This is a genomic window from Mycolicibacter longobardus, from assembly GCF_002102265.1.
GTDB lineage: Bacteria > Actinomycetota > Actinomycetes > Mycobacteriales > Mycobacteriaceae > Mycobacterium > Mycobacterium longobardum.
This window is the reverse complement of record NZ_LQPG01000055.1, coordinates 1-54,641: the sequence shown is the minus strand read 5'-3', so window position 1 is coordinate 54,641 and position 54,641 is coordinate 1. Positions and strand designations below refer to the sequence as shown.

The following is a 54,641-nucleotide window of genomic DNA, read 5'->3' as shown; positions in this document are numbered from 1 at the left end:
GGATCGTCGCGGTGATCGCGTCCTACATCCTCAACCGGGAGTGGAGCTTCAAGGACCGGGGCGGTCGGGAGCGTCACCACGAGGCACTGCTGTTCTTCGGGGTCAGCGGCGTCGGCGTACTGCTGTCCATGGCGCCGTTGTGGTTCTCCAGCTACGTGCTGCAGCTGCGGGCGCCGATGGTGTCGTTGACCATCGAGAACATCGCCGACTTCATCTCGGCCTACATCGTCGGCAACCTGCTGCAGATGGCGTTCCGGTTCTGGGCGTTCCGCCGCTGGGTCTTCCCCGACGAGTTCGCCCGCAGCACCGACGCGGCCCTGGACGCCACGATCGAGACCGGCGCCCTCGCCGAGGCCTGGCAGGATTCGCTGGAGGGCGGCCCGGACACCGGTGTGGTGACCCTGTTCCGGCGGCCTGCCCGCCATCAACCGCCGGCGGACGGGCTGTCGAAGACTTCGTGATACAGCAGCGTGTGGACCTGTTCCACGCGCGGAATGTCGTAGAACTCCAGCGGTTCCTGTGACGCCGATTCGATGATCAGCGTCCCGGTACGCAACATCCGGTCGATGAACCCGTGGACGAATTCCACACTGTTGATGCGCGCCAGGGCGATGTCGATGCCGCTGCGGGTGAGCAGCCCGTGCCGGAACATCACTCGCCGGTCGGTGACCACGAAATGTGTCGTCACCCAGCTCAGGAAGGGCCACAGCGTCAGCCAGCCGACCACCACCAGCCAGATCGCCCAGATCACCCCGAAGACCACGTTCTTCGCGGTCGGGTCCCAGGCCCGCGTGTTGACGAACCCGGCCGCGAAGGCCGCACCGGCGGTGGCCAGCAACAGGGCCAGGACCGGCACGATCAGGCGTTTGACGTGAGGATGGCGGTGCAACACCACCTGCTCGTCCTCGGCGAGCACGTTCTCCGGGTAACCCACGGCCCGCGGCCCTAACCGTTGGGCCGCAACCGGGTGACGTCGCCGGCCGCCACCGTGACGGCCCCGGCCCCGGTGTCGATGACCAACCGGCCGGTGTCGTCGATGGCCTCGGCGATCCCTTCGACCCGCTGACCGCCGGGCAGGTCTGCGCGCACCCGGACACCCAGCGTGCAACTGTGCCGCCGATAGTCCGCCTGCAACGCGTCGTCGGCCCCGCCGGCCGCGCGCCAGGCCGCGATCCGGCTTGCGAGGTGGCGAAGAACCTTGTCCGCCCAGATGTTTCGATCGATCACCGCGGCGCCGAGCATGCCCAGGGAGACCGCGGCCGGGTCCGGGGCCTCTTCGGCGGTCATGGTCACGTTCAACCCGAGCCCGACGACGATCAGCTGCTTCGGCGCGGCCACCTCGGCCAGTATTCCGGCCAGCTTGCCGTCGCCCACCATGACGTCGTTCGGCCATTTCAAGCCGACCTGCAGGCCCAGGACGTCGACGATCGCATCGGCGACCGCAACCCCGGTCGCCAGGGTCAACCAGCCCCACCCGGAGGTCGGCACCGCATCCGCGGCAACCCCGACCGACAGTGCGAGCTGGCTGCGCGGCGGAGTCACCCAGTGCCGGCCGTGGCGTCCGCGGCCGGCTGTCTGGTGCTCGGCCAGCAGCACGGCGCCGTCGATGTCCTCGCCCGCCGCGCAGCGGGCCAGCAGGTCGGCGTTGGTGGAGCCGGTTTCGGTGACGACGTCCAATGCCCGCCACGGTCCCTGCGGACCGGTCAGCCGGGCGCGGAGGTTGACTGCGTCGAGCGCGGGGCGGTCCATGATCGCCAAGCTTACGACCGAGTCGGCCTCCACACGGTCGCCGCGCGATCTAGATTGGGATGATCATGGGCCGCTTTCGCTCTACCGGTCGAGACGTCGACCGCGACTACGACGAGCATCGCGTGACGATCACGCCGCGCAAGGATGAGGCGGCGGGGGTACGTGCGGTGATGGTCTCGCTGCAGCGCAGCCTCAGCCAGATGGGTCTGCTGCGGACCGGGGCGGCGTGGGCTCGGCTGAATCAACGCAACGGTTTCGACTGTCCGGGCTGCGCCTGGCCGGAGGAACAAGGTGGACGCAAAATCGCGGAGTTCTGCGAGAACGGCGCGAAGGCGGTCGCCGAGGAGGCCACCACCCGCGTCGTCCCCCCCGAGTTCTTCGCGCACCACTCGGTCGAAGAGCTGTCGAGCAAGCCGGAGTACTGGCTGTCCCAGCAGGGTCGTCTCACGCACCCGATGGTGCTGCGGCCCGGTGACGACCACTACCGCCCGATCGGCTGGGACGACGCCTACCGGCTGATCACCGCCGAACTCAACGCGCTGGACAGCCCGGACGAGGCGGTGTTCTACACCTCCGGGCGCACCAGCAACGAGGCCGCCTTCGTCTATCAGTTGCTGGTCCGCAGCTTCGGCACGAACAATCTGCCCGACTGCAGCAACATGTGCCACGAATCCTCGGGTACGGCGCTGACCGAATCGATCGGGATCGGCAAGGGCTCGGTGACCGTCGATGACATCGAGCACGCGGACCTGATCCTGATCGCCGGCCAGAATCCGGGCACCAACCACCCGCGCATGCTGTCGGTGTTGGAGAAGGCCAAGGCCAATGGCGCGCGAGTGGTGGCGATCAACCCCCTTCCCGAAGCCGGACTGATCCGGTTCAAGGATCCCCAGAAGCTGAGCGGCGTGGTGGGCCACGGCGTCCCGATCGCCGACGAGTTCGTACAGATCCGCCTTGGCGGCGACATGGCGTTGTTCGCGGGGCTCGGCAGGCTGCTGCTGGACGCCGAAGAACGCGCCCCCGGCACCGTCGTCGACCGGGAGTTCATCGGGCAGTACTGTTCCGGGTTCGACGAGTACCGACGCCGCACCCGCGACATCGACCTCGAGGTGGTGTCCGCCGCGACCGGTATCGAACGTGCACAGCTGGAGCGCGTTGCGGAGATGCTGGCGACGTCGCAGCGCACGGTGCTGTGCTGGGCGATGGGCCTGACCCAGCACAGCCACGCAGTCGCCACAATCGGCGAGGCCACCAACGTGCTGCTGCTGCGCGGCATGATCGGCAAGCCGGGAGCCGGTGTCTGTCCGGTGCGGGGACACTCCAATGTCCAGGGCGACCGGACCATGGGCATCTGGGAGCAGATGCCCGAGTCGTTCCTGGCCGCGCTGGATCGCCGGTTCGGCATCGTCAGCCCACGCCGACACGGCTACGACACGGTTGCCGCGATCAGGGCGATGCGTGATGGCCGGGCCAAAGTTTTCATGGGCATGGGCGGAAACTTCGCGGCCGCGACGCCGGATACCGCCGTCACCGAGGCCGCGCTGCGCCGGTGTGCGCTGACGGTGCAGGTGTCGACCAAACTCAACCGCAGTCATCTGGTCCACGGGGCGACCGCTTTGATCCTGCCGGCCTTGGGTCGCACCGACCGAGACGTGCGCGACGGGCGCAAACAGGTGGTCTCGGTGGAGGATTCCATGTCGATGGTGCACCTGTCGCGAGGCCGCCTGCGACCTCCGAGCGACCTGGTGCGCAGCGAGGTGCAGATCGTCTGCGACCTGGCACGTGCCCTGCTGGGACCCGATCATCCGGTGCCGTGGTCGCAGTTCGCCGACGACTACGACACCATCCGGGATGCGATCGCGGCGGTGGTTCCCGGATGCGCGGACTACAACCACAAGGTCCGCCGGCCCGACGGCTTCCAGCTCCCGCACCCGCCGCGCGACGCCCGTGAATTTCCCACCCGCACAGGCAAAGCCAACTTCGCCGTCAACCCGCTGCAATGGGTGCCGGTGCCACCCGGACGGCTGGTGCTGCAGACGCTGCGCAGCCACGACCAGTACAACACCACGATCTACGGGCTCGACGACCGTTACCGCGGTGTCAAGGGCGGCCGTCGCGTGGTGTTCGTCAACCCCGCCGACATCGACGCCCTGGGCCTGACCGACGGCGTCCGCGTCGACCTGGTGTCGGAGTGGACCGACGCCGACGGTGAACTGCAGGAGCGGTGGGCGAAGGACTTTCTGGTGGTGGCTTACTCCACTCCGGTCGGCAACGCGGCGGCCTACTACCCGGAAACCAATCCGTTGGTGCCGCTCGACCACACGGCGGCCCGGTCCAACACGCCCGTGTCGAAGGCGGTGGTGATCCGCCTGGAGCCGACCCGAGACGGGTGAGGCGGACCCTAGCCGGTCCGGTCGGGCGATCCGATGGCCCACACTTTAAGATCGTTTCTTATGACCAGTGTTACCGAGCACTCCGGCGAGGCCCACGTAGAGGCGCAGGCCGAGCATGTCGTCGACATCCACACCACCGCGGGCAAGCTCGCCGACCTCAAGCGTCGCACCGAGGAGACCCTGCACCCGGTCGGTGAGGCCGCGGTCGAGAAGGTGCATGCCAAGGGCAAGCTGACCGCTCGTGAACGGGTCTACGCGTTGCTGGACGAGGGCTCCTTCGTCGAGCTCGACGCGCTGGCCAAGCACCGCAGCACCAACTTCGGCCTCAGCGACAAGCGTCCGCTCGGCGACGGCGTGGTGACCGGCTACGGCACCATCGACGGCCGCGAGGTCTGCATCTTCAGCCAGGACGCCACCGTGTTCGGCGGCAGCCTCGGCGAGGTCTACGGCGAGAAGATCGTCAAGGTCCAAGAGCTGGCCATGAAGACCGGCCGGCCGCTGATCGGGATCAACGACGGCGCCGGTGCCCGCATCCAGGAGGGTGTGGTCTCGCTGGGCCTGTACAGCAAGATCTTCCACAACAACATTCTGGCCTCCGGGGTCATCCCGCAGATCTCACTGATCATGGGCGCGGCCGCCGGCGGTCACGTGTACTCCCCCGCTCTGACCGACTTCATCGTGATGGTCGACCAGACCAGCCAGATGTTCATCACCGGCCCGGACGTGATCAAGACCGTCACCGGCGAGGACGTCACCCAGGAGGAGTTGGGCGGCGCCCACACCCACATGGGCAAGTCGGGCACCGCGCACTACGTCGCCTCCGGCGAGCAGGACGCCTTCGAATACGTGCGCGACCTGCTCAGCTACCTGCCGCCGAACAACTACGCCGACCCGCCGCGCTTCCCGGTGCCGGCGCCGGAAGGGGCGATCGAGGACAACCTCACCGACGAGGACATCGAGCTGGACACGCTGATCCCGGACTCGCCGAACCAGCCGTACGACATGCACGAGGTGATCACCCGGATCCTCGACGACGACGAGTTCCTCGAAGTACAGGCCGGTTACGCGCAGAACATCATCGTCGGCTTCGGCCGTGTCGAAGGACGCACGGTCGGCATCGTGGCCAACCAGCCGACCCAGTTCGCCGGCTGCCTGGACATCAACGCCTCGGAGAAGGCGGCCCGGTTCATCCGGACCTGCGACTGCTTCAACATCCCGATCGTGCTGCTGGTCGATGTGCCCGGCTTCCTGCCCGGCACCGAGCAGGAATACAACGGCATCATCCGGCGCGGCGCCAAGCTGCTCTACGCCTACGGCGAGGCCACGGTCGCCAAGATCACCGTCATCACCCGCAAGGCCTACGGCGGCGCGTACTGCGTGATGGGTTCCAAGGAGATGGGCGCCGACGTCAACGTGGCCTGGCCGACGGCCCAGATCGCGGTGATGGGCGCCTCCGGCGCGGTCGGGTTCGTCTACCGTCAGCAACTCTCCGAGGCGGCCAAGAAGGGTGAGGACGTCGATGCGCTCCGCTTACAACTGCAGCAGGAGTACGAGGACACCCTGGTGAACCCGTACGTCGCCGCCGAGCGCGGCTACGTCGACGCGGTGATTCCGCCGTCGCACACCCGCGGCTACATCGCGACGTCGCTGCGGCTGCTGGAACGCAAGATCGTCCAGCCGCTGCCCAAGAAGCACGGGAACATTCCCCTGTGAGCGGAGGGAGCGCAGCGATCGACGCGAGCAGTACAGACGCTGTGAGTAACGCGAACGAGGCGACCACGCCGACAGAAGCGGCTCCCGCGGCCGCCGAGCCGCACATCCGGGTGCTCAGCGGCAACCCCACCGACGAGGAACTGGCGGCGCTGATCGCGGTGCTGGGCAGCGCCGGCGGGGCGGTGGCCGATGCCGGAGCGCAGGACCGCAATCTGTGGGGTCACCCGGTCGACAAGCTGCGGTATCCCCTGTTCAGCTGGCAGCGGATCACTCTGCTGGAGCGCACGCACATGCGCCGGTGACCCGCCGGTGACGAGGCCGAGCGCCAGCGAGGCGGAGGATATCCGGCGCCGAAAGGCCCTTCGGTGACGAGGCTGGTCCTCGGTTCGGCATCGGCAGGCCGGCTGGCCGTCCTGCGCGGCGCCGGGATCGACCCCCTGGTGATGGTCTCCGGTGTCGACGAGGACGCCGTGATGGCCCGCCTGGCCGCTGACGCCGGCCCGGACCAGGTGACCGGCGCCCTGGCCGCCGCCAAGGCACAGCAGGTCGCCTCCACCGTGGCACCCCCGGTGAACGCGGATTGCGTTGTCATCGGCTGTGATTCGATGCTCTACATCGACGGCGAGTTGCACGGCAAACCGGCATCCGCCGACCAGGCCCGTGGCCGCTGGCGCGCGATGGCCGGCAATTCCGGGCAGCTCTACACCGGGCACAGCCTGATCCGGTTGCACGACAGCGAGATCACCCATCAGATCACTGAAACCTCAGTAACCACAGTGCGTTTCGGCAGTCCTGACGATGATGACCTGGAGGCCTACCTGGCCAGCGGTGAGCCGCTGCGGGTGGCCGGCGGGTTCACCCTGGACGGCTTGGGAGGCTGGTTCGTCGACGGCGTCGACGGCGACCCGTCCAGCGTCATCGGCATCAGCCTGCCGATGCTGCGCCGTCTGCTGGCCGGCGTCGGACTCTCGATCGCTGCGCTGTGGGCGGCCAACCCCATCGGCTGACCGCGAGTCGGGCTTACCGACCGGTACGCTCGATGCCGTGCCAGTGTCTGCCGACCCCAGCCCCGCCCTGCAGTCCTACGCCCACCCCGAACGGTTGGTGACCGCCGACTGGCTCGCCGGGAATCTGGGCACGCCCGGTCTCGTCGTGGTGGAGTCCGACGAGGACGTACTGCTCTACGACATCGGCCACATCCCCGGCGCGGTGAAGATCGACTGGGTCACCGATCTCAACGACGCACCGGTCCGCGACTACATCACCGGGGAGCAGTTCGCCGACCTGATGAACCGCAAGGGCATCTCTCGCGACGACACCGTGGTGATCTACGGCGACAAGTCGAACTGGTGGGCCGCCTACGCGCTGTGGGTGTTCACCCTGTTCGGCCACGAAGACGTGCGGCTGCTCGACGGCGGTCGCGACCTGTGGGTGTCCTCGGGCCGGGAGACCACCCTGGACGTACCGTCGAAGACCACGACCGGCTACCCCGTCGTCAAGCGCAATGACGCCCCGATCCGGGCCTACAAGGACGACGTGCTGGCAATCATCGGCCAAGCGCCACTGATCGACGTCCGCTCGCCCCAGGAGTACACCGGCGAGCGCACCCACATGCCGGAATACCCGGAGGAGGGCGTGCTGCGCGGCGGTCACATCCCCACCGCGGTGTCCGTCCCGTGGAGCAAGGCGGCCGACGACGCCGGCCGGTTCCGCAAACGCGAGGAGCTCGAACAGCTCTACGACTTCATCAAGCCCGGCGACAAGCCGGTCGCCTACTGCCGGATCGGGGAACGGTCCAGCCACACCTGGTTCGTACTGACCCATCTGCTCGGCATGGAGGGCGTCCGCAACTACGACGGCTCCTGGACCGAGTGGGGCAACACCGTGCGGGTGCCCATCGTCGACGGACCAGAACCGGGATCCGCGCCGAGGGCCGCAACCAGCTGATGAGCCTTCCGGAGGCACTGGCGCAGGTGGTGTCCGACTTCGCCGACGTCGAAGGGCAGGACAAACTCAAACTGCTGCTGGAATTCGCCGACGAGCTGCCCGACCTGCCCGACGACCTGGCCGAATCCGCCATGGAGCCGGTGCCGGAGTGCCAGTCGCCGTTGTTCCTGCATGTCGACGCCGCCGACCGGCAGCGGGTGCGGCTGTATTTCAGCGCGCCCCCGGAAGCTCCCACCACGCGCGGGTTCGCCTCGATCTGGGCCGCGGGTCTCGACGGCCAGCCGGCCGACGTGATCCTGGGCGTGCCGGAGGATTTCGCGTCCCGGTTGGGCCTGGCGGCGCTGATCAGCCCGCTGCGACTGCGCGGCATGTCGGCCATGCTGACCCGGATCAAGCGGCGGTTACGCGCCACCTAAGGGCCACCTGGAACAGGTTCATCGGTCGCCCTTACACTGCTGTGAAGCTAGATTCTTAAAGACCTTTCTTAAACATGCCATCAGGAGGGCCAGTGGCGAACCATGCCAGCTCGAAGATCTCCAAGGTGCTCGTCGCCAACCGCGGAGAGATCGCAGTCCGGGTGATCCGCGCCGCGCGCGACGCCGGATTGGCCAGCGTGGCCGTGTACGCCGAACCCGACGCCGACGCTCCGCACGTCCGGCTGGCCGATGAGGCGTTCGCCCTGGGCGGTCAGACCTCCGCCGAGTCCTACCTGGTGTTCGAGAAGATCCTCGACGCCGCGGCGCAGTCGGGTGCCAATGCGATCCACCCCGGTTACGGCTTCCTCTCGGAGAACGCCGACTTCGCCCAGGCCGTGCTCGACGCCGGCCTGATCTGGATCGGGCCGAGCCCGCAGTCCATCCGCGATCTCGGCGACAAGGTCACCGCCCGCCACATCGCCGCCCGCGCCAAGGCGCCGCTGGTGCCCGGCACCCCGGACCCGGTCAAGGACGCCGACGAGGTGGTGGCCTTCGCCAAGGAGTACGGCGTGCCGGTGGCGATCAAGGCCGCGTTCGGCGGCGGCGGTCGCGGCATGAAGGTGGCCCGGACCATCGAGGAGATCCCCGAGCTGTTCGAGTCGGCCACCCGGGAGGCGATCGCAGCCTTCGGCCGCGGCGAGTGCTTCGTGGAGCGCTACCTCGACAAGCCCCGCCACGTCGAGGCCCAGGTCATCGCCGACCAGCACGGCAATGTCGTCGTCGCGGGCACCCGCGACTGCTCGCTGCAGCGCCGCTTCCAGAAGCTGGTCGAGGAGGCCCCGGCGCCGTTCCTGACCGACGCGCAGCGCAAGGAGATCCACGAGTCCGCCAAGCGGATCTGCAAGGAGGCCGGTTACTACGGCGCCGGCACGGTGGAGTACCTGGTCGGCCAGGACGGGCTGATCAGCTTCCTGGAGGTCAACACCCGCCTGCAGGTGGAGCACCCGGTCACCGAGGAGACCTCCGGCATCGACCTGGTGCGTGAGCAGTTCCGCATCGCCAACGGCGAGACGCTGGACATCACCGAAGACCCAGCGCCGCGCGGTCACTCCATCGAGTTCCGCATCAACGGTGAGGACGCCGGTCGCGGTTTCCTGCCCGCCCCCGGCCCGGTCACCCGCTTCGACCCGCCGACCGGCCCCGGCATCCGGATGGACTCCGGTGTGGAGACCGGTTCGGTGATCGGCGGCCAGTTCGACTCGATGCTGGCCAAGCTGATCGTCACCGGCGCGACCCGCACCGAGGCGCTGGAACGCGCCCGGCGCGCCCTGGACGAGTTCCACGTCGAGGGCCTGGCCACGGTCATCCCGTTCGACCGCGTGGTGGTGCGCGACCCGGCGTTCGTCGGTGACGAGAACGGCTTCACGGTGCACACCCGCTGGATCGAGACCGAGTTCGAGAACAACATCGAGCCCTTCACCGGCGGCGAGCCGCTGGATGACGAGGATGCCCAGCCTCGTCAGAAGGTGGTCGTCGAGGTCGGCGGACGCCGCCTGGAGGTGTCGCTGCCGGGTGATCTGGCCCTGGGCGGCGGTGGTGGGGGCGGCGGCGCCGCCGGCGTCATCCGGAAGAAGCCCAAGGCCCGCAAGCGTGGCGCACACGGCGGTGCGGCGGCGTCCGGCGACGCGGTGACCGCACCCATGCAGGGCACCGTGGTGAAAGTGGCCGTCGAGGAAGGCCAGGAGGTGGCCGCCGGCGACCTGGTCGTCGTGCTGGAGGCCATGAAGATGGAGAACCCGGTCACCGCGCACAAGGACGGCGTCATCACCGGCCTGGCGGCCGAGGCCGGAGCAGCCATCACGCAGGGCACCGTGCTCTGCGAGATCAAGTAGCCGGATATCGAACCAGTCGAGATCAACGCCGGCCCGTGGTATCTGCGGATGCCACGGGCCGACAACCGTGTCGACGACCGCCCCACCCTGGCCGACCTCGGTGAGACCGACCCGGACTACGTCACCAAAGCGGCGTCCGGCTGGGCTGCCGACACGCGTTATCTCTGGGCGGTCTGCGAGCCGACCACGGGTGAACTATTGGCCGAAGTCACGCTGAATCCGGCCTCCGGTGAGATCGCGACCCGCAACCGCGCGAGTCAAGACGAGGCAGCACGGACCGGGGCGCAGGCGGTGTCCCGGTTCGCCGCCGGCGCATTAGGCCTGACGACGATGGTGGTCGGCATGGGTGGTCCGGCGTCGCCCGACGAAAATCCAGGTCAAGCCCCCGGCAGCGAGCGCTAGGACGGCAATTCCGAAGCCCAGCGTCCAGGTGGCGTCGTGCAGCGCGGCGGCGCTCATGAAGCCCACCAGGGCCAGCGCCGCCATCATGAGCATGGCCAGTCCCGGCAACTCACGGCGGTCCTTGAACACCAGTCCGTCCCGCGGACGGGTCGTCCGCTTGTAGTCGATCCCCTCATCGGTGTTGCTCATGGGACCACTTGTACCCTCGACGGCTCGACCCGAAACCCTGCTAGTCCGCGGCGTCGCGCAGCGCGGCCAGCAGCGGCTCCGCGGCTTCCTTGAGGAAGGCGTCCTGCGTCTCCCCGCCGATCTGGATGATCGCGATGTCGGTGAACCCTGCCTTCCGGTAAGCGCCCACGGCCTCGACGATCGCGTCCAGATCCGGTCCGCAGGGAATCGCCTCCGCGACGTCCTGCGGTCGCACGTATCGGGTGGCGGCCGCGAACGCGGCCGGTGTCGGCAGTTCGGCGTTGACCGGCCAGCCGCCGGCGAACCAGCGGAACTGCCGATGGGCACGCTGTATCGCCGTGTCGCGGTCGGCATCCCAGCACACCGGCAGCTGCCCGATAACCCGCCCACCGCCGGCCAATCCGGCTGCCTGCCGGGTGGTGTGCCAGGTCTGGACCAGTTGCGCGTCGGGCTGCACCGCGACCAGGTGCTCAGCGGCCGCGGCAAATCTGTCGATCCCCTTCGCGCCGGATACCGCCACGGCCAGCGCCACCGGGATCTTCGGGAGATCCCACAGCCGCGCCTGATCCACCTGGTAGTACTCACCGCCGTGGTCGACCGTCTCGCCCATGAGCAGCTCGCGAATGATCTTGATGGCTTCAGCCAGCATGTCCTGCCGGCGCCGTACATTCGGCCAGCCTGTGCCGGTGACGATGTGCTCGTTGAGGTTCTCTCCGCTGCCCAGGCCCAAGGTGAACCGGCCGTCGGCGAGGATCTGCACGGTCGCCGCCTGCTGGGCCACCACCGCCGGGTGATAGCGCATCGTCGGGCAGGTCACGAAGGAATACAGGTGCATCCGCTCGGTGGCGTGTGCGACCGCTCCCAGCAGCACCCACGCGTTCGGCGCGTGGCCCTGCGACGCCAGCCAGGGTGAAAAGTGGTCGCTGCAGACCGCGAAATCGAAACCGCGTTCTTCGGCGGAAACCGCATAACGAACCAGATCCGCCGGTCCGCTCTGCTCGGTCATCAGGGTGTAGCCGAACCGTGTCATCCTCCTCGGATACCCAACGCCCGACCGCCGAAACGGTGCCGCCCCGTTTGGGCGGGCCTGTGCAGGGGGTATCCGCGAGCGTGCCCGCCGCAACCATTCACACCGAACCCCGGCTGCCTGCCGCCTGCGGACCGATCTCGGCGGCGGTCTGCGGGCTGCTCGACCGGCCCGCCGGCACGGCCCGTGGAATCGATCCCCCGACCGTCGACGACCCCCAAGGCCGCGACCTGCAACTGGCCCTATACGTGTGCTACGAGCTGCACTACCGCGGATTCGCCGGGGTGGACCCGGCCTGGGAGTGGGATACCACCTTGTTGGAACTGCGCGCGCAGCTGGAACAGGTGTTCCTCGATAGTGTTCGGCAAGACGTCGGAAGGATACCGTCGGACACCACGGCGAACTCCGAAATGGCCGCTGCGGCAAACGAGCCCGTGCACGGCAGCGGACCGTCCTGGTACCTGCGTGACCACGGCACCTGGGAGCAGGCCCGCGAGTACTTCGTGCACAGGTCGCTGTATCACCTCAAGGAGGGCGATCCGCATGCCTGGATCATTCCGCGCCTGACCGGGCAGGCCAAGGCCTCGTTCGTTGCGATCGAATTCGACGAGTACGGCGCCGGACGAGGACCGCGGATACACCAGCAGCTGTTCGCCGACCTGCTCACCGCTGCCGGCTTGAATGCCGACTACCTGGCCTACCTCGACGTTGTTCCGGCCGAGTCACTGGCGGTGGTGAACCTGATGTCGCTGTTCGGGCTGCATCGCCGCTGGCGGGGTGCCGCCGCCGGGCATTTCGCCGCCACCGAGATCACCTCGCCGCCCGGGGCAAGCCGCCTGGTCGCAGCGCTGCGCCGGATGGGTGCGCCCGAGCCGTGCGTGGCGTTCTACGCCGAGCACGTCGAGGCCGACGCAGTACACGAACACGTCGTGCGCACTGACGTAGTAGGTGACCTCCTGCACCGTGCTCCGCAATTGGAGACCGATGTCGTGTTCGGTATGCGCGCTCGCGAGGCTGTGGAAAATCGACTGGCCGATCTCATGACGACAGCCTGGTCGGCGGGACGCTCTTCATTGGCCGCGATGTGAAACTTAAGGTTTCACTGGGATTTTCGAAAATTGTTGGCCATCCCTTTGCCAATCCGGATCACGTATCGGTAACGTCTGATTCCTCCGGTTGAGTTCACAGCCGCAGTTGAACGTCACCGTGTAAACGCAGATCTGGAAGTGATTACGCTGACGTGATCCAACAGCACGATTCGTCGACTGATGGAGCCACAACATGACGACCAGCAAGATTACGCAGAACGCTTTCGCAACTCCCGCAACGGAAGCCACTCAGGCTTGGCGGAACCACACCGCGAGGTTCACCGTCCACTGGGGCCGGTCCGGAGCGGTGGTGGCCGCAAATGGGGAGATCGACGCGGCGAACGCCGGCCGATTCTCTGACGACGCCCAACGCTGTGCCGACTGCTGCGAATGGCTGATCTTGGACCTGTCGGAGTTGACATTCATTGGCACTGCCGGATTCTCGGCACTCAAGTCGATCAGCGCGCGGTGCGCCAGTACGCAGACGCGACTGATGGTGATCCCCAGCCCGGCGCTGACCACCGTGGTGCGGATCTGCGACCCGCAGTCGCGCCTCCCGCTGGTGGAATCGCTGGCCGACGCCCTGGCCGACGTGCAGAGGTCCGGGCGGCCACTTCGCCTGGTCCCCTGAGCGCGGCGCACTCAATCTAGGCCGGCACCGCGTCGGCGGACCGCTGCCAGGCGCGATGCCCGGCGAGTTCGTTGGCGAACGCGTCGAAGAAGTCGTCGTTCAAGTCGTCGGCCGCGGCCGTCGTCGTCACCACGCCCGCCGACACCGTCACGCCGGTGTCGGCGGCCAGTTGGTCGGCGATCCCGGCCTTGGGCAGCAGCGGCACACCCGCCCCGAACGCCCCGACCGTCTTGAGGTGCTTATAGGCCTCGGTGATGAAATGCATCGCGTACCCGTCGCCGGACAGCGCCCGGACCGCATCCGGACCGCACGGCACCACCACCGCGTCATAGAGCACCGATGCCATGGTGGTGATGGCCCGGTCGACGCCCAGCCGTCCCCCCGACCCGCCCGTGAGGTCGCCACCGGCGACCGGCGCCAGCACCTCGGCGATGGCGCCCCGTTCCCGCATCGCCGCCACGAAACATTGCACACCCACCACGTCGACGCCATCGGCGGCCAGAACCGCGATCCTGCGGCTTTCGATACCGGGCGCATCTGCGTCGGAGGGCGTATGGGCAGCACCCACCTGCGACAACGCCGCTGACACCACCGCCCCAGCGACGGGCTGCTCGGCGGGCGCCGGCAGGCCGAGCTTGTCGGCAACCTGCCGCGCCAGCGCGTGGTCGATCAGGTTGAGTTGTTCGACGACCCGCTCCCGGATCTCGATGGTTTCACATTTCCCCAGCTCGAATGCGTACGCCGCGACGATGTGCTGCGCTTCCGGTTCGGACATGCTCCTCCAGAACATCCGCGCCTGGCTGTAGTGGTTCTCGAAGCTCGCGGCGCGCTTGCGGATCTTGGCGCCGTCCACCTTCTCGGTGTAGTGCCGGAACACCCCGTCGTCCGGCCCCGAGCCGGCCAGAGCCGGGCAGCCGCCACCCAGTGAGTTCTTGTAGTAGCTCGACTTTCCCTGCGGGATCGCGTGTTGGCCGTAGCCGTCGTGCTGGTTGGTGCGGACGTCCGCAACCGGCCGGTTGACCGGGAGCTGCGCAAAGTTCGGGCCGCCGAGCCGGATCAACTGGGTGTCCAAGTAGGAGAAGTTGCGGAACTGCAGCAGGGGGTCGTTGGTGAAGTCGATTCCCGGTACGACGTTGGCGGTGCAGAACGCGACCTGCTCGGTTTCGGCGAAGAAGTTCTCCGGGTTCCGGTTGAGCACCATGGTGCCCACCGGGCGGACCGGAACCTGTTCTTCGGGAATGATTTTGGTGGCGTCCAACAGGTCGAAATCGAAGTTGAACTCGTCGGCTTCTGGCACCAGCTGGACGCCGAGTTCCCATTCCGGGAACTGGCCGGCCTCGATGGCGTCCCACAGGTCGCGGCGGTTGAAGTCGGGATCCTTACCGGCGATCTTCTGGCACTCGTCCCAGATCAGCGAATGCACGCCGAGCTTGGGCTTCCAATGGAACTTCACGAAGGTCCCCTCACCGGCCGCGTTGACCAAGCGGAAGGTGTGCACGCCGAAGCCCTGCATCATCCGGTAGCTGCGTGGTAACGCGCGGTCCGACATCAGCCACATGATGGCGTGCAGTGTCTCCGGCTGCAGCGACACGAAATCCCAGAGTGTGTCGTGGGCGGACTGCGCCTGCGGAATCTCGTTGTCCGGTTCGGGTTTCACCGCGTGGACGAAGTCGGGGAACTTGATCCCGTCCTGGATGAAGAACACTGGAAAGTTGTTGCCCACCAGGTCGTAGTTACCCGCCTCGGTGTAGAACTTGGTGGCGAATCCCCGCACGTCGCGCACGGTGTCGGCCGAACCGCGGGAACCCGCCACCGTCGAGAAGCGCACGAACACCGGGGTCTTGGTGCCCGGCGTGGTCAGAAACCTTGCCGCGGTGTACTCGGCAAGCGAGTCGTCGTAGGGCTCGAAGTGGCCGTAGGCGCCCGATCCTCGGGCGTGCACCACCCGCTCGGGAATCCGTTCATGGTCGAAGTGGGTGATCTTCTCCCGGGCGTGGAAGTCCTCCAGCAGCGTCGGACCGCGTTCGCCGACGGTCAGCGCGTCATCGGTGTGGTCGACGCGCACCCCTTGCTGGGTAGTCAGATACCCGGACTGACGGTCGATCCGGTAGTCGTCGAGCTGTCGCTGCTTGGCATCACGGTCGTCGGTAGCCACCGCTGTTCCTCTCGTTCGTATTCAGAACTCGGTGGGTGGGTATCCCAGCCGGGACATCGGCAAACGAGAGAGGAAGAACCGTGACCGACAACTCGGCTGTGTTGTTCGACGTCGACGGCACCCTGGTCGATTCCAACTATCTGCATGTGCACGCCTGGCGGCGCGCGTTCGCCGATGTGCACATCGAGGTGGAATCCTGGCGAATCCATCGCGCCATCGGCATGGACGGATCCGAGCTGGTGCGACTGCTCTCCGACGACGCGCCCGAGGACATCCGTCAGCGGCTCAAGGACCTGCACTCGCGCTACTACCAGCAGTCGGCGGCGCTGCTGTCGCCGCTGCCGGGCGCCCGCCGCCTGCTGGAACACGTTGCGGCCCTGGGCGTCCCGGTGGTCTTGGCGACGTCGGCACCGGAGGACGAGTTGGCCGTGCTGCGCAAGGTGCTCGATTGCGATGATCTGGTCACGGCGTTCACTTCGTCGAACGATGTCGACGTGGCCAAACCCGATCCGGGCATCATCAGGGTCGCGCTGGACCGGATCGGCGCGTCGGCGGATCGCGCGGCTTTCGTGGGAGACGCCGTCTGGGACGCGCAGGCGTGCGGGCGCGCCGGCCTGCCCTGCATCTGTCTGCTCAGCGGCGGGGTATCCCGCGCTGAGCTGGAAACAGCCGGCGCCGCGGCGGTTTTCGACAACGCGGAAGATCTGCTCTTGCATTTGGGTCAGACACCCATCGCCGCCCTCGCCGGACGGCCTGGGAGCTGACTGGGCTACCGGACCCGGCGGTCAGCGAGGCTCGACGGAGGAGAGCCGAAGCTGGAGCGCCGCATCAAACCCGGCGGTCAGCGAGACTCGACGGAGGAGAGCCGAAGCTGGAGCGCCGCATCAAGCCCGGCGGTTGTGCTTCTTGATCGCCGTGACCAGTTCTGATTTCCGCATGGTGGAGCGTCCGCGGATGTCGAGCCGGCGCGCGACATCCAGCAGATGCTGCTTACTGGCATTGGCGTCCACACCTTCAGCGGACGGACCGCTGTTGTTCGGGCCGCCGCCCTCGGCGCGCTTGTCCGACGGCCCACGCTTCTTCTTGGGCTCCCAGTGGTCGCCGACCTTCTCGAAGCTGTGCTTGAGTGCGGCATAGGCGACGCGGTGCGCGCGCTGCTCACTGCCGTACTCCTTGGCGGCCGCGTCGTGTGCTTTGGCGAAGGTGCGTTGCGCCTTGCTGCCGGAGCGCTGCAGGGTGCTCGGCAACTCGCTGCGCTTAGCGTTACCGCTCTTCGTCGTCTTGGGCATGAGACCTCCATTCAGCGACTGCAAGTGCAATCCGGATACCCGCCGGGGCGAACCGACAACCATCTCCACACCCGTCCGCGTTTGCCCGACGCGACGGTGGTCGCCGGCACGGCGATCCAGCCTGGCGGACAGCTCACCATCCCGTCGGGTCGACTCGCGCCGGGGCGTGCGCGGGATGCGGCATCCCTGGGTTGTTTTCGCGGATGACGGCCAAGGGACAATGACAGCGCGGCGTCAGTGCCGAACCGACCGAGCCGAACAGCACACGCCGCAACGGCCGGCGGCCGCTGGACCCCACGACAACGAGGTCGGCTTGGCGGGACAGTTCAGCCAAGACGTCAACCGGGTCAGTGAACGCCACCTTGGTGTTCACCCGCTCAGGCGCCCCGTCTCCGGTGCTGTCGGCGGCGACTGCGACGGCATCATCAACGATCCGTTGCACGCGCCGGTGCGGCAGCTCGTGCTGGCCGTACACCATCCATCGGGCCCTCAGAGGTGTCACCTGTGTTGAGGCGGCATGCACAAGGGTCAGTGGTAACGCGCGACGTTCAGCTTCCCGAGCTCCCCAACACACGGCGAGCCGTGACGCCGACGACCCATCGACGCCGACGACGATCCCGGCACTTACTGCGTCCGAAGCCATGATCGTAGTTGGGTAGCCATGCTGCCGTGCTGCCAAACAGCTACGCCGTCGTAACAGTTTCGGAGCCGACGCTATGTGTCGTCGCTTCGGGCTTCGGCGCCGGTTTCGCCGACGTCCAATGCGTCATCCGGGCCGGTACGCCCCACGTATGAACCGTCGTCGCCCCGACTGGCACGCGATCGCGCCTGGTGAAAGTCGGGTTCGACGTTCGATTCCGCCTTGTGGCCCTTCCGTCCCGTCATCACCGGCATCCTTTCCGTGTCCTTTTCCGCGGGTTACCCGCCGGAAACCGTTCCTAGACACTGAACTCAGGTTTCGACAGCATTGGAACGGGGAACTGATCGGGTACCGATGGACGGAGGACAGATGCGTATCGGTGGTTTCGCGGGCACGGTCGTGCTGATCTGGCTGCTTATCGGCGCTGTCGCCGCATGGCAACGCGGCTACTTCAGCGGAACGGAAACCAGTTGCGCCGCTGCCGGAACCATTGCGGCCACCACGCTTTTCGGCCCCCTGAATTACCTCGGGTTCAATCCTGTCGTGTCGGATTGCCACCTACCGGAGCCCAGTTCGTTGCGGGAGATCGGCGCGATTGTCTAAACGAGTGACACGATTACCGGAAAGATCATCGGAAAGAAGGGATTGGCAATGATTGGCCTCGGAGTGATCCTGCTTATTCTGGCGGTTATCTTCAAGATCAACGTGTTGTGGACCATCGGTATCATTCTGCTGGTCGTCGGTGCGGCACTGTGGATCCTGGGCGCGATCGGCCGCCCGGTCGCCGGTCGGCGCTACTGGTATTGATCAGCCCCAACCACCGCACGCCGCGTGCGCTCGAAGCGGCCGGGGCAGAACTAGACGGAGTGCACTTCTGCCGCCCGCGCACGCCGGATGACAGGGGCACCTGCGATGACCGTCACCGTCAACAATGATCCCGGCTGTTTTCGGCATATCGCGCTCTTCTACCGGTCACCGCAGGAGTATCTGGACTACCTGGTGCCCTTCGTCGCGGACTCCGCGGCCGCCGGAAACCCGGTGTTGGTCGCGGTGCCCGAACCCAATCTCTCGCTGCTGCGCGATGCCCTGCCTGCGGACACGATCACGCCGGTGGCTCTGGCCGACATGAGCCGGGTGGGACGCAACCCCGGCCACATACTCGGCGGCGTGTTGGGCACCTTCGCCGCCCGGCATCCGTCAGCGCCGGTACGAATGGTCGGTGAGCCCGTCTGGACCGGCCGGTCGAGATTGGAGTATCCGGCCTGTGTGCAGCATGAGGCACTGATCAACCAGGCATTCACCGGCCGGGACATCACGATTGTGTGCCCTTATGACGCAACACATCTGGAACCGGACATCCTGCTCGACGCCGAGATCACCCATCCGTGTCTGGGGAGCGCCGGGCACCCGACGCGCACCAGCGCGGGCTTCGCCCCCGATGCCGCGTGGGCACGCTACAACGAGCCGTTGCCCAGCAGCCCGACCGCGGCCACCTGCACCCTGCACCGACTCGCCGATCTGGCCGGCGCCCGGGAGTTCTCCGCGAAGTACGCCCGCTGGTTCGGTTTTGGCGACGCCGACATCGCCGACCTGCAACTGATCGTCAACGAGTTGGCATCCAACAGCCTGCAGCACGGGCGGGGCCCGTGCACCGTCCTGCTGTGGGAGGTGAGCGGACAATTGGTCTGCCAGGTACGCGATGCCGGCCACCTGACGGACCCACTGGCCGGGCGGCGGCCGATCATCCGCGACAGCGCTCAGGGATACGGACTGTTCGTGGTCAACGCTACCGCGGATCTAGTGCGGATCCACACCGCAGCGACGGGAACCACGGTGCAGGCCCATCTGCGGATGAGGCGGTCGGCCTGATCGCAGCAAGCGGGCAGTCAGCGGTGCCGGCGCACCGGGCCGGCCCACAGATCTTTCCGGGGCGGCGCAGCGGGTCTGCGGCGGTAGGTGACCGGAATATTCACCGGCCCGTGGGGGTTGCCAGCGGGGCGCGTCGGTCGTGGTGGATCGGCGGCGGCGTCATCCTGACCGCGGCGCAACAGATTGTATGCGCGCAGCAGCTGGCGCAGCTGCGCCTGCGCATCGGCGGTTGGCGGAACGCCCGCGTTGCCGGTGTCGGGGTGAAGGGCGCGCAGCTTGGTGCGGAAAGCGTGGCTGATCTCAGCCGGAGTGGCCGTGCGGGTCACGCCCAGTACGGCGTAGGGATCGGGATTCTGGCTCATAACGCCACCTAGGGTGAAGGCGGGCCGGCGTGGTCCCGCCGCCAGGGAGAGCAACGACGGCGGCGGGACCACGCCAAACCCTCGCGGTGACAACGCGCGCGGCCCACCCTTTATCTCTGCCACCTTGGTGGCGATGCGCGCGCAGGTCCGACCTGCGCCGAACGCGGTCACAGTGATCAGGTAGCCGTGGGCGACGCGCGAGTCACCGCCCGCTGGTGTTCATCGCGTGGGGCCATCACCTCCCTTGGCTGCGTGGTCATGATCGTGTCGCGTCACGGAGGAGACCGCTGTGATGGCCACACTCGCCTACTGCGGGACCGCGTGGCCGATCGGTGACGGCGACAGGCCGGCAGTGCCACGCTGCGCCCATCCGGCTTGACGCCGCGAAGAGCGAGTTTTGGCGGGCGGGGCCGGGTGGCGGGCGTTTCGGTGCGTTCCGCAGTGCAATGCCCGGGCGCCTCGGCGGTCAACAGGCGCAGCCATTCGGCGCGCACGATGCTCTCCGCCTCGTCGAGCACCTCCGCGATCAAAGTGTCGGTGGTCATCGCGCTCACCTCCTTCACCGTGCAGCAGGCCGCCTCCCGGCCCCTCGCAATCAGGCTTTGATGGCCCGCTCGCCGTGACTGCTGGCGACCTTGATGCGGCGTGGCTTGGCCTTCTCTGCAACCGGGATGGTCAACCGCAGCACGCCGTCTTGGTAGCTGGCCTGGATCTGCTCGGCATCGAGGTTGTCGCCGAGGAACAGCTGGCGGCTGAACACGCCGCGCGGTCGTTCTGCCGACACCATCTCGCGGCTCTGATCCAGTCCAGGACGTTCGGCGTGCACGGTCAGCACGTTGCGCTCGACGTCGAGGTCCAGCGAGTCCTCTGCCACCCCCGGAAGGTCGAACTCGACGATGAACTGATCGCCGTCGCGCCAGGCGTCCATGGGCATGACCGCCGGCCGTGCCGCAGTGCCCAACACCTGCTGGGTCCAGCGGTCGAGATCACGGAACGGGTCGGTACGCATCAACATCATCTCCACCTCCTAGATCTGCGGCAGATCATCTATGTCTACCGTCATAGATTTTTATATAGCACCGATGGTAGCTTCGTGCAAGAGAGCGTGAGGAGATTTCCAACGAGTGGAAGCGACGTAATGTGACCGAGAAGACGAATGCCCGGTCCGGGCTTGGGGTATACGGCATCTCGGTGGCTGCCGAGCTGTCTGGGATCGGACCGCAGACCTTGCGACTCTATGAGAGCCGCGGTCTGCTCACCCCGGCGCGCACTCCCGGCGGCACACGTCGTTACAGCGATGACGACATCGCGCGGCTGCAGCGGATCACGGAACTGGTCGACATCGGGATCAACGTGGCGGGTATCGGGCAGATCCTCGGTCTGGAAGCCCGTAACGCCCGGCTGGAATCCGACAACACCCGCCTGCGGTCCGACAACACCCAACTGAAATCGGACTATGCCCTGCTGGTAGCCGCCCAGCACGCCGAACGAGCGGCCGAGGGCGAACAGCGAGCGCGGAAACGAAAGGGATCGTGATGACGAACGCCGAAGGACTTCCGCCGGCCGAAGACGTTCCGGAAGCAGATCTCGCCGAGCAGTGGATCGGCGCCGATGACGACGAAGGGGGCTTGGACCCCGCCGACCTGGAGAACATCGGCGAGCTCGACGCCAACCCGGCCGACGTGATCGACCAGGCGATCAGGGTCCCGCTGCCCGACTACGACGTCGACGAGTGAGGCAGCCGGGCGGTCTCAGTCGGCGGTGTCGGTGTCGACGTGGCGCGTTGCGGTGTCGCGCTGCCGGTGACTGGTGTCGCACAGTGGGTAATTGCGGCTGCGACCGCAGGTACAGATGGCGACCATGAACCGATCCGATTCCACGACGCCCCCGGGGGTCTCGATGCGCACCGGCCCGGCAACCAGGACCGGGCCGTTGCGGACGGGCTGTATCAGGCGAGGCCGCTGCTCGGTCATGGCTTGTCCGCCCGGATCACCACGAGCTCCTCGATTCGGCAGCCGGGGGATATTCGACCGGTCTGTTCCAGCCAGCCGGCCCTCGCCGAGAGCACCGGTCCGAACGGGATACTTCGAACAGCCGAGATCTCGGCCGACAGGCCCGCCGCGCGCAGGATCGCCAGGGAGCGTCCGGCGTCGGCGAGGGCGGATTGCACCAACAGCATGGCGCCGCCCCTGCGCAACAGCGCTGTCGCCGACCGGCACAACGGGTCCAGCACGATTCGCCCGTCGACGCCGCCGTTCCACGACCACTCGGGGCCGCCGGCGGAAGCGATCGGGCCGCAGTTGCCCGGTGAGGGCACATAGGGCGGGTTCGACACCACCAGATCAAATGGCGCGCAGCGCAGTGCGGCACTCCACGGCCCCTGCCGGATCCTCACGTCCACGCCGGCGGCGCGCGCGTTGCCGCGGGCGCACCGAACCGCGCGCGGGCAGATGTCGAACGCGGTGACGCTGACAGCTCCGAGTTCGGCCGCCGCGATGGCCGCCACCCCGCTACCGGTGCACAGGTCCAGCACCCGGGCTCGGCTCGCCAGGCCGGTGCGTTCCATGGTGTCGATGAGAAGGTGCGAATCCTGCTGAGGCACATAGACGCCGTCCAGGTTCAGCGGCCGACTGCACAGCGCGTCGGGCGCACCGATGGTGGTCATCGGCGCCTACCCGCCGTTCTTGCTGCCGATGTCACGCACCGACTGCCTGGCCGTCTCGGTGAACTCGTGCATCTTCTGCTTCGCGCCCTTGGTGACGACGCCGACCCGGTCCGGATCTTTGAGCATGGCTTTGGCGGTGTTCTTGGCGATCATTCTGTCGATATGCGGCGGCACCGGCGGGACGTCGGGGTCCACCACCACCTCCAGGACCACCGGCCCGGGCGCGGACAGCGCCTGATCCCACGCCTGACCGATTGTCTCTGGGCTGTCGCAACGAATTCCGGTGAGTCCGAGCAGGTTGGCGAACTCCGCATAGGGCACATCCGGAATGACTTGTGAGTCTTCGAACTTGGGCTCACCGGCCATTGCCCGCTGTTCCCAGGTCACCTGGCTGAGATCCTTGTTGTTGAACACGCAGAAGATCAGCGGCCCGTCGGACAACCGGTCCTGGTAGCGCTTGACGGTGATCATCTCGGCCATGCCGTTCATCTGGAAGACACCATCGCCGACGATCGCGATCACCGGCCGATCCGGGTGAGCGAGCTTGGCGCTGATCGCGTACGGGGTGCCGGGGCCCCATCGTCGCGAGGTTCCCGGACAGTGAGGCCGCCATGCCGCGCCGCAGCCGCAGGTGTCGCGCCCACCAGTTGGCCACCGAACCCGCATCGGTGGTGACGACGGCATTGTCTGGCAGCCGCTTGGACAGCTCGTGCACGACCAGTTCGGGGTTCAGCGGGCTGGCTTTGTCGTGGGCGCGGTCGTCCAGCACCCGCCACCAGGTCTCGACTTCGCTTTCGACCTTGCGTCGCCAGGTCCGGTCTTTCTTGCGTTTCAGCAGTGGAATCAGTTCGACAAGCGTGTCTTTGGAGTCGCCGATCAGGTTGGCCTGCACCGGGTAGCGCACCCCGATCATTCGGCCATCGTGGTTGATCTCCACTCCGCGGCACTGGCCTTCCTGGGGTAGCCATTCGGAGTAGGGGAAGCTGGTTCCGATCATGAACAGCGTGTCGGCGTCCGTCATCATGGCCTCGCTGGCGGTGGAGCCCAGCAGGCCGATCGGGCCGGTGACATAGGGCAGTTCGTCCGGCAGCGCGGCGCGCCCGAGCGCCGCCTTGGCGACACCGGCGCCCAGCAGATCAGCAACCTCCACCACCTCCTCGGCGGCCTCGGCGGCCCCCGCGCCGACCAGGATCGCCACCTTTTCGCCCTCGTTGAGGATCTCGGCGGCTTTGCGAAGTTCCTTCTGCGGCGGGATCATTCGCGGCCTGGCCCATCCGACGCTGCTGAACACGGCCCCGTGCTGCCGCGGCGGCGAAGTGACCGCCTCTTCCTCGGCGACGTCCTCGGGCAGGATGATGGTGGCCACCGTCGCGTTGGTCAGCGCCACCTTGCAGGCCCGGTCCACCAGGTGGCGCGCCTGAACCGGCGCCATGCAGGTCTGGACGAAGTCCGAGGAGACGTCCTTGTACAGCGAGTTCGGGTCGATCTCCTGCTGGAACGCCGCACCCAGCGACATCCGCTTCTGCTGGCCGATGATGGCGACCACCGGCTGGTGGTCGAGTTTGGCGTCGTAGAGCCCGTTGAGCAGATGAATCGCCCCGCCGCCAGACGTGGCCAGGCAACAGCCCAGTTCGCCGGTGAACTTGGCGTGGCCGGTGGCCATGAACGCCGCCATCTCTTCGTGACGGGGCTGAATGAACTCCGGGTCTCCATCAGCCCGGTCCAGCGCGCCGATCATCGAGAGGATCCCATCACCGGGATAGCCGAAGATTCGGTGCACCCCCCACTGACGGAGCCTATCGACGATGAAGTCCGCGGTTTTCGGCATTGGCTGCTCCCTTCGACGCACGCACACGGTTTACCCGCCGCCGGGCTTGTCAAACGGCGGGGTGCGGTAGCGGTGCGCTGTCTCCGGTCACGGCGGCGTGAGCCACCCGCAGGTCGTCGACGAATGCCGCGTAGGCCTCGGCACGCTCATCGCTGCGGTCGCGTAGCACCGCCGAGGGGTGCACCGTGGCCAGCACTCGCGGTCTGCCGGCGGACCCCGCCAGTCCTGGCAGGCTCAGCAGCTCCCCGCGCCCGGTGGAGACGCGGAACGCCGCGCCGAGCAGGGACTGCGCAGCCGTGGCGCCCAGGCAAACCACCAGTTGTGGCCGCACCGAGTCGATCTCGGCGATCAGCCACGGCCAGCATGCCACCACTTCGGTGCGGCCGGGCTTCTGGTGGATCCGGCGCTTGCCCTCCCGCCGGGTGAACTTGAAGTGCTTGACCGCGTTGGTCGTATAGACGAGCGCCGGATCTATACCCGCGTCGCGTAGCGCACGGTCCAGCAGGCGCCCGGCCGGGCCGACGAACGGGTGGCCCTCGCGGTCCTCGTGATCGCCAGGTTGCTCGCCGACCAGCATCAGCGGTGCGCCGCGCCGGCCCTCCCCGAACACCGTCTGGGTGGCGTCGCGGTACAGCCCGCAGCCGCGGCACTGTGCGGCCGCCCGGCGCAACGCGCCCAGCGTCCGCCTCTCCGGCAGATAGCGCTGCGCACCAGGCTCTTTGGTCGCCGCCATCACGTTCACGCCGCCAGCTCAGGTGCGATCTCGGCTTCCCAGAAGGCGAAGAAGCTCTCCTGATCTTCGCCGATCTGCTGGACGTATACTTCGTCAAAGCCGGCGTCGGCGAACTCACGTACCCGGTCCAGGTACGGTTTGGCGTCAGGTCCTGCCGGCACCGACTGTTCCACCGCCTCGGTGGTGACCAGGCTCGACGCCTGCTCGAAATGTGCTGGGGTGGGCAGATTCTGGCCGAGCTCGCCGGGAAGCTGCTGAATGGGCCATACCGCGTGCGCGGTGCGCACCGCATCGTCTTTCGACGGCCCGTAGCACACCTTGAAGCCGGCCTGGGTGGGCTTGCCTATGCCACCGGCATGGTGGAATTCCGAGACCAGCTCCGGCGCGGGCATGCTGCATTGGTAGCCGTCGCCGATCCGGCCCGCCAGCCTCGCCGAGTGCGGCCCGTAACCGGAGACATAAATGGGTGTGGGCCGCGGCGGCAAGGTATAAAGCCGGGCATTTTCCACGGTGTAGTAGCGCCCATGGTGGTTGACCTGTGCGCCGGTGAACAGTTCGCGGATCACCGCGACGGCCTCTTCGAGCATGCCGCGCCGGACCGCGGCCGTTGGCCAACGCCGGCCGGTGATGTGTTCGTTCAACGCCTCTCCGGTACCGACCCCCAGCGTGAACCGGCCATCGAGTTGCGCGGCGCTGGTGGCTGCGGCCTGGGCGATCACCGCGGGGTGAGTCCGGATGATCGGGCAGGTGACCGCGGTGGTGATCGGTAGCGTGCACGCCTGCGACAGCGCACCGATCACCGACCAGACGAAGGCGCTGTGCCCCTGTCGACCGTTCCAAGGGTGAAAGTGATCGGAGATCCACAGCGCCTCAAATCCGGCCCGCTGCGCCCGAACCGCCTGGCGAACCAGCTCGTTGGGGTGAAACTCTTCGCAGGACAACGCATAGCCCAGGGTCGTCATGAGTCAGAGATACCCGCCGTGGAGGTGACTAATCGTGGTTAGCGGTTCCGGCGACTGCAACCCCGACTTTCGGGGTGCCGGTTCTCACCGGCTCTCCGCTGCCTGGTTCCCGGTCGCCGGGACGCTTACCGAGGTGGTTCCCGTGATAGTCGTGGTGGACGAACTCGTGGTGGCGGATGTCGAAGCAGTCGGTTCGGTGCTGGACGCAGTCGGGGTCGCCGGTTCCGCGTTCGCCGGGCCGGCGGAATCCGGCCCCGCCACCATGACGACCGCCCCCACCGCCACGCTGGCGGCCGCTGCCGCCAATCCCAGCGTCTTGCCCGTCATTCTCAGCGCACTCATCATGACCTCCGGTGAGTCGTCGATATTCGTGCCGTCTCCGGCGCGCCAAGGATGGTTACCCAGGTCGTCTCGACATAAACGTCACGCCTGCGCGGACTGCGTCAGTGGCCGCCCGGGGTTCCGTTGCCCAGGCAGGCCATCCGGGCACCGCCGACCGCGCCACGGTCGACGATATTGCGGGTGTCGATCACCACCGCGCCGAGCGCGGCGCATCGCGCGGCGAGAGCCGGGCACTCGGTGAGCACCACGATCGCATCGGCGTCCTCGCGTCTGGACTACCGGAAAAGCGTTCACAGTTGCGCGGCGATTCGGAATTGTGGATAGTTACGCCAAGCTCGGGCGTTCAGCAGACAGCGCCGGTCGGGACCGTCCGTGCATCACTCCAAGGATTCCAGACCGCGGCTCGCCCGCCGGCCGTTCGGAATCAGCTCATACTGTTGGGTACGAGAAGGCGGGTGTGCGGTGGTCGGGGATGTCAACGCGTCTTTTGCTGCGCCGCCGGGCGACGATGCCGACGAACACGACGACCTCGCGATGCTCGGCGCCGGCGAGCCGCAGCGGGTCGGCCGGTTCAGGTATTGGCTCAGCGACGAGCGCTGGGAGTGGTCGGACACGGTGGCCCGGATGCATGGCTACGAGCCGGGCACCGTGGTGCCCAGCACCGATCTGCTGTTGCAACACAAGCATCCCGAGGACCGCGCCCAGGTGGCCGAAGTGCTGAACCGGGTGGTCCTGGGTGAGCCTTTCAGCAGCCGGCACCGGATCATCGACACCGGCGGACAGGTCCACTGGGTGATCGTGATCGGCGATCGCATGCTCGACGACGCCGGAGTGGTGACCGGAACGGCCGGCTTCTACGTCGACGTCACTGATGTGCTGCAGGCCGATGTCAGCGCCGCGGTCTCCGAAGTCACTCAGTCACGGGCGGTGATCGAGCAAGCCAAGGGTGTGCTGATGGTCGCCTACGGTATCTCCGCCGAGCGGGCCTTCGACATCCTGGTGTGGCGTTCGCAGGAGACCAACGTCAAGGTGCGCGACCTGTCGGCCCGTTTCCTTGCGACGTTCACCGGCCGGCTGCCGGCCGAGGTGCTTTCCGACCTCGACCACACCCTGCTGACCGTGAACTGAACCCGCGGCGCGAGGACAACGCTGGACGATACGGCGCGGGAGCGGTTGTCCGCGCAGCCCAGTGGGTAGCCACCTTCAGGTGGTGAGTGCGATGGCAGGGAATCCCAGCCTCTGCATTGTGGTCGGGGTGGGAGATGCGCCGGGGTTACGTCCATGCGGCCGTCCACGGCAGGCAGGATTGGAACCCTGACCAGGAGATCGAGTCAGCTGACGGTGTCAGCGGACACCGTAGCCGGGGTCTGCCTGCTGAAGCCCCTCGGCACGCTGGACAGCGGCACCTACCTCCAGCTGCGCGACAGCGTGATCAAGGCGGCGCTCGACGAACCTCCGGCGGTGCTGGTAGACGTCAGCGGCCTAGACGTTCCTGCGCCTTCGGCGTGGTCGGTATTCACCAGCGCCCGTTGGCATGTGAGCATCTGGCCCGTTATCCCGATCTTGTTGGTCTGCCCGCCCTCGGAGGCGGCCAGGCAGATCGCGCGGGCCGGGGTGACCCGCTACTTGCCGGTGCATACCGATGTTGAGAGCGCGTTGGCCTCGCTCGCGCACGGCAAGCACCCACGCCACCGGGCCCGCATCGAGCTGCCACATCGGCTGACCAGCCTGCTCGACTCCAGGGACTTCGTGAACAAGTGGCTGACCAACTGGTCGCAGGAGCAGCTGATCCCGACCGCCAAAGTGGTGGTCGACGTCTTGGTCGAGAACGTGCTTCGCCATACCGAAAGCCCGTTGGTGATCCTGCTGGAAAGATCCGACTCTGCGGTCACCGTCGCGGTCCAGGACGCCGACAGCGCCCCCGCGGTGCGCCACGAGACGGCCGCGGGTGGCGCCGACGAGACGTCCGGCCTGGCTGTGGTCAGCGCCGTGTGCCGTGCTTGGGGCAGTAGCCCCACCCCGAGTGGCAAAACGGTCTGGGCCGTGATCGGTCCGGAGAACCGGCTGTAGCCGACCGGTTCACTGACCGTCACCTCGTCGGCCGGCCAGATGCTGCGCCACATCGGCGAGCGGGGTGTTCATGTTCTGCGACAGTCGTTTGAGCAGCTCGAAGGCTTGCACCGCATCGATGCCGAACCTCTCCATGACCATGCCCTTGGCCTGACCGATGACGTCGCGGGATGCCAGCGCGCTACGGAACTGCTCGTCGCGGCGAACCATGTGCCAGGCAAGCGCGGCGTGGGTGGCCAGGATCAAACCCAACTCCACCGCGTCGTCGTCGAAGGCGTCCGCGGTGTCGGCGTAGAAGTTCAGTGCCCCGGTGGTCCCTCGCCCGGTGAACAACTCGAACGCCAGAATGGACCGGATCGGTGTCGTCGCCGCCACTTCGCGGCAATAGGACGGCCAGCGCGCCTCGCGGGAGATGTCATCGAGGCGAACGACGTGGTGCTTCCAGGCCGCGGTGAGGCACGGCCCCTCACCCTGGCGCCGCTGAATGTCGTCGAGCGCAGTCGGGTAGGAGTCGGTGGCAGATAGCGTCTGCACGTCGCCGCCTGACGTCGTGAGCGTGACACCGGCGTGCTGGGCGCAGGACATGTGGCCCAGCAGATTCGCGATCAGCTCATCGAGTGCGCCGTCGGGGTCGACACCCGGCCGCTGATCCAAGGTGTGAACCAGATCTGCCACATCGCGCATCATGTCGTTGCGGCTCGTCACCGCCATGTCGTCGCTCCGCCCAAGTCCCCCGCTCGAAGTACCCAATGTTCCTCCGATCGAGGAGATGCGGCAACCACTTCGGCGCCGCGAATGACAAGCCGTGCCATAGCCAAGAATTCATCAAATGCGACTCAGGCCTTGCATATTCGCGGAATCAGCCCTTCGATCCACACGGTGGCCATTCCTGGCGCTTCCCCCGGCACATTGCGCCTCGATGACCTCGTCCCACTCGCGCAGGAACCGTTCGAGGCCGAAATGCTGCGTGGCGTAGCACCGGGCCGCCTTGCCGACCACCTCAGCCAGGTAGCGGTCGGCGACCAGCCCACTGAGCGCCGCCCGCAAGGTGTCGACGTCAGCACTGACCACGCCCGCCTCCGGGGGAACCACCAGGGGCGCCATCGTGGACGCGACAGCCACCACCGGCATGCCCAGGAACATGGCTTCCAGCAGCGACGGGCCCAGCGACGTCCAGCGCGCGGTGTGCAGGTAGACCCTCCGGTGCGCCAGTTCCTTCCTCAGCACGTCGGTCGGCAAGTCGCCGTGGCCGGCGACACCCGCACAGCGCTGCGCCGGTTCGTTGAGGCCCTCGGTGCCGGTCCCCCAGACATCGATCGGCGCGGACTGGCCCAAGGCGCCCAGCAGGTCGGTGCCCACCGCCCGCCACCTCCGCAACGGTTCGTCGATCACGGCACCCACGGCAGCGACGTCACCGGTGTACAGGTGTCCCGGGTCGGCGATGCCATGGTCGATGACCGTGGCCGGCGCCCTGCCGTTGTCCCACATCAGCCGGTTGAAGTCGGTGACGTGGATCAGCGGGATGTCGTCGCGGTCCCCGATCGGGTGCCGGCTCTCCACCACGAACGGCCGCGGGGTGTTGTGCTCCACGTAGACCGCGGGAACGTCGATTCCGGGCCGGCGACCCAGCAGGCGTGCTACCAGTTCCAGTTCGTGCGGGCGCTGCAGCACAACCAGGTCGACCTCTTGGTCGCGCAGCTCGGCCAGCGGGACTTCGCGGGCCCGCGGCCAGTCGCGACCGCACAACCCGCGACCGTCGGGATCGCGCGGGGCGTTGACCGGAATGAGGTAGCGGTGCGCGCCGGCGACGAAGGAGTCCATCCAGGAGCGGTGCACATGCCAGACCAGCAGCGAACGCTCCGTGGTCTGCGGAAATGCCATAACTGGTTGTTACCCGCGACACCGGCTTCTAAACGCGGACAGCGAGGCCGACGTGGTTTGCTGCAACGGAACTCGGGGGACGCTTGACCGAAGCACCGTTACCAAATCGTTGCAGACCCGCGGGGATCAGCGTAGGTTCATTAGCAGGTTGAGTTCACAGCCGCCCGGAAGACGCGTCACCCACGCCAGCCAGGGAGGCCCACTCCCTGCATCTCATCCGTGAAGGTGTAACTCGCATCGACGCGATCCAGCAGTACGAGTTTCGACTGATGGAGTGTGAAATGACCGCTTTGAAAACCGTCGGGCCGGTGTTCCCGACGCCCCGAATAGATACCCGTCCCCCGTCCGATACCTGGGAGAGCCGTACCGCCCGTTCCGTCACCCGCTGGGGACGTTGCGGCGCGGTGATCAGCGTGGACGGCGAACTCGACGCCGCCAACGCCGGCCAGCTGGCCGACTACGTGCAACGCTGCGCCGGCTACTGCGAATGGTTGGTCCTGGACCTGAAGGACCTGGAATTTATTGGCACCGCCGGCTTTTCGGCACTCAAGACCATCACTGATCGATGCGCCGAGGCCACGGTCTACTGCACGACGGTACCGGGATCTGCGGTAGCACGCCTGCTGCGAATCTGCGATCCCGGCAAGGCCCTGCCAACCACCACGTCGGTGGCTGAGGCATTGGCCGGCGTACAGGATTTCCGGCAAGTCCGCTGACCCACGCCCCTGCCCGCCCCTTCCGGGATGAAAGCCGGTGCCAGTGTGCCGATTACGCGGTGCAGCCCACCAGGGTAGGACGGCGCCATCGGATTGCGTTCTGACGACGAGCGTGCGCTACCCCACCATGCCCTGCAGCCGGCCGGCGGCGAAGTCGGCCGCCTGATCGACAGCCGCACCGCCACCGGCGTAGCTGTCATGTGCCGCGAAATCCATTCCGTCCGAACAGACCGCGTCCTCGGGGGCGCAGACCTGCAGTGTCTTCGCTTGGTACAGCGGACCGATGACGATCGTCGGCTCTTTCAGAAAGTTCATCGCCCTCTCGTTGGGCATGGCGAACAGCACGACCGCGGCCACGTGGTCGGCGACGTCGGGAGCCAGCGGCTTGGGAACCGTGGCCGGGTCGACCCCGTCGGGTACCTGGGGCGAGGTGACGAAGCCCATCACCGCGGCGCCCTGGGAGTAGCCGCCCAGGACCATCTTGGTTCTGGGGCAGGTGCTCGCCCGGGAGACGACGTGAGCTCCGGCGTCCCGGATGCCGTCGACGCCGGTGTCCCAGTGGTCGTTGGCGGGGTAGTCCACGGCGTAAACGGCCGGCGGGCCGCCCGAGGTCCGCGCGTTGAGCGCGCTGACGAAGGCCTGCCCGGTCGGTCCGATGCCGGGCGGCTCTCCGGTACCGCGCGCGAACACCACCTCGGTATCGGGGCACGGCTGTGCGCTCGCGGGGGGGACTTCGGGCGGGAGGAGAATGGCGGCACCGGTAGCCGATGCCGCGATCGCCAGAGGACCAACGGAATGGCGGAGGGCACGCGCGGACATGTCGGTGTAGGTGCCCACCTCGGTGCCGGCTCAAACCGCCTTTTCGATCTTTTAGCCGCAGAGCCGGCCCTGAACAACGGTCTCGCACCTTGGATTAAGCCAAGAACGTCAGGTAGCTGTCTTCAGACTTCGGGCCACCACCCTGATGTGGTCGAGCGCCGCATCGGCGGCGTCCGGCAGCACCATTCCGGACGGCAGCCCCGACCGCAGATAGTCGATGACGGCGTCGTTGAGGCGTTCACCCGGCACCACTGCCGGTACACCGGGCGGATACGGGGTTATCTGCTCGGCCGCGATACGCCCGGCTGCTTCGTCCGCGGCGACCATCTCGGTCGGGCCGAAGAAGGCGTCCCGGGGAAGCTGCACGCTCTCCAGTTGCAGCTCCTCGGGCGACGGTAGCCGGATCGGCGGCGGCGGGTCGAAATCCGCTGCAGCGGCCCGCCACCCGCTCACCGCATCCAGCAGCCGGTCGGCGGTGGTCCAATCGTCGGCGAAGGACAGTGTTGCCAGGATGCGCCGGTGATCGGCCATCCCCACGTCCACCCGACGATGTTCGCGCAGCCAATCCCTGGCCTGATATCCGGACGTCCCGGTCGCCGACACGTCCATCAGTACCTGCAGCCGGTCCAGGTCGTGGGAGGCCTCCACTCCCAGCAGCACGTCTTCGAGTACCTCGATGTCGGGCAGTGAGTCGATGCGCTGGCGTACGTCATGAGCCAACTCCAGTGCAGCACTGAATAACTCGTGTCCATTCTGCACCATCTGACGACGCCAGCCGTCCAGCGCCGCGTAGATCAGCACGCTGGGACTGGTCGTCATCAACAGGTCGGCACACGCCGCGAGCCGCTCCCGGTCGATGAGATCGCCCTGGATGTGGTACACCGAACCCTGCTCGAATCCCGCTCCCATCTTGTGCACACTGACCACGCAGACGTCGGCGCCGGCGTCCATCGCCCAGGTGGGCAGATCCGGGTGGAACGGCAGGTGCGCGCCCCAGGCTTCGTCAACAATCAGCGGCTTGCCGCGCTGATGGCAGATCTCGGCGATGGCGGCCAGGTCCGCGCAGGTGCCGTACGGCGACGGGCTCACGATCAACGCGCCCGCGGCATCGGGATGCTCCTCCCACGCACCGGCGACCCGCTCGGGTGACGGCGGATGGCACAGGTGATGCTCGGCGTCCCAGCGCGGGGTTATCCAGCGCGGCTGGATGCCGGAGAAGATCAACCCGCCGACTATCGACTTGTGGCTGTCGCGGGGCAGCAGCAACCCGCCGGCGGAGCCGCCGGCCACCGCCATCATCGCCGCACGCACCGAAAGCGAACTGCCGCAGGTGGAGAAGAACGCCGCCGACGCTCCTACCGCATCGGCCATCAGCGCCTCGGCATCAGCGAGGAACCTGCCGCCCGCACGCCAGTCGTCGAGGCCACCCCGGGCCAGCACGTCGGCGCGGAACGAGTCGGCCCCCAGCACTCCCCGGACGAATTCATCGGCTCCGCGGCCCTGGCGGTGTCCCGGTGGACTGAAGCCGTACCGGTCCCTGCGGTGGTAGCCGGCCAGGGCTTCCAGCACGGGTGCCCGGCGGTGGTCCATCGGCGAGCTGCCTTCTACTCAGCGCCGGAAGGCGACGACCAGTGCCAGCAGGTCAAGCATCAACAGCGCCCAACCACCTACCGGGACAAGGAATCCGCGCCGCCGCCCCGCTGTCCAGAAGGAGATCAGGATGGTCAGCGCGGCAATGACCGGTGCGCCGTAGTACAGCACGCCGAAGACCGCTCCGCTCGGCCCGAGGTCGGGGCACGCAGCGGTGCTGCAGGCGGCGGTACTCATCACCGCCCCGGTCGCGAACACCATCACCAGGGCGGCACCGGCAGCGGTCAGCAGGGCCGACGCCCAGTTCACCCAGAGGCGGGCGCGGTGGTCGCTGCCCGCGACCGGCACCGGCATCGGCTCGCCCGTCACAGCGTCGCCCCTCGCGCCGACAGCTCCTCGACCAGCGCATCGCAGAAGGCCGGCAGGTCATCGGGTTTGCGGCTCGACAGCAGGATCGACGGTCCACAGTCGCAGCGCACCAGCTGCTCGTCGACCCAGTCACCGCCCGCGTTGACGATGTCGGTGCGCAGGCTCGGCCACGAGGTGATCCGGCGGCCGCCGAGGACTCCGGCTTCCACCAGCGTCCACGGACCATGGCAGATGACGGCAACCGGCTTGCCAGCGTCGAAGAACTCCCGGACGAACGCGACCGCGCGTTGATCGGTGCGCAACTGATCCGGATTGGCCACCCCGCCCGGCAGGATCAGCGCGTCGAAATCGTCCGCTGACACCTCGGCAACCACCCGGTCCACGTCGAACCTGTCGCCGCGATCCAGATGGTGGAACGCCTGAACCGGGCCGGCGGTGGTCGACACCAGCACCGGACGCGCGCCGGCCTCAGCGATCGCGCGCCACGGCTCGGTCAACTCGACCTGCTCGACGCCCTCCGGTGCAGCCAGAAATGCGACCCGTCGGTCTACCAGCGTTCCGGCCATTTGACCGCTCCTTCCCGTGTGCGGACTCCTCCCCCCAACCGACGGCATACCCGGGCGCCCGGCAGCACAAACGAAGCGGGGCAGTGTTGCAGCCGGCCGCGGTCGGTCGCGCCATCACTCAGTACTTGTTGCAGGTCTTGGCGATGGGACCGACCAGGTTGACGTACTGCGCCGCCTCCGGAATCCCCTGGGCCTGCTCAAGCATCTGCTCACGCTGCGGAGGGGGCGAGGCGAGGAAGTTCTGCAAGAAGGACTGCGCCATGGGCGTCGCGTTGAATTCTGCTGCTGCTTCCGGAGATTGGGCATTCATCGCCGCCACCACCTGCGGATAGCTGCATGTCGTGGTCACCGCGGGATTCTGGGACCACTGGCCCGGTTGCCCCGGCTGGCCCGGTTGGTTCGGCTGGCTCGGTTCGGCGTTTGCCAGTCCAGTGCCGGCCGCCAACGCCAGCGTCATGCCGCCGGCAGCGGCAAGCCTGGTCAAAGACGTTGTAATCATTGGATTCTCCCCTTCAGTCATGTTCCGTCGACGACGGCACCGAACTAGGCTTGCCGTTTTCGCCCGGGCTCAACCCTCCGGTTTGCCGACACGCCGCAATGGGTATCGGACAAAACGCTGTGATTACTCGGATTCTCACCGCCCTAGTTCTGTGGGGCTGTGCCCTGCCGTTCTGTCCCGCCGCCGGCGATGCGGTAGCCGCCGACTGTCCCGATGTCGAGGTGGTGTTCGCCCGCGGAACCGGTGAACCCCCCGGTGTCGGGTGGATGGGTCAGCAGTTCATCGACGCCTTGCGGTGGCGGCTCTGGGGCCGCGCCGTAGCCGCCTACCCGGTCGACTTTCCGGCCGTGCCCGAATTCGGCCCGACGGCCGCCGGTGTCACCGACGCAGCAGGCCACATCCGCGATATGGCAGCCGGATGTCCGGGCACCCAGATGGTCCTTGGCGGATACTCGCGGGGCGCGGCTCTCATCGGTTACCTCACCGAACCGACTGCCGTCAGCGGGCTCGGGACGCCGCTGCCGCCCGAGGCGGCCCAGCATGTCGCCGCGGTGACGCTGCTCGGCAAGCCGTCAGCGGCGTTCCTGAACTCGATCGGGGCGCCGCCGGTGGCGATCGGGCCCGACTACGCCGGCAAGACGATCGACCTGTGCGCCCTCGGCGACCCGGTGTGCTCGGCGGGCACCGACGGTGCTGCGCACGCCGCCTATGCGGCGAACGGCATGACGGCACAGGCCGCGGACTTCGCCGCGGAGCGGCTCAGACCGCCTGAAAATGTTCCGGATCAGCCGCTTTGACGGTCAGGCCCGGCACGGGCCAGCGCGAAGCCGCGTCCTGAGCTGAGCCGGCCTACTGCAACTGATCCCGCAGCTTCGCCAATGACTTGGCCAGCAAGCGCGACACGTGCATCTGCGAGATACCGACCCGCTCGGCGATCTGGGTCTGGGTCATCGATTCGAAGAACCGCAGCACCAACACCGTTCGTTCCCGCTCCGGAAGCGCTTTCAGCAAGGGCTGCAACGCCTCTCGATCCTCGATGCGGTCCATCCCGGCGTCGACTTCGCCGAGGGTGTCGGCGATCGAGCGGACGTCGTCCTCATCGGAGCTGCCCCCGCTGTCGATGGACAGCGTGTTGTAGGAGCTGCCGGCCACCAGGCCCTCGACCACCTCTTCGCGGCTCAGCTCGAGGTCGCGAGCAAGCTCGGAAGCCGTCGGCGCCCGGCCGAGACGCTGTGACAGTTCCGCCGTCGCCGCTCCGAGCCGAAGGTGCAGCTCCTTGAGCCGGCGGGGCACCTTGACCGACCAGCTGTTGTCCCGGAAATGCCGGCGAACCTCGCCCATGATCGTCGGGACGGCGAACGAGATGAAGTCGGAGCCGGTCTCCACGTCGAAGCGTGTTACGGCATTGACCAGGCCCACCCGCGCGACTTGGACCAGGTCGTCGCGCAGCTCTCCGCGCCCCTCGAATCGGCGGGCGATATGGTCGGCCAGCGGCAGACACCGCTCCACGATCTTGTCCTTACGGTTGCGGAAATCGGCCGAGTCCGCGCCATATTGGGCGAGCTCACGAAACATATCGCCGACGTCGGCGTACTCTGATCCCGATTGTGAGCCGCCGCCGGCGGCACGCGGAGTCACCGCCCGGAGTCCGCCCGGCGGGTTGTCAATGTGACCCCGAATACCTCACCCGCGCTGCCGGAGTCATGCCCGCCATGGAACGTCTGCACGTCGTCCACCAGCGAGGTGAGCACGTGCCAGCTGAAGCTTCCGGGAGTCAACACGTCGGCTCCATCGCCGGCGGCCGACGCCTGGATCGTCACATCGTCCTCGCGCGGATCGATGACGACCGTCAGCATCGCGCCGGGGGACGCGCAGCGGATCAGCTGGGTACACAGCTCATCGATCGCGAGCCGTAGATCGGCGACGGTGTCGACATCGAGATCCTCGTACGTGGCGATCGCACCTACCAACATGCGCACCACCGCCAGACTTTCGAGTCTGGGCGTGACCCGCAGTTCGACGGCCCGTTCGCTGCAGGACCGCGAAGCCCGGTCACTGTGGATGTCGGTCATGAAGCCTCCCGGCGAAGTCGAACCGAGACTACCGCTGCCCGCCGACCCACCGCTCACCACCATCGCCTGTCGGCAACGTCGCGCATTCCACCATGAGCCGACACCGTCAACACCGCATACCGGCTGCCCGGAGATCAGTCATGGAGACTCTGTACCCGGTTATAGGTGAACTCAATCATCGATTTCAGCACATCGATTTCAGCACGCAGCCACCAAACGGGCCGGCTGCAATACCAGCCCGGCCCGCCTTGTCTCTCTGACTCAATTCTGGGAATGCCGCTGATGCGCCTCGGGATGCGCCAGGTGCCACTGACGGTTCACCCTGCCGATCCGCCGATGCTCGATCATCAGCCACAGTGCGCCCAGCGCGGCGGCGAGCACCGCCAACGTCGCGACCTGCACACCCTGGCGGTCGTGGCCGGTGCCGAACGCTGTGAGGCAGCCGATTCCCGCCACCATGCCCACCACCAACAGTGAGTAGCCGGGCCAACCCATCACGTCGATCATGGCACGTCCGGCGTGCGGTCTGGTCGTCCGGACATGGTCAACGGGGTCTTGAAACGTGTCGCCCATTGCACTTCCTTCCTGCCATTTCCCGCCCTGAATCGTCCGGCCCATCCGGACGTCACGGCCGGGAAGACCCAAATCCAAAAATATCGTATGTCGATGTGATCTAAATTACTCCCTTGTTTCAAGGTGTTCACAGCAATATGGCAGTGTTGCGAGAGTTATCGGCTCACGCCCATGATCGGAGCGGTGCTGATGAACATGGTGAACAACATCAACGTCATCAGGAACCAACCGGCGCCCTGCCAGCCCCACCAGGTACCCCGCGCGCGCCACACCCGGTAGGTGCGCAGGAAGGCGCGCAGTCCGCCGCCGGCCAAGATCGCCGGCGCCCCCAGAGCAAGTACGGTGCGATACGGCCTGCCGCACGCCACTGTTTCCGCGACCGGATCGCAGGAGCCGGTCCACCATGCCGCCAGCAAGACGAAGGCCACCCCGACGGCGGTGATCACCCCGGCGAACCTGACCGCCGAGCGAACTTCCTCGTCCTCTTGGCCCAGCCGGTCGCCACCGGCACGCGGCTGCATACGGCGGCGTTCCATGTCTTCCACCGTCCGCGCTGATCAGCTCTGCGTCAAGAGGATTCGACGTTTGAGCGGGCGGTACCCCGGGAAGCCTGGCGAGTGTGGCGGACCGACAGCGCACGTAGGTCTGTCACCACCACGAAATCAGGGAGGGATTTTATGTCGGACGAAAACAGGAGCGGTGCCGAAGAAGGCTTCCGGGGCGCCGTGGAGGGCGTCAAGGGCAAGGCCAAGGAAGCGGTCGGAACCGTGACCGGCAACGACGAATTGGCCCGTGAGGGAAGGGCCCAGCAGGATAAGGGCGAAGCGCAGCGCGACGCCGCCAAGCGTGAGGCCGAGGCTGAAGCGGCCCGGGCCGGCGCCAAAGCGGCTGAGGCGCGCGAACAGTCCCACCAGTAGCCCCATCGAGGATGGCCCGGTCCGCGGCGCGGGCCGGGCCTGTCGCTGGGCGGTTACTCGCGCCGCGCAGCGGGTAATAGTGCCTTACGGCAGGAATACCCGAGAGGTTGGAGCTAGGCGATGGACATCGTGTTGCTGACCGACCGGGACGAGTTCGAACAGTCCCTGTTGGCTTTGCGCACCTTCGGACATTCGGTTGTCCGAGCCCCGCTGGCCGTCACCGCTCGGGCCCACTGCCCCAGTGCCTCAGCGATGTTGGTGGATGGCTGCGCCGATCTGCCGATCTCCCGCGAGACCTGTCGGCGGCTCGGCGTCTGGCAGCCCTTAGCTGCCGTTCTGGTCGTGGTGACCGCCGAGGACTTCGTCAGGGTCGACCTCGACTGGCACGTCGACGATGTCCTGGTCGCGACCGCGGGGCCGGCCGAGGCGCATGCGCGGCTACGGCTGGCCCTGGCACGCCGACGCAGAACCAGCCACAGCACACTGCAGTTCGGCGACCTGGTCATCCACCCGGACAGCTACACGGCGTACCTGTCGAACCGCGAACTCGACCTCACCCTGACCGAATTCAAGCTGCTCAACTATCTGGTGCAGCACGCGGGCCAAGCGTTCACGCGCACCAAGCTGCTGCGTGAGATATGGGGTGGGGAGGGTGGCCGCCGCAAAGTGGACGTTCACGTGCAGCGGTTGCGGGCCAAGCTCGGGACCGAGCACGAGTCGATCGTCGATACTGTTCGCGGCGTCGGCTACATGGCGCCGGAGTCGCCTCAACCGCAGTGGGCCATCGCCAATTGAGGGCAGGCTGCTCAGTAGCTCTGACAGCTGCTCGCCAATGGGCCGAAGAGCGCAACGTACTCGGCGGCGTCGGGCGTGCTCTGCGCCTCGTCGACCATCTGCTGACGCTGGGGCGGCGGCGCGGCCAGGAAGTTCTGCAGCCACGACTGCGCCGCCGGCGTCGCGTTGAACTGTGCGGCCACCCCCGGTGACTGCGCGTTCATCGCCGCTACCACCTGCGGGTAGGTACAGCTGGTGTTGACAGCCGGGTCGGTGGCCGGATCGGCCGATGCCGCTGCCGATCCGGCCGTCAGCGCCACGGCCGCGCATCCTGCTGCGGCAGCCGATCTCGCGAATGATCTCCTACAGCCAGACATCTCCGGACCCCCTTCTGCACCGCCACCGGCCGCTTGCCGACAGCCCTGTCGGTTGGCCTTCCCGTTCTCGGGCTCGGCCAAACCGGCACAGATGCAATCGGGCCGCGGAACGCCGCTTTTCTGAACTCTGCGTTCAGAAAACTGAGAGCAGAACCACCAGGTCGGCCATCAAGAGGATCCAGCCGCCCAACCAGACCAATATTCCGCAGCGACGCGTGGCGAAGAAGAAGGCGAGAAACAGTGTCAGGGCGGCCACCCCTGCCGCACCGTGGTACAGCAGGTCGAACAACGACCCGTTCACCCGCACGCCCGGGCAGCCGTCGCTGTTGCAGAACGCGGTTCCGGCCACCCTGGACAGAGCGAAGGCCATGAGCAACGCGGCAGCCGGCGCGGTCAGCAGCGACAACGCCCAGTTGATCCACGTCCACTCGCGCGGCAACGCTTCGGGGGGCGACGACGCTCGCGCACCCGGTAGCACGTCGGCGAAGATGGGCGGGGCGGTTGGCGCCCTGTCGCTCAGAATGGTCATGACTGTCCCCCTGTCCGCGATACCCCTGTCGGGCCGGATACCCGGCCCTGACGAGCGCAAAACCACACCGCCCCCTATACCCGCTCCCATACCCGCCGGGAAGTTGGCACCATGGCGGGGTGAGCCCAGATCCCCAAGAAACCCGAGGCCCGCTGGCCCGGTTCTCGGCGCTGACCCGGGACTGGTTCACCGGTACCTTCCCCGCGCCGACCCCGGCGCAGGCGCAGGCCTGGTCGGCGATCGCCGACGGGCACAACACGCTGGTCATCGCGCCCACCGGGTCGGGTAAGACGCTCGCGGCGTTCCTGTGGGCGCTGGATCAGCTGGCCTCGCAACCGGGCTTGGAGTCGGGACACGCCACCCGGGTGCTGTACGTCTCGCCGCTCAAGGCACTGGCCGTCGATGTCGAACGCAACCTGCGCACACCGCTGGCCGGTATCAGCCGCATGGCCGCGCACCGTGGCCTGCCCGCCCCCGACATCACTGTCGGGGTGCGCTCCGGCGACACCACCCCGGCGCGGCGCCGTGAGCTGGTGGCCAAGCCTCCCGACATCTTGATCACCACCCCGGAGTCGCTGTTTCTCATGCTGACGTCGGCGGCGCGGGAGACGTTGGCCGGGGTGCGTACGGTGATCGTCGACGAAGTGCACGCGGTGGCCGGGACCAAGCGAGGCGCCCACCTGGCGTTGTCGCTGGAACGCCTCGACGCGATGTTGGTCCGTCCCGCCCAGCGCATCGGGCTCAGCGCTACGGTGCGGCCCGCCGAAGAGGTCGCCCGGTTCCTGTCGGGTGCGTCCCCGACGACCATCGTGGCTCCCCCGGCGGCCAAGACATTCGAGCTGACGGTTCAGGTTCCGGTGCCCGACATGGCCAATCCGGCCGAGGGCACCATCTGGCCGGAGGTCGAGGAGCGCATCGTAGACCTGATCGAGGCCCATCACTCCTCTATCGTATTCGCCAACTCACGCCGGTTGGCCGAACGACTCACCGCGCGGCTCAACGAAATTCATGCAGAACGCTCCGACGCCGGCGAGGCGGCCCCGGTCCTGGCCCGGGCACACCACGGGTCGGTGTCGCTGCAGACCCGCGCGGAGGTCGAGGAAGACCTCAAGAGCGGCCGGCTGCGGGCGGTGGTGGCGACCTCGAGCCTGGAGCTGGGCATCGATATGGGCGCGGTGGACCTGGTCATCCAGATCGAAGCACCGCCGTCGGTGGCCAGCGGGCTGCAGCGCATCGGCCGGGCCGGGCATCAGGTGGGCGAGATCTCTTCGGGCGTCCTGATTCCCAAGCACCGCACCGATCTGATCGGGTGCGCGGTGGCGGTGCAGCGGATGCTGGCCGGCCAGATCGAAACCCTGACGGTACCGGCCAATCCGCTGGACATCCTGGCCCAGCACACCGTGGCCGCCGCCGCGCTGGAGCCGCTGGACGCCGAATCCTGGTTCGACACCGTTCGCCGCAGCGCCCCCTTTGCCACCATGTCGCGCAGCGTGTTCGAAGCGACCCTGGATCTGCTGTCGGGCAAATACCCGTCGACCGAGTTCGCGGAGCTGCGACCCCGGCTGGTCTACGACCGCGACACCGGAACCCTGACCGGCAGACCCGGCGCGCAACGGCTGGCGGTGACCTCCGGCGGCGCCATCCCGGACCGCGGGCTGTTCGCGGTGTATCTGGCCGGTGCGCAGAAACCTTCCCGGGTGGGCGAACTCGACGAGGAGATGGTCTACGAGTCGCGGCCCGGGGATGTGATCTCGCTGGGCGCCACCAGCTGGCGCATCACCGAGATCACCCATGACCGGGTACTGGTGGTGCCGGCGCCGGGCCAGCCCGGCCGGCTGCCGTTCTGGCACGGCGACGGCATCGGGCGCCCGGCCGAACTGGGTGCTGCCCTGGGCGCCCTCACCGGCGAGTTGTCTCGTCTTGACCGCGAGTCGTTCGACAAGCGCTGCGCAGGTTTGGGTTTCGACGACTACGCGACTGACAACCTCTGGCGGCTGCTCGATGACCAGCGCACCGCCACCGGGACGGTTCCGACCGACGCCACGCTGCTGGTGGAACGGTTCCGCGACGAGCTCGGCGACTGGCGAGTGGTGCTGCACTCACCGTACGGACTGCGGGTACACGGGCCGTTGGCGCTGGCGGTGGGCCGGCGGCTGCGCGAGCGCTACGGCATCGATGAAAAGCCGACCGCCTCCGATGACGGCATCGTGGTGCGGTTGCCCGACACCGACTTGGACGCCGCCGCCGCGGCCCCCGGAGCGGAACTGTTCGTGTTCGACGCCGGCGAGATCGAGGCGATCGTCACCGACGAGGTGGGCGGCTCTGCCCTGTTCGCCTCGCGGTTCCGGGAATGCGCGGCACGGGCACTGCTGTTGCCGCGCCGGCACCCGGGCCGCCGCACGCCGTTGTGGCAGCAACGCCAGCGCGCCGCCCAATTGCTGGATGTGGCCCGGCGGTACCCGGCGTTCCCGATCGTGCTGGAGACCGTGCGGGAATGCCTGCAGGACGTCTATGACGTGCCGGCGCTGACGGACCTGCTGGCGCGGATCGCGCAGCGCCGGGTGCGGGTGGTGCAGGTCGAGACCGCTACGCCGTCGCCGTTCGCGGCCTCGTTGCTGTTCGGCTACGTCGGGGCGTTCATGTACGAAGGCGACAGCCCGCTGGCCGAGCGCCGCGCGGCGGCCCTGTCGCTGGACCCCACCCTGTTGGCGCAATTGCTGGGCCGCGTCGAGTTGCGCGAGTTGCTCGACCCCGACGTCGTCACGGCGGTCGCCGCCCAACTGCAGCACCTCACCCCGGAGAAGGCCGCCCGCGATGCCGAGGGCGTGGCAGACCTGCTGCGGCTGCTCGGCCCGCTCACCGCCGAGGAAATCACCCAGCGGGCCAACGCCCCTGAAAGCGCAGTGGGTGGCTGGTTGGAGCACCTGCTGGCCGCCCGGCGGGTGCTGTCGGTGTCGTTCGCCGGGCACCGGTGGTGGGTGGCGATCGAGGACATCGGCCGGCTGCGCGACGGACTCGGGGTGGCGGTGCCGCCCGGAGTGCCGACAGGGTTCACCGAACCGGTCGCCGACCCGCTCGGTGAGCTGCTGGGCCGCTTCGCCCGCACCCGAGGGCCGTTCACCACCGGACAGGCCGCCGGCCGGTTCGGATTGGGTGCACGGGTGGCGGCCGATGTGCTGGGCCGGTTGGCCGCCGACGGACGAGTGGTGCGCGGCGAGTTCACCGACTTTCCGGACTCCCCGGGCGAGCAGTGGTGCGACACCGAGGTGCTGCGGATCCTGCGACGCCGGTCGCTGGCCGCCCTGCGCTCGGCGATCGAACCGGTGTCGCCGGCCGCCTACGGGCGCCTGCCGGCCTGGCAGCAGGTCGGCGCGCACAGCGCCACCAGTGCTGAAGGGATAGCCGGACTGGCCGGGGTGATCGAGCAACTGGCGGGCGTGCCGTTGCCGGCGTCGGCGGTGGAGTCACTGGTGTTCGGCCAGCGGGTGCGCGACTACTCCCCGGCCATGCTCGACGAACTGCTGGCCTCCGGGGAGGTGCTGTGGGCGGGGGCGGGGGCGGTGGCCGGCAGCTCGCCCGCCACCGACGGCTGGATCAGCTTCCACACCGCCGATTCGGCGCCGTTGACGTTGGCCCCCGGTGCACCCATCGAATTCGGTGACGCGCACCGGCAGATCCTGGATGCACTCGGCGGTGGCGGCGCGTTCTTCTTCCGCCAGCTCTGCGGTGATGGCGAGGAAACGGCCTCGAAGGCACTGAAGGCCGCGCTGTGGGAACTGATCTGGGCGGGATGGGTCACCGGTGACACCTTCGCCCCGGTGCGCGCGGTGCTGGCGGGAACCCGGCGCGCCACCCCGGCGCACCGCACCAAACGTCCGCCTCGGCTCAGTCGTTACAGCGTCGCGCACGCCTCGGCCCGCGCCGCGGACCCGGCGGTCGCCGGCCGCTGGTCGATGTTGTCCGCACCGGAGCCGGACTCGACCGTGCGGGCTCACCACACCGCCGAACTGTTGCTGCACCGCTACGGAGTGCTGACCCGCGGGGCGGTGGCTGCCGAAGCCGTCCCGGGCGGCTTCGCCACCCTCTACAAGGTGTTGACCGCGTTCGAGGATGCCGGGCGATGCCAGCGCGGTTATTTCATCGAATCGCTGGGCGCGGCACAGTTCGCCTTGGCTTCCACCGTGGACCGGCTGCGGGGCTACCTCGACGGTGTCGACCCGGCCCGGCCCGACTATCACGCGGTGGCGCTGGCAGCCGCCGATCCGGCCAACCCGTATGGGGCCGCGCTGAGCTGGCCGGCGCACCCCGGGGCGGCCCGGCCGGGCCGGAAGGCGGGCGCACTGGTGGTGTTGGTCGATGGCCAACTGGTCTGGTTCGTCGAGCGCGGTGGCCGTTCGCTGCTCAACTTCGCGACGGGCGCCGACGCCGAAACGCAGCGTGCCGCCGCGGGCGCCCTGGCCGGGTTGATCACTGACCGCCGGGTCGACGGGATTCTCATCGAGCGGGTGGACGGTACGCCGGTGCTGGAGATGCGCGATTCACCGACTCTGGACGCGCTGACCGAGAGCGGGTTCTCCCGCACGCCGCGCGGATTGCGGATGCGCTGATGCCCGAGGGCGACACCGTCTTTCACACCGCGGTGGTTCTCGCCACCGCATTGTCGGGAAAGACGCTGACCCGCTGCGACATCCGTGTGCCCCGCTACGCCGGAGTGGATCTCACCGGGCAGCGGGTGGATGAGGTGGTCAGCCGCGGCAAGCATCTGTTCATCCGGGTCGGGCCGGCCAGCATCCACTCACATCTGAAGATGGACGGCAGTTGGCGGGTCGGGCGCAGGTCGATCGACCATCGGACGCGGATCATCTTGGAGGCCGAATCCGTTCGCGCCGTCGGTATCGATCTGGGAACACTGGAGATACTGGACCGCCGGCGCGAAGACCAGGCCGTCGCGCACCTGGGTCCGGATCTGCTCGGGGAGGACTGGGATCCGGCCACAGCCGCCGCCAATCTGATCGCCGAGCCACAGCGACCGCTGGCATCGGCGCTGTTGGACCAGACCGTGCTGGCCGGCATCGGAAACGTCTACTGCAACGAACTGTGCTTTGTCACCGGCCGGTTGCCGACGACGCCGGTCGGCGAGCTGGCCGATCCGGGCCGACTGGTGTCGCGGGCCCGGGAGATGCTGTGGGCCAATCGACTGCGATGGGCCCGCTGCACCACCGGCGACACCCGGCCCGGCAGACAACTGTGGGTGTACGGCCGGGCCGGGCTGCCGTGCCGACGATGCGGCACCGGGTTGGAATCAGATCGTGCCGGTGAGCGCATCCGGTTCTGGTGCTCGTCGTGCCAGCGGTGATTCAACGCCGCCGATCACGGCCACCCGCCGCAGCCGACCCCGGGGACGCAGCCTCCGCCGCCGCCGGGTCCGCCCCAGCCGCTGGGGCCGCCCGGGATCTGGCCGCCGCCACCACCGGGCCCACCACCACCGGTCGGGCCACCGGGGATCTCGCCGCCGCCACCACCGGGCCCACCACCACCGGTCGGGCCACCGGGGATCTGGCCACCGCCACCACCGGGCCCACCACCACCGGTCGGGCCACCGGGGATCTGGCCACCGCCACCACCGGGCCCGCCACCACCGGTCGGGCCACCGGGTTCGCCCGGGCTTTCGGACCCAGGCCCGCCCGGAACCGGTTCGGGCGCAATCTCGGTTGTGGTGGTCACGGTGGTCTCAGGCGTGGTGGTCGTGCTGCTCGGCGCCTCTTCCTTGGTGCCGGAGCAAGCCTCTTCCTTGGTGCCGGAGCAACCAGCCGCCACCAGCGCCATCGCGCTGCCGAGCACCGCGATTGTCATCCTGCTGTGTGCCTGCATCAGAATCAGACTCCCCTCTGCTCTGGTCGTCTTTCTGTACCCAGGACGCTCGGGGCCGAAACGCGCGGCGGGTGATCATCGAGATCGCGCCGACTGACGAATCCGCGCAGTTGCCCGGTGAACGGGTCCTCGAACTCCAGTCGCTGAGCCAGCAATCGCAGGGGCTCGGAGAAGTCGTCGGGGGCAACCTCGACGATCCGGGGATAAAGCGGATCGCCGTCGATGGGAAGCCCCAACGAAGCCAGGTGAACCCGCAACTGGTGGGTGCGTCCGGTGCGGGGGGTGAGCCGATAACGGCCGCCGCCCAGCGCCTCGACCAGCGTCTCGGCATTCGGCTCGCCGGGCTCCTCACGGGCCTGTAGGCAGCCGCGCCGTTTGACGATCCGGCTGCGTACCAACTGCGGAAACGCTCCGACCGGCTCCGCGGAAGACCGCGCCAGGTATTGCTTGCGCACCGCACCGCGGGCGAACAGGCTCTGATACGGCCCGCGCAACTCCGGCCGGGTGGTGAACAGCAGCACCCCGGCGGTCAGCCGGTCCAACCGGTGCGCCGGGCTCAACTCGGGAAGGTCCAGTTCACACCGCAGCCGTACCAGCGCCGTCTGCGCCACGTGCCGGCCTCGGGGCATGGTCGCCAGGAAGGGCGGCTTGTCGACCACCACCAGGTCCGCGTCACGGTAGAGCACCGGGATGTCAAAGGGCACGGCAACTTCGGTTGGCAGATCCCGATACAAGAAGACGTGCGCCCCGGCCGGCAGCACCGTCGTCTCGTCGACCACGGTCCCGGCCGCGGTCACCACCTCACCGGCGGCTACCTTCGCCGCGGTGGCCGCGCCGAACCGGCTGCGCAGCTCGGCGGCGACGGGGCCGCCCCGCACGCGGAGCCGGGCCGGGCCCAGGCCGTCACGCACCGGCAGCGGGGCGGGTCGACGGCGGGTCATCGCGGTGAGCCTATCCCGCACGTCGAGGCGCCTTCTGGCTCAGCGCCGAGACCAAAAACCACATCGGCCACAACCGTCGGGGGTCGTGGCCGATGCGGCTTTTTGAGGCGGGCGATGAACCCGCTCAGCTGACACCGAGCATGCCGAAGATGCCCAGTGCGTCCAGGAAGTCGGTCAGCGTGGTGGCGTCGGTCACATCTTCTGCGCCGGTCCCCAGCAACAGGGTCAGCAGGGAGCCCAGCGTCTCGTCGCCCAGGACTCCGGTGCCTTCCGGCTCGGTCAGCGTGCCGCCGACGACCAAGCCACTGATGATCTGGTTCCAGGGCAGGCTCGAGTCGATACCCAACAGGCCGCCGATGGTGGCCTCATCCAGCTCGTTGTCCACCAGCAGGTCGTTCAGAGTGGTGGTGCTGTCGATACCCAGCAGGAGCTCGAGCAGCTCGGCCACCGTCGTGTTCGGCGAGAAGTCGGTGAACGGGATGTTCAGCAGACCGGCGTAGTCGCCGAGGCCCAGTGCGGTGAGGACCGTCCCGAGGCTGGTGTCGGCGCCCTGCGAGCCCAGGAAGTCGCCGATCAACTCGTTGATCGGTATCGCGCCCAGGCTCACCCCGCCGATCTCCACGCTGCTCAGCAGCTCACTGAAGTCCGTGGAGAGCAGTCCGAGGGTGATGTCGTCCAGCGACGTACCTTCCGGGTTCAGCGCGAGCAGAAGGGCCGAGAGGGTCGAACTGGTGCTGATGTCCTCGCCGAACACCGCCAGCAGTTGGCCCACGGTGCCCAGCTCGATGGCGTTCAGCAGGGTCTGCAGGCTCTCGGTGAACGTCGGGAAGGCCTCGTCGGCGGACAGCACAATGTCGTGCTGCACCGACGCGGTGAGGCTGGTGCCGGTCGTCGGAGCAACGGCCGTGCCGCCGAGCAGGGACGCACCAGCAAAGATGGTTCCGGCTGCCAGCGCACCCGCTTTCACGACGAAGCCCCGCGGCCCCATCGGCTCAGCAGCAGTGGAAAGTGTGGACATGAATCGGTTCCCCCTTCTGGGATCGAGCATTAATCTGACGCGATCACGCATCGGGCATTAACTTATTATGCACTCAGACTTAAGTCAACGGTTCTGACCATTCGCATTTCTCGCCAGCAACCCGGATTCCCCCGAACATCCCAGTTCATAGGGATTTAACATGACGCCGCGCAATGCTCGAAGCAGAGAATAACCTGACCGTAAACTTACCGAATCACCCATGAGATACACAGCTACTTTTAGGTATTTCGGACGCGCGGACCGGACTTCGGGCGAAGACGAGGATGTCTCCGCGTTAACTTCCTCAGATATCCGTCAAAAGGTATGGAACTTCCGTCGCAAAAATACTTGATCTACTTTCGACCGTGAGCGACATGGGCACGAAGCTGGCCAGCTCAGAGCCAGCAAAGTCGAGGAGTGCGATTATCGCGCACTGGCAAAGAGGGGCTGTCGCCCTTCGCCCCCGCGACACACAGGGCGGGACGAAGATGTCCGACCAGGCGGGCGGAGACGTACGCCGCTATGGCGTCAACAGACCCAGCGCCACCAAGAAATCGGTGATCGGCGTGTCACCGGTGATCGTCAGGGTGCTGTCGTCGAGCAGGAAGCTGCCCAGGAGCGTGCCCAGCGTCTGCTCGCCCCAGGTTTCACCGGAGGGGTCCAGCAGCGTCCCGCCGAACGGGAAGTTGGAGACGTACTGATCCCACGGCTGGTTGGGGGGCAGGCCGAACAGTAAGCCCAGGGTTGCGTTGGCCATGGTCGTGGGGTCGGTAGCACTGACAGGAAGGGACTGCAGGTACTGACCCAGCGTCCAGGCGCTGTTCGGCACCACCGTGGTGGCCCCGAGACCCGAAAACGCGTGTTGGGTGATATCGACGGTGGGTTTCCCCAGGATCCCGCTCAACCAGTCGTTGAGCGAGCTGTTGACGTTCAGGTCGGGATTGCTGATTATCGTGCCGAACGTGCTGCACCCGAGAGTGCAGTACTGGACGTTCATGTTCTCCAGGCCGAGGGCGTTGATCAGGCTCGCGTACTGGCTCAGCATCGAGCCCAGGCCCACCGCGTTGGCCAGGGCGGTCAGCGAATGCGAACCGGCGCCCTCCCCGAGAAGCACATCGATAATGCCGTCGGTGCCACCGAGGTCGAGGTAGCCGATCGGAACGCCGTCCAGCAGGAACAGGCTGCCCTGGCCGAGCAGGGAGTCGACGGTGGTGCTGTAGAGCGGATCGGTCAGCGATATCCCGAAGATCTCGGCGACGCCGTTGAGGGTGTCGCCGTTCGGATTGAGGCCGGCCAGGAAGAGCGCGACCGACGAGTCGATGGTGTAGGCGCCGAACCCGCCCAGCACCTGGTTGAGGTTGCCCACTCCCAGGTCGTCGAGCAGCGTCTGCAGGCTCTCGGTGAAGGTCGGGTAATCCGTCAGTGCCACGTCGTGGTGCACCCAGGCGGCCGGCGCGGAGATCTCCGGCCCGGCCTGCGCCACACCCTGGCCGCCGGCACCGGCAACGAAGGTGGCGGCCGCTGCGGCGAGCGCACCACCCTTGAGCGTCAGCGCCTGTGAGCGCGGCATTCCGAAACGACCCGACATTGAACCCCGCCCTTCCCGCGCCCGGGATCCCCATGTGACCCGGCTGGTAGCGCAGAAAAGTAATGGGGTACGTCACATGTGTCAAACACATGTGAATGCCAATTTCAGCCGAAAAGTATGGATTTCCCTGGGAATCATTCCCCCGAGAAGTGGACGTACTTTCAGTCCAGTGGAACTGGTTCCAGGATTTCGGCCCGCGCTTCGGGGGCGCTTGCCCGCAGCGCATCCGCCGACGCGTCGTCGGGCTGTTCCTGAGACAGGATCTCGGCCTCCACCCGGGCGGCGTAGTTGGCCACCTCCCGGTCGATGTCGGCGGCGTCCCAGCCGAGCACCGGGGCCATCACCTCGGCGACCTCGTGCGCACAGTTGACCCCGCGATGGGCGTACTCGATGGAGATCCGGGTCCGGCGGGCCAGCACGTCCTCCAGGTGCAGTGCGCCCTCGGCCGCAGCCGCATAGGCGACTTCCACCTTCAGGTAGGTGGGCGCCTCGGTGATCGGATCCAGCAGATCCGGCTGCCCGTCGGCCACCGCCAGCACGTCGTGGATCAGCGAGCCGTAACGGTCCAGCAGGTGCCGCACCCGGTACGGGTGCAGGCCCTGCTCGGCGCCGACGTGCTCGGTCTGGTTGACCAGCGCGAAGTAGCCGTCGGCGCCCAACAGCGGCACCTTCTCGGTGATCGACGGCGCCACCCGCGTCGGGATGTACTCGGCGGCCGCATCGATGGCATCGGCGCCCATCACCCGGTAGGTGGTGTACTTGCCGCCGGCGATGGCCACCAGACCCGGCGCGGGCACGGCGACGGCATGCTCCCGGGACAGTTTGGAGGTGTCGTCGTTCTCCCCGGCCAGCAGCGGCCGCAGCCCGGCGTAGACGCCCTCGATGTCGGCGTGGGACAACGGGGTGGCCAGCGCGGTGTTGACGTTGGCCAGCAGGTAGTCGATGTCGGCCTTGGTGGCCGCCGGGTGGGCCAGGTCCAGGTTCCAGTCGGTGTCGGTGGTGCCGATGATCCAGTGGGTGCCCCACGGGATGACGAACAGCACCGACTTCTCGGTGCGCAGAATGATCGCCGCCTCCGAGACGATCCGGTCCCGCGGCACCACGATGTGCACGCCCTTGGAGGCCCGGACGTGGAACCGGCCGCGCTGGCGAGACAGTGCCTGGATCTCATCGGTCCACACCCCGGTGGCGTTGACCACGACATGGCCGCGCACATCGGTGGTGGCGCCGTCCTCGGAGTCACGCACGGTCACCCCGGTCACCCGATCGCCTTCGCGCAGCAGCGCCACCACCTGGGTGGAGGTGCGGATGACCGCCCCGTAGTGCGCCGCGGTGCGCCCGACGGTCAGGGTATGCCGGGCGTCGTCGACGACAGTGTCGTAATAGCGAATCCCGCCGATCAACGCACTGCGCTTCAGCCCCGGACACAGCCGGAGCGCGCCGGCACGAGTCAGATGCCGTTGCGCGGGAACCGATTTCGCCCCGCCCAGCTGGTCGTAGAGGAGGATCCCGCTGGCCACGTACGGTCGCTCCCACCAACGCCGGGTCAGCGGATACAGAAACGGCAGGGGTTTGACCAGGTGCGGAGCCAGCGTGGTCAGCGACAGCTCACGTTCGTGCAGCGCCTCGCGCACCAGACCGAACTCCAGCTGTTCGAGGTAGCGCAGCCCTCCGTGGAACATCTTCGAGCTTCGGCTCGACGTCCCGGCGGCGAAATCACGGGCCTCGACCAGCGCCACCTTGAGGCCTCGGGTGGCGGCGTCGAGCGCGCACCCGGCGCCCACCACGCCACCGCCGATCACCACCACGTCGAACTGCTCGCTGCCGAGCTGTTCCCAGGCTCGTGCGCGTTGTTCTGGTCCCAGCGTGCTCACGAGTGCAAGGCTACGTGGCCCGGCGCTCCGGCCGCGTGTGACGCGCTCTTCACCCCGGCTGCCCAGTCCACATCGCTCAATCCAGGTCGTCGTGCGTCATCAGCCGACGCGCCGCCTCGGTGAGCGAACCCGACAGCGACGGATACACCGCCAGCGTCTGCGCCAGGTCGGCCACGGTGATCCGGTTCTGCACCGCCAGCGCGATCGGCAGGATCAGTTCGGATGCGATGGGCGCCACCACCACCCCGCCGATCACCGTTCCGGTGGCAGGCCGGCAGAACAGTTTCAGGAACCCGTGCCGCATCCGGCTCATCTTGGCCCGCGCGTTGGTCTGCAACGGCAGCATGACGGTGCGAGCGGGCACCGTGCCGTCGTCGATCTGGGACTGCGGCACCCCGACGGCGGCGATCTCGGGTCTGGTGAACACCGCCGCCGCCACCGTGCGCAGCCGGATCGGGGCCACCGCATCGCCCAGTGCGTGATACATCGCGATCCGGCCCTGCATGGCCGCGACCGACGCCAGCGGCAGCAGCCCGGTGCAGTCCCCGGCGGCGTAGATACCGGGGATCGAGGTCCGCGAGACTCGGTCCACCTGCAGGTAATTGCCCGGCCCGAGCGCGATCCCCACCCGCTCCAGGCCCAGACCGGAGGTGTTGGGCACCGACCCGACGGTCATCAGCGCGTGACTGCCTGCCACGGTGCGGCCGTCGGTCATGGTGACCTGCACCCCGTCGCCAACGCGGGTCACCGAGGCGGCTCGGGCGTTCTTGACCAGCGTGACGCCGCGTTCGGCGAACGATCTCTCCAGCACCTGGGCCGCATCGGGATCCTCGTGCGGCAGCACCCGGTCGCGACTGGCCACCACCGTCACCTTGACCCCGAGTTCGGTGTAGGCGTTGACGAACTCCGCGCCGGTGACGCCCGAGCCCACCACCACCAGGTGCTCGGGCAACGTGTGCAGGTCGTAGAGCTGCCGCCAGGTCAGGACCCGCTCGCCGTCCGGCTCGGCGCCGGGCAGCGTGCGCGGGCTGGCGCCGGTGGCGATCAGCACCACGTCGGCCTCGAGCACGCGCTGGGCACCGGATTTATGCGGCGGTCCCAGCTTCGCCTCTCCTCCGTCGAGCCTCGCTGAACCACCGTCGTGCTCGGTGACCCGGATCCGGTGGTGCGCCAGCCCCGGTTCGGCGTCGATCAGCTCGCCGCGGCCGGCGATGACCTCGACACCGGAGTTGATCAGTTGGGTGCGGATGTCGGCGGACTGCGCCGCGGCCAGGGACTTGACCCGCTTGTGAATCTGGTCCAGTTCGATCTCGGCGTCGGTGAAGTGGATGTCGAAACCCAGGTGCGGGGCGCGGCGCAGCTCGGTGCGCACCCCGGACGAGGCGATGAAGGTCTTGGACGGCACGCAGTCCCACAGCACACAGGCACCGCCGAGGCCGTCGGAGTCGACCACCGTGACCGATACCGCCTCCGGGCCCTTGGCGGCCGCGACCAGGGCGGCCTCATAGCCGGCCGGGCCGCCGCCGACGATCACGATGCGCGTCGAGGGAGAAGTCACAGCGACTAACCTATCCGGGGCGGTGCGTTTAAGCTTTCTGCCGTGCCGCTCTACGCCGCCTACGGGTCGAACATGCATCCCGAGCAGATGTTGCAGCGGGCCCCGCACTCCCCGATGACCGGCACCGGTTGGTTGCACGGCTGGCGGCTGACGTTCGCCGGCGAGGACATCGGCTGGGAGGGCGCCCTGGCGACCGTGGTCGAAGATCCCGACTCGAGCGTTTTCGTCGTGCTCTACGACGTGACTCCCGAGGACGAGAAGAACTTGGACAGCTGGGAAGGCTCAGAGTTCGGCATCCACAAGAAGATCCGCCTCCGGGTGGACCGGGTGGACGGGATCACGTCGGACCCGGTGGACAGTGCACCCGCGCCGGTGTTGGCCTGGTTGTACGTGGTGGACGCCTGGGAGCGTGGGCTGCCGTCTGCACGCTACTTGGGCGTGGTGGCCGAGGCCGCCCAGATCGCCGGTGCGCCAGAGGAATACGTGCGCGACCTGCTGACTCGCCCGGCCCGCAATATCGGGCCCGGCAGCTAGCCCCCTTTTGACCGGCTAGCCCCCCTTTGACGCGAGCGTGCGTGTTTGCACGGCGACACGCCGCAAACTCTGTACAACTGTGCACCCTCGGGGGCCCGACTCGGCCAGGTCAGGCGGCGGCGCGCGCCAACTGCGTCTCAATACGCCGGACGGTCTGCCAGGGTCGGCGCCGAACGTCGTCGGCGATGAGGGAGATCACTACCCAGCCCAACTCCTGCAATGCAGCACGACGCTGCCGTTCGTAGACGAAAGCCGCCAGGCCCTCGTGAGGCACGACGCCGTCGTACTCGACCGCGACCCGCTGAGCAGGCCAGGCGAAATCGACACGCCAAGTCCGATAGTCACGATCCACGATCTCGAGCTGTAGGACCGGAAGCGGCAGGCCACCGTCGATCATCATCAGCCGCGACTCGCTCTCCATCGGAGACTCCGCCAGCGGGTCTGCGAGCGGCAGCAGATCGCGGACGGCCACGATGCCGCGACGGCCCGCCTGTTGGATCACGGCCTGCCGCAGCTCGCGGCGGGAACAGGCGCCGCTGCGCAGGGCGGCGTCCAGTGTTGCCAACGCCCTTGGCCGGCGCAGGGCACGGGCCACCTCCACCGCGGTCCACGCCGGAGCGGTCGCCGGGCGGCCCGCGACCTCGCTTAGTGGTGCGCCCTCACGCCGGTGGACCACCAAACCGTCAGCCGACCGCAGTTGCCGATCCGGCGGATTGAGCACGTGCAGATCGATCGGCTCCTCGGTGTCAAAGCCGTATGCCGCCGCCGCGGTCCCCAGGCAGACCGCGACGGTGGTCCCCGTGGCCAGGTCCAATCCACGCAGCAGCAGCTCATCGGTCAACTCGCCATCGGCGTAGATGCCGTACCAAATCTTTTGTAGTGAGCCATGTTTCAGCTCTGATTCGAGGCCACGCCGGGTGACGACACCCAACGCTTGGCCGGACGTCACCACCCCGCCCTGCCGGTCGAGCAATTGACGTAGTCGGTGGTCCATGCCGCCGATCGTCGGTGCCGAACGCGAACGGCGGTCACCTCATGCGGCCGGCGGGGCCCATACTGTGGATCGCCGCCACACTGTGCACAGTTCCCACCGACCGCGAGCGTGCATGGTCGTACGGAATTTGCGGCGTGTCGGCGTGCAAACACTCAGTGTCACTGTCGACGGTGCCGCGTTGCGGTGGTTGGGTTCTTCTCACCTGGTGCCTGGCTCTTG

The 54,641-nt window shown here is 67.7% G+C and carries 62 protein-coding genes and 1 pseudogene (1 of these 63 running past the window's edge); 26 read left to right on the top strand and 37 right to left on the bottom strand.

The features are described 5' to 3' along the window. Nucleotides 1-461: the 3' portion of a GtrA family protein gene (locus tag AWC16_RS21695; RefSeq protein WP_085266783.1), read on the top strand. 187 nt of this gene lie to the left of the window's left edge; only the last 461 of its 648 coding nucleotides appear in the window; its start codon lies beyond the left edge, outside the window; its stop codon occupies nucleotides 459-461. Here the strand turns inward: AWC16_RS21695 and AWC16_RS21690 are convergent. Further along, nucleotides 425-934, bottom strand: coding sequence for a PH domain-containing protein (locus tag AWC16_RS21690; RefSeq protein ID WP_085266782.1), 510 nt, complete (start codon nucleotides 932-934; stop codon nucleotides 425-427). The genes AWC16_RS21695 and AWC16_RS21690 overlap by 37 nt on opposite strands. Before the next feature lie 11 nt (nucleotides 935-945). Next, complete coding sequence (locus tag AWC16_RS21685; protein ID WP_085266864.1) at nucleotides 946-1,749, bottom strand: biotin--[acetyl-CoA-carboxylase] ligase; 804 nt, start codon at nucleotides 1,747-1,749, stop codon at nucleotides 946-948. Between the two features lie 65 nt (nucleotides 1,750-1,814). Between AWC16_RS21685 and AWC16_RS21680 the strand changes: the two genes are divergently transcribed. The 8 genes from AWC16_RS21680 to AWC16_RS25400 all read left to right on the top strand — a co-directional run bounded on the left by AWC16_RS21680 (nucleotide 1,815) and on the right by AWC16_RS25400 (nucleotide 10,512). Next, nucleotides 1,815-4,142: an FdhF/YdeP family oxidoreductase gene (locus AWC16_RS21680; RefSeq protein ID WP_234812381.1), complete on the top strand. Its 2,328-nt coding sequence runs from the start codon at nucleotides 1,815-1,817 to the stop codon at nucleotides 4,140-4,142. A 60-nt stretch (nucleotides 4,143-4,202) separates the two neighbouring features. Then, nucleotides 4,203-5,855, top strand: a complete 1,653-nt coding sequence (locus AWC16_RS21675; protein ID WP_085266780.1) for an acyl-CoA carboxylase subunit beta — start codon at nucleotides 4,203-4,205, stop codon at nucleotides 5,853-5,855. A 41-nt stretch (nucleotides 5,856-5,896) separates the two neighbouring features. Next, complete coding sequence (locus AWC16_RS21670; RefSeq protein ID WP_085266779.1) at nucleotides 5,897-6,157, top strand: acyl-CoA carboxylase subunit epsilon; 261 nt, start codon at nucleotides 5,897-5,899, stop codon at nucleotides 6,155-6,157. A gap of 63 nt (nucleotides 6,158-6,220) precedes the next feature. Beyond that, nucleotides 6,221-6,862 (top strand): Maf family protein, encoded by a 642-nt coding sequence (locus AWC16_RS21665; protein WP_085266778.1) that lies wholly within the window; start codon nucleotides 6,221-6,223, stop codon nucleotides 6,860-6,862. 37 nt (nucleotides 6,863-6,899) lie between these two features. Then, nucleotides 6,900-7,802 carry a sulfurtransferase gene (locus tag AWC16_RS21660; RefSeq protein ID WP_085266777.1) on the top strand — a complete coding sequence of 301 codons (903 nt, stop codon included), beginning with the start codon at nucleotides 6,900-6,902 and terminating at the stop codon, nucleotides 7,800-7,802. Then, nucleotides 7,802-8,218, top strand: a complete 417-nt coding sequence (locus AWC16_RS21655) for a SufE family protein (protein ID WP_085266776.1) — start codon at nucleotides 7,802-7,804, stop codon at nucleotides 8,216-8,218. Before AWC16_RS21660 ends, AWC16_RS21655 begins: the two co-directional genes overlap by 1 nt. Before the next feature lie 92 nt (nucleotides 8,219-8,310). Further along, entirely contained in the window at nucleotides 8,311-10,110 is a 1,800-nt protein-coding gene (locus AWC16_RS21650) for an acetyl/propionyl/methylcrotonyl-CoA carboxylase subunit alpha (protein ID WP_085266775.1), read from the top strand. Between the two features lie 6 nt (nucleotides 10,111-10,116). Then, nucleotides 10,117-10,512, top strand: coding sequence for a hypothetical protein (locus AWC16_RS25400; RefSeq protein ID WP_085266774.1), 396 nt, complete (start codon nucleotides 10,117-10,119; stop codon nucleotides 10,510-10,512). Here the strand turns inward: AWC16_RS25400 and AWC16_RS21640 are convergent. Continuing rightward, nucleotides 10,426-10,701 (bottom strand): hypothetical protein, encoded by a 276-nt coding sequence (locus AWC16_RS21640; RefSeq protein ID WP_085266773.1) that lies wholly within the window; start codon nucleotides 10,699-10,701, stop codon nucleotides 10,426-10,428. The genes AWC16_RS25400 and AWC16_RS21640 overlap by 87 nt on opposite strands. 40 nt (nucleotides 10,702-10,741) lie before the next feature. Continuing rightward, nucleotides 10,742-11,731, bottom strand: coding sequence for a TIGR03557 family F420-dependent LLM class oxidoreductase (locus AWC16_RS21635; RefSeq protein ID WP_085266772.1), 990 nt, complete (start codon nucleotides 11,729-11,731; stop codon nucleotides 10,742-10,744). Nucleotides 11,732-11,811: 80 nt separating this feature from the next. Between AWC16_RS21635 and AWC16_RS21630 the strand changes: the two genes are divergently transcribed. Next, nucleotides 11,812-12,816 carry an iron-containing redox enzyme family protein gene (locus tag AWC16_RS21630; RefSeq protein ID WP_085266771.1) on the top strand — a complete coding sequence of 335 codons (1,005 nt, stop codon included), beginning with the start codon at nucleotides 11,812-11,814 and terminating at the stop codon, nucleotides 12,814-12,816. A gap of 193 nt (nucleotides 12,817-13,009) precedes the next feature. After that, the gene (locus AWC16_RS21625) at nucleotides 13,010-13,447 is read left to right on the top strand and encodes an STAS domain-containing protein (RefSeq protein WP_085266770.1); all 438 of its coding nucleotides are present in this window, start codon (nucleotides 13,010-13,012) and stop codon (nucleotides 13,445-13,447) included. A gap of 16 nt (nucleotides 13,448-13,463) precedes the next feature. Here the strand turns inward: AWC16_RS21625 and AWC16_RS21620 are convergent, their stop codons facing one another. Further along, nucleotides 13,464-15,602, bottom strand: a complete 2,139-nt coding sequence (locus tag AWC16_RS21620; RefSeq protein WP_085266769.1) for a catalase — start codon at nucleotides 15,600-15,602, stop codon at nucleotides 13,464-13,466. Nucleotides 15,603-15,682: 80 nt separating this feature from the next. Here AWC16_RS21620 and AWC16_RS21615 point away from each other — a divergent pair, with 80 nt between their 5' ends. Then, entirely contained in the window at nucleotides 15,683-16,366 is a 684-nt protein-coding gene (locus AWC16_RS21615) for an HAD family hydrolase (RefSeq protein ID WP_085266768.1), read from the top strand. Nucleotides 16,367-16,486: 120 nt separating this feature from the next. On the opposite strand, the gene AWC16_RS21610 is transcribed toward AWC16_RS21615, so the two are convergent. The 3 genes from AWC16_RS21610 to AWC16_RS24580 all read right to left on the bottom strand — a co-directional run bounded on the left by AWC16_RS21610 (nucleotide 16,487) and on the right by AWC16_RS24580 (nucleotide 17,776). Continuing rightward, nucleotides 16,487-16,891, bottom strand: coding sequence for a ChaB family protein (locus tag AWC16_RS21610; RefSeq protein ID WP_085266767.1), 405 nt, complete (start codon nucleotides 16,889-16,891; stop codon nucleotides 16,487-16,489). A gap of 133 nt (nucleotides 16,892-17,024) precedes the next feature. Then, nucleotides 17,025-17,534 (bottom strand): universal stress protein, encoded by a 510-nt coding sequence (locus AWC16_RS21605; protein WP_085266766.1) that lies wholly within the window; start codon nucleotides 17,532-17,534, stop codon nucleotides 17,025-17,027. A 71-nt stretch (nucleotides 17,535-17,605) separates the two neighbouring features. Further along, nucleotides 17,606-17,776, bottom strand: a complete 171-nt coding sequence (locus AWC16_RS24580; RefSeq protein WP_165759291.1) for a hypothetical protein — start codon at nucleotides 17,774-17,776, stop codon at nucleotides 17,606-17,608. 124 nt (nucleotides 17,777-17,900) lie between these two features. On the opposite strand from AWC16_RS24580, the gene AWC16_RS21595 reads away from it, so the two are divergent. The 3 genes from AWC16_RS21595 to AWC16_RS21590 all read left to right on the top strand — a co-directional run bounded on the left by AWC16_RS21595 (nucleotide 17,901) and on the right by AWC16_RS21590 (nucleotide 19,400). Beyond that, on the top strand, nucleotides 17,901-18,134 hold the full coding sequence (locus AWC16_RS21595; protein ID WP_409370648.1) for a hypothetical protein: 234 nt from the start codon (nucleotides 17,901-17,903) through the stop codon (nucleotides 18,132-18,134). A gap of 48 nt (nucleotides 18,135-18,182) precedes the next feature. Beyond that, complete coding sequence (locus AWC16_RS24575) at nucleotides 18,183-18,338, top strand: hypothetical protein (protein ID WP_165759290.1); 156 nt, start codon at nucleotides 18,183-18,185, stop codon at nucleotides 18,336-18,338. Nucleotides 18,339-18,443: 105 nt separating this feature from the next. Next, nucleotides 18,444-19,400: a sensor histidine kinase gene (locus tag AWC16_RS21590; protein WP_085266763.1), complete on the top strand. Its 957-nt coding sequence runs from the start codon at nucleotides 18,444-18,446 to the stop codon at nucleotides 19,398-19,400. Between the two features lie 17 nt (nucleotides 19,401-19,417). Here the strand turns inward: AWC16_RS21590 and AWC16_RS21585 are convergent, their stop codons facing one another. The 3 genes from AWC16_RS21585 to AWC16_RS21580 all read right to left on the bottom strand — a co-directional run bounded on the left by AWC16_RS21585 (nucleotide 19,418) and on the right by AWC16_RS21580 (nucleotide 20,780). Then, entirely contained in the window at nucleotides 19,418-19,762 is a 345-nt protein-coding gene (locus AWC16_RS21585) for a J domain-containing protein (RefSeq protein WP_085266762.1), read from the bottom strand. A gap of 272 nt (nucleotides 19,763-20,034) precedes the next feature. Continuing rightward, the gene (locus tag AWC16_RS24145) at nucleotides 20,035-20,307 is read right to left on the bottom strand and encodes a hypothetical protein (protein ID WP_133056020.1); all 273 of its coding nucleotides are present in this window, start codon (nucleotides 20,305-20,307) and stop codon (nucleotides 20,035-20,037) included. A 50-nt stretch (nucleotides 20,308-20,357) separates the two neighbouring features. Continuing rightward, a complete protein-coding gene (locus AWC16_RS21580; RefSeq protein ID WP_272937822.1) occupies nucleotides 20,358-20,780 on the bottom strand; it encodes an Hsp20/alpha crystallin family protein in 423 nt (140 codons plus the stop codon). A gap of 122 nt (nucleotides 20,781-20,902) precedes the next feature. Between AWC16_RS21580 and AWC16_RS21575 the strand changes: the two genes are divergently transcribed. Both AWC16_RS21575 and AWC16_RS21570 read left to right on the top strand, forming a co-directional pair. Beyond that, on the top strand, nucleotides 20,903-21,298 hold the full coding sequence (locus AWC16_RS21575; RefSeq protein WP_085266761.1) for a MerR family transcriptional regulator: 396 nt from the start codon (nucleotides 20,903-20,905) through the stop codon (nucleotides 21,296-21,298). Beyond that, on the top strand, nucleotides 21,298-21,498 hold the full coding sequence (locus tag AWC16_RS21570) for a hypothetical protein (protein WP_085266760.1): 201 nt from the start codon (nucleotides 21,298-21,300) through the stop codon (nucleotides 21,496-21,498). Before AWC16_RS21575 ends, AWC16_RS21570 begins: the two co-directional genes overlap by 1 nt. Before the next feature lie 15 nt (nucleotides 21,499-21,513). Here the strand turns inward: AWC16_RS21570 and AWC16_RS21565 are convergent, their stop codons facing one another. From AWC16_RS21565 to AWC16_RS24570, 6 genes and pseudogenes are all read right to left on the bottom strand, one after another. Then, complete coding sequence (locus AWC16_RS21565; protein WP_085266759.1) at nucleotides 21,514-21,735, bottom strand: CDGSH iron-sulfur domain-containing protein; 222 nt, start codon at nucleotides 21,733-21,735, stop codon at nucleotides 21,514-21,516. Then, nucleotides 21,732-22,427 (bottom strand): HemK2/MTQ2 family protein methyltransferase, encoded by a 696-nt coding sequence (locus tag AWC16_RS21560; RefSeq protein ID WP_085266758.1) that lies wholly within the window; start codon nucleotides 22,425-22,427, stop codon nucleotides 21,732-21,734. Before AWC16_RS21560 ends, AWC16_RS21565 begins: the two co-directional genes overlap by 4 nt. Before the next feature lie 6 nt (nucleotides 22,428-22,433). After that, nucleotides 22,434-24,255, bottom strand: a pseudogene (locus AWC16_RS21555) (thiamine pyrophosphate-requiring protein). 49 nt (nucleotides 24,256-24,304) lie between these two features. Continuing rightward, entirely contained in the window at nucleotides 24,305-24,988 is a 684-nt protein-coding gene (locus AWC16_RS21550) for a UdgX family uracil-DNA binding protein (protein ID WP_420094315.1), read from the bottom strand. Between the two features lie 5 nt (nucleotides 24,989-24,993). Continuing rightward, the gene (locus AWC16_RS21545) at nucleotides 24,994-25,950 is read right to left on the bottom strand and encodes a TIGR03557 family F420-dependent LLM class oxidoreductase (RefSeq protein WP_085266757.1); all 957 of its coding nucleotides are present in this window, start codon (nucleotides 25,948-25,950) and stop codon (nucleotides 24,994-24,996) included. A 443-nt stretch (nucleotides 25,951-26,393) separates the two neighbouring features. Next, a complete protein-coding gene (locus AWC16_RS24570) occupies nucleotides 26,394-26,540 on the bottom strand; it encodes a hypothetical protein (RefSeq protein ID WP_165759289.1) in 147 nt (48 codons plus the stop codon). A gap of 214 nt (nucleotides 26,541-26,754) precedes the next feature. Here AWC16_RS24570 and AWC16_RS21535 point away from each other — a divergent pair, with 214 nt between their 5' ends. Together AWC16_RS21535 and AWC16_RS21530 are read left to right on the top strand one after the other, a co-directional pair. Then, nucleotides 26,755-27,420 carry a PAS and ANTAR domain-containing protein gene (locus AWC16_RS21535; RefSeq protein WP_420094313.1) on the top strand — a complete coding sequence of 222 codons (666 nt, stop codon included), beginning with the start codon at nucleotides 26,755-26,757 and terminating at the stop codon, nucleotides 27,418-27,420. A 186-nt stretch (nucleotides 27,421-27,606) separates the two neighbouring features. Beyond that, the gene (locus tag AWC16_RS21530) at nucleotides 27,607-28,362 is read left to right on the top strand and encodes an STAS domain-containing protein (protein WP_420094314.1); all 756 of its coding nucleotides are present in this window, start codon (nucleotides 27,607-27,609) and stop codon (nucleotides 28,360-28,362) included. Nucleotides 28,363-28,371: 9 nt separating this feature from the next. Here the strand turns inward: AWC16_RS21530 and AWC16_RS21525 are convergent, their stop codons facing one another. After that, a complete protein-coding gene (locus tag AWC16_RS21525; protein ID WP_085266754.1) occupies nucleotides 28,372-29,073 on the bottom strand; it encodes a GAF and ANTAR domain-containing protein in 702 nt (233 codons plus the stop codon). Nucleotides 29,074-29,187: 114 nt separating this feature from the next. Beyond that, a complete protein-coding gene (locus AWC16_RS21520; protein WP_165759288.1) occupies nucleotides 29,188-30,243 on the bottom strand; it encodes a glycosyltransferase in 1,056 nt (351 codons plus the stop codon). A gap of 281 nt (nucleotides 30,244-30,524) precedes the next feature. Here AWC16_RS21520 and AWC16_RS21515 point away from each other — a divergent pair, with 281 nt between their 5' ends. Beyond that, on the top strand, nucleotides 30,525-30,959 hold the full coding sequence (locus AWC16_RS21515) for an STAS domain-containing protein (protein WP_207572379.1): 435 nt from the start codon (nucleotides 30,525-30,527) through the stop codon (nucleotides 30,957-30,959). Nucleotides 30,960-31,076: 117 nt separating this feature from the next. Here AWC16_RS21515 and AWC16_RS21510 read toward each other — a convergent pair whose 3' ends face one another. The 5 genes from AWC16_RS21510 to AWC16_RS21490 all read right to left on the bottom strand — a co-directional run bounded on the left by AWC16_RS21510 (nucleotide 31,077) and on the right by AWC16_RS21490 (nucleotide 34,799). Next, nucleotides 31,077-31,778 (bottom strand): cutinase family protein, encoded by a 702-nt coding sequence (locus tag AWC16_RS21510; protein ID WP_109561540.1) that lies wholly within the window; start codon nucleotides 31,776-31,778, stop codon nucleotides 31,077-31,079. A 108-nt stretch (nucleotides 31,779-31,886) separates the two neighbouring features. Next, entirely contained in the window at nucleotides 31,887-33,368 is a 1,482-nt protein-coding gene (locus AWC16_RS21505) for an aminotransferase class I/II-fold pyridoxal phosphate-dependent enzyme (RefSeq protein ID WP_085266751.1), read from the bottom strand. Nucleotides 33,369-33,386: 18 nt separating this feature from the next. Next, on the bottom strand, nucleotides 33,387-33,737 hold the full coding sequence (locus AWC16_RS21500) for a hypothetical protein (protein WP_085266750.1): 351 nt from the start codon (nucleotides 33,735-33,737) through the stop codon (nucleotides 33,387-33,389). Continuing rightward, nucleotides 33,734-34,303 (bottom strand): type 1 glutamine amidotransferase domain-containing protein, encoded by a 570-nt coding sequence (locus AWC16_RS21495; protein ID WP_085266749.1) that lies wholly within the window; start codon nucleotides 34,301-34,303, stop codon nucleotides 33,734-33,736. The genes AWC16_RS21500 and AWC16_RS21495 overlap by 4 nt, the downstream gene beginning before the upstream one ends. Nucleotides 34,304-34,421: 118 nt before the next feature. Beyond that, entirely contained in the window at nucleotides 34,422-34,799 is a 378-nt protein-coding gene (locus tag AWC16_RS21490; RefSeq protein ID WP_234812384.1) for a hemophore-related protein, read from the bottom strand. Between the two features lie 101 nt (nucleotides 34,800-34,900). On the opposite strand from AWC16_RS21490, the gene AWC16_RS21485 reads away from it, so the two are divergent. Further along, nucleotides 34,901-35,599 (top strand): cutinase family protein, encoded by a 699-nt coding sequence (locus AWC16_RS21485; protein WP_085266747.1) that lies wholly within the window; start codon nucleotides 34,901-34,903, stop codon nucleotides 35,597-35,599. Nucleotides 35,600-35,651: 52 nt separating this feature from the next. On the opposite strand, the gene AWC16_RS21480 is transcribed toward AWC16_RS21485, so the two are convergent. The 4 genes from AWC16_RS21480 to AWC16_RS21465 all read right to left on the bottom strand — a co-directional run bounded on the left by AWC16_RS21480 (nucleotide 35,652) and on the right by AWC16_RS21465 (nucleotide 37,968). Next, on the bottom strand, nucleotides 35,652-36,440 hold the full coding sequence (locus AWC16_RS21480) for an RNA polymerase sigma factor SigF (RefSeq protein WP_085266746.1): 789 nt from the start codon (nucleotides 36,438-36,440) through the stop codon (nucleotides 35,652-35,654). Continuing rightward, on the bottom strand, nucleotides 36,437-36,874 hold the full coding sequence (locus tag AWC16_RS21475) for an ATP-binding protein (RefSeq protein ID WP_085266745.1): 438 nt from the start codon (nucleotides 36,872-36,874) through the stop codon (nucleotides 36,437-36,439). The genes AWC16_RS21480 and AWC16_RS21475 overlap by 4 nt, the downstream gene beginning before the upstream one ends. Nucleotides 36,875-37,135: 261 nt before the next feature. Continuing rightward, nucleotides 37,136-37,447, bottom strand: coding sequence for a protein UsfY (usfY, locus tag AWC16_RS21470; protein ID WP_085266744.1), 312 nt, complete (start codon nucleotides 37,445-37,447; stop codon nucleotides 37,136-37,138). A 155-nt stretch (nucleotides 37,448-37,602) separates the two neighbouring features. Beyond that, the gene (locus AWC16_RS21465; RefSeq protein WP_085266743.1) at nucleotides 37,603-37,968 is read right to left on the bottom strand and encodes a hypothetical protein; all 366 of its coding nucleotides are present in this window, start codon (nucleotides 37,966-37,968) and stop codon (nucleotides 37,603-37,605) included. A gap of 156 nt (nucleotides 37,969-38,124) precedes the next feature. Between AWC16_RS21465 and mbp1 the strand changes: the two genes are divergently transcribed. Then, complete coding sequence (mbp1, locus tag AWC16_RS21460) at nucleotides 38,125-38,364, top strand: microaggregate-binding protein 1 (RefSeq protein WP_085266742.1); 240 nt, start codon at nucleotides 38,125-38,127, stop codon at nucleotides 38,362-38,364. Between the two features lie 120 nt (nucleotides 38,365-38,484). Then, entirely contained in the window at nucleotides 38,485-39,159 is a 675-nt protein-coding gene (locus tag AWC16_RS21455) for a winged helix-turn-helix transcriptional regulator (RefSeq protein WP_085266741.1), read from the top strand. 11 nt (nucleotides 39,160-39,170) lie between these two features. On the opposite strand, the gene AWC16_RS21450 is transcribed toward AWC16_RS21455, so the two are convergent. Next, nucleotides 39,171-39,515, bottom strand: a complete 345-nt coding sequence (locus AWC16_RS21450) for a hemophore-related protein (RefSeq protein WP_085266740.1) — start codon at nucleotides 39,513-39,515, stop codon at nucleotides 39,171-39,173. 133 nt (nucleotides 39,516-39,648) lie between these two features. Next, complete coding sequence (locus AWC16_RS21445; protein WP_085266739.1) at nucleotides 39,649-40,044, bottom strand: hypothetical protein; 396 nt, start codon at nucleotides 40,042-40,044, stop codon at nucleotides 39,649-39,651. A 152-nt stretch (nucleotides 40,045-40,196) separates the two neighbouring features. On the opposite strand from AWC16_RS21445, the gene AWC16_RS21440 reads away from it, so the two are divergent. Then, entirely contained in the window at nucleotides 40,197-44,651 is a 4,455-nt protein-coding gene (locus tag AWC16_RS21440; RefSeq protein WP_207572382.1) for an ATP-dependent helicase, read from the top strand. Beyond that, complete coding sequence (gene nei2, locus AWC16_RS21435) at nucleotides 44,651-45,400, top strand: endonuclease VIII Nei2 (protein WP_085266737.1); 750 nt, start codon at nucleotides 44,651-44,653, stop codon at nucleotides 45,398-45,400. The genes AWC16_RS21440 and nei2 overlap by 1 nt, the downstream gene beginning before the upstream one ends. A 14-nt stretch (nucleotides 45,401-45,414) precedes the next feature. On the opposite strand, the gene AWC16_RS23765 is transcribed toward nei2, so the two are convergent. The 6 genes from AWC16_RS23765 to AWC16_RS21405 form a co-directional block, all read right to left on the bottom strand. Further along, complete coding sequence (locus AWC16_RS23765) at nucleotides 45,415-45,915, bottom strand: hypothetical protein (RefSeq protein ID WP_133056019.1); 501 nt, start codon at nucleotides 45,913-45,915, stop codon at nucleotides 45,415-45,417. Between the two features lie 5 nt (nucleotides 45,916-45,920). Further along, complete coding sequence (locus tag AWC16_RS21425) at nucleotides 45,921-46,856, bottom strand: pseudouridine synthase (RefSeq protein ID WP_085266736.1); 936 nt, start codon at nucleotides 46,854-46,856, stop codon at nucleotides 45,921-45,923. Between the two features lie 124 nt (nucleotides 46,857-46,980). After that, nucleotides 46,981-47,874 carry a hypothetical protein gene (locus AWC16_RS21420; RefSeq protein ID WP_133056018.1) on the bottom strand — a complete coding sequence of 298 codons (894 nt, stop codon included), beginning with the start codon at nucleotides 47,872-47,874 and terminating at the stop codon, nucleotides 46,981-46,983. A 520-nt stretch (nucleotides 47,875-48,394) separates the two neighbouring features. After that, nucleotides 48,395-49,462, bottom strand: a complete 1,068-nt coding sequence (locus AWC16_RS21415; protein ID WP_234812379.1) for a hypothetical protein — start codon at nucleotides 49,460-49,462, stop codon at nucleotides 48,395-48,397. A gap of 161 nt (nucleotides 49,463-49,623) precedes the next feature. Continuing rightward, nucleotides 49,624-51,336, bottom strand: coding sequence for a glycerol-3-phosphate dehydrogenase/oxidase (locus AWC16_RS21410; protein ID WP_085266733.1), 1,713 nt, complete (start codon nucleotides 51,334-51,336; stop codon nucleotides 49,624-49,626). A 76-nt stretch (nucleotides 51,337-51,412) separates the two neighbouring features. Further along, nucleotides 51,413-52,894: an NAD(P)H-quinone dehydrogenase gene (locus tag AWC16_RS21405; RefSeq protein ID WP_085266732.1), complete on the bottom strand. Its 1,482-nt coding sequence runs from the start codon at nucleotides 52,892-52,894 to the stop codon at nucleotides 51,413-51,415. 42 nt (nucleotides 52,895-52,936) lie between these two features. On the opposite strand from AWC16_RS21405, the gene AWC16_RS21400 reads away from it, so the two are divergent. Then, complete coding sequence (locus AWC16_RS21400) at nucleotides 52,937-53,428, top strand: gamma-glutamylcyclotransferase family protein (protein WP_085266731.1); 492 nt, start codon at nucleotides 52,937-52,939, stop codon at nucleotides 53,426-53,428. 109 nt (nucleotides 53,429-53,537) lie between these two features. Here the strand turns inward: AWC16_RS21400 and AWC16_RS21395 are convergent, their stop codons facing one another. Beyond that, nucleotides 53,538-54,422 (bottom strand): DUF559 domain-containing protein, encoded by an 885-nt coding sequence (locus AWC16_RS21395; RefSeq protein ID WP_085266730.1) that lies wholly within the window; start codon nucleotides 54,420-54,422, stop codon nucleotides 53,538-53,540. Between the last annotated feature and the right edge of the window lie 219 nt (nucleotides 54,423-54,641).

Bases quoted from the DNA above. Each gene is read 5' to 3' on its own strand.
- AWC16_RS23765 (WP_133056019.1), bottom strand. From the start codon at position 45,915: ATGCAGGCACACAGCAGGATGACAATCGCGGTGCTCGGCAGCGCGATG.
- AWC16_RS21595 (WP_409370648.1), top strand. From the start codon at position 17,901: ATGCGTATCGGTGGTTTCGCGGGCACGGTCGTGCTGATCTGGCTGCTT.
- AWC16_RS21485 (WP_085266747.1), top strand. From the start codon at position 34,901: ATGGGTATCGGACAAAACGCTGTGATTACTCGGATTCTCACCGCCCTA.
- AWC16_RS21515 (WP_207572379.1), top strand. From the start codon at position 30,525: ATGACCGCTTTGAAAACCGTCGGGCCGGTGTTCCCGACGCCCCGAATA.
- AWC16_RS21625 (WP_085266770.1), top strand. From the start codon at position 13,010: ATGACGACCAGCAAGATTACGCAGAACGCTTTCGCAACTCCCGCAACG.
- AWC16_RS21455 (WP_085266741.1), top strand. From the start codon at position 38,485: ATGGACATCGTGTTGCTGACCGACCGGGACGAGTTCGAACAGTCCCTG.
- AWC16_RS21590 (WP_085266763.1), top strand. From the start codon at position 18,444: ATGACCGTCACCGTCAACAATGATCCCGGCTGTTTTCGGCATATCGCG.
- AWC16_RS21585 (WP_085266762.1), bottom strand. From the start codon at position 19,762: ATGAGCCAGAATCCCGATCCCTACGCCGTACTGGGCGTGACCCGCACG.
- AWC16_RS21640 (WP_085266773.1), bottom strand. From the start codon at position 10,701: ATGAGCAACACCGATGAGGGGATCGACTACAAGCGGACGACCCGTCCG.
- AWC16_RS21520 (WP_165759288.1), bottom strand. From the start codon at position 30,243: ATGGCATTTCCGCAGACCACGGAGCGTTCGCTGCTGGTCTGGCATGTG.
- AWC16_RS21550 (WP_420094315.1), bottom strand. From the start codon at position 24,988: ATGGCGGCGACCAAAGAGCCTGGTGCGCAGCGCTATCTGCCGGAGAGG.
- AWC16_RS21570 (WP_085266760.1), top strand. From the start codon at position 21,298: ATGACGAACGCCGAAGGACTTCCGCCGGCCGAAGACGTTCCGGAAGCA.
- AWC16_RS21425 (WP_085266736.1), bottom strand. From the start codon at position 46,856: ATGACCCGCCGTCGACCCGCCCCGCTGCCGGTGCGTGACGGCCTGGGC.
- AWC16_RS21655 (WP_085266776.1), top strand. From the start codon at position 7,802: ATGAGCCTTCCGGAGGCACTGGCGCAGGTGGTGTCCGACTTCGCCGAC.
- AWC16_RS21505 (WP_085266751.1), bottom strand. From the start codon at position 33,368: ATGGACCACCGCCGGGCACCCGTGCTGGAAGCCCTGGCCGGCTACCAC.
- AWC16_RS21465 (WP_085266743.1), bottom strand. From the start codon at position 37,968: ATGCAGCCGCGTGCCGGTGGCGACCGGCTGGGCCAAGAGGACGAGGAA.
- AWC16_RS21420 (WP_133056018.1), bottom strand. From the start codon at position 47,874: ATGTCCACACTTTCCACTGCTGCTGAGCCGATGGGGCCGCGGGGCTTC.
- AWC16_RS21565 (WP_085266759.1), bottom strand. From the start codon at position 21,735: ATGACCGAGCAGCGGCCTCGCCTGATACAGCCCGTCCGCAACGGCCCG.
- AWC16_RS21445 (WP_085266739.1), bottom strand. From the start codon at position 40,044: ATGACCATTCTGAGCGACAGGGCGCCAACCGCCCCGCCCATCTTCGCC.
- AWC16_RS21545 (WP_085266757.1), bottom strand. From the start codon at position 25,950: ATGACGACCCTGGGCTATGCGTTGTCCTGCGAAGAGTTTCACCCCAAC.
- AWC16_RS21685 (WP_085266864.1), bottom strand. From the start codon at position 1,749: ATGGACCGCCCCGCGCTCGACGCAGTCAACCTCCGCGCCCGGCTGACC.
- AWC16_RS21675 (WP_085266780.1), top strand. From the start codon at position 4,203: ATGACCAGTGTTACCGAGCACTCCGGCGAGGCCCACGTAGAGGCGCAG.
- AWC16_RS21395 (WP_085266730.1), bottom strand. From the start codon at position 54,422: ATGGACCACCGACTACGTCAATTGCTCGACCGGCAGGGCGGGGTGGTG.
- AWC16_RS21475 (WP_085266745.1), bottom strand. From the start codon at position 36,874: ATGACCGACATCCACAGTGACCGGGCTTCGCGGTCCTGCAGCGAACGG.
- AWC16_RS21510 (WP_109561540.1), bottom strand. From the start codon at position 31,778: ATGTCCGCGCGTGCCCTCCGCCATTCCGTTGGTCCTCTGGCGATCGCG.
- AWC16_RS21415 (WP_234812379.1), bottom strand. From the start codon at position 49,462: ATGTCGGGTCGTTTCGGAATGCCGCGCTCACAGGCGCTGACGCTCAAG.
- usfY (WP_085266744.1), bottom strand. From the start codon at position 37,447: ATGGGCGACACGTTTCAAGACCCCGTTGACCATGTCCGGACGACCAGA.
- AWC16_RS24575 (WP_165759290.1), top strand. From the start codon at position 18,183: ATGATTGGCCTCGGAGTGATCCTGCTTATTCTGGCGGTTATCTTCAAG.
- AWC16_RS21635 (WP_085266772.1), bottom strand. From the start codon at position 11,731: ATGACACGGTTCGGCTACACCCTGATGACCGAGCAGAGCGGACCGGCG.
- nei2 (WP_085266737.1), top strand. From the start codon at position 44,651: ATGCCCGAGGGCGACACCGTCTTTCACACCGCGGTGGTTCTCGCCACC.
- AWC16_RS21680 (WP_234812381.1), top strand. From the start codon at position 1,815: ATGGGCCGCTTTCGCTCTACCGGTCGAGACGTCGACCGCGACTACGAC.
- mbp1 (WP_085266742.1), top strand. From the start codon at position 38,125: ATGTCGGACGAAAACAGGAGCGGTGCCGAAGAAGGCTTCCGGGGCGCC.
- AWC16_RS21605 (WP_085266766.1), bottom strand. From the start codon at position 17,534: ATGGCTTCGGACGCAGTAAGTGCCGGGATCGTCGTCGGCGTCGATGGG.
- AWC16_RS24580 (WP_165759291.1), bottom strand. From the start codon at position 17,776: ATGACGGGACGGAAGGGCCACAAGGCGGAATCGAACGTCGAACCCGAC.
- AWC16_RS21495 (WP_085266749.1), bottom strand. From the start codon at position 34,303: ATGGCCGGAACGCTGGTAGACCGACGGGTCGCATTTCTGGCTGCACCG.
- AWC16_RS21610 (WP_085266767.1), bottom strand. From the start codon at position 16,891: ATGCCCAAGACGACGAAGAGCGGTAACGCTAAGCGCAGCGAGTTGCCG.
- AWC16_RS21450 (WP_085266740.1), bottom strand. From the start codon at position 39,515: ATGTCTGGCTGTAGGAGATCATTCGCGAGATCGGCTGCCGCAGCAGGA.
- AWC16_RS21580 (WP_272937822.1), bottom strand. From the start codon at position 20,780: ATGATGTTGATGCGTACCGACCCGTTCCGTGATCTCGACCGCTGGACC.
- AWC16_RS21525 (WP_085266754.1), bottom strand. From the start codon at position 29,073: ATGGCGGTGACGAGCCGCAACGACATGATGCGCGATGTGGCAGATCTG.
- AWC16_RS24145 (WP_133056020.1), bottom strand. From the start codon at position 20,307: ATGACCACCGACACTTTGATCGCGGAGGTGCTCGACGAGGCGGAGAGC.
- AWC16_RS21560 (WP_085266758.1), bottom strand. From the start codon at position 22,427: ATGACCACCATCGGTGCGCCCGACGCGCTGTGCAGTCGGCCGCTGAAC.